The sequence below is a fragment of the Vibrio parahaemolyticus genome, assembly GCF_900460535.1.
Lineage (GTDB): Bacteria > Pseudomonadota > Gammaproteobacteria > Enterobacterales > Vibrionaceae > Vibrio > Vibrio parahaemolyticus.
In genome coordinates, this window is sequence record NZ_UHIL01000002.1 from 1,439,925 (window position 1) to 1,497,595 (window position 57,671).

Sequence of the window (57,671 nt, forward strand, 5' to 3'; positions counted from 1 at the left end):
AGAAAGCACCGCGTGAAGAGATTTTCTACTTCTCGGACGATGGCGATTTAACTGCGCTTCGTTACAACAAGTGGAAATTGGTCTTCATGGAACAACGTGCAAAAGGTACGTTGCGTATTTGGGCTGAACCATTCACCAAATTACGTGTGCCGAAGATCTTCAACTTGCGCATGGACCCTTATGAAGTTGCGGATGTTACCTCCAACACGTACTACGATTGGATGCTTGATCGCGCCTACATGTTGGTGCCAGCACAAACGTATGTTGGTCGATTCCTAGAAACCTTCAAAGAGTTCCCGCCAAGGCAAAAAGCCGCAAGTTTCTCGCTTGATCAAGTGATGGAGAAACTGCAAGAGAACCCGAATAAGTAGGTTTGTTGCACGATCAAAACTCCAAATCGAGAGGCTCTGAGGAGCCTCTTTTTTTGCGCACCGTTTAAGTTTTTCTTAAAACTCATGTAATTACTTGTCCAAAAAGAAAAAGTCATCCTACAGTTGATGAAGAATAAAATTAGAATAACAAGGATCGTTATGACTCAGTGGGCAAGTTGGAAGCAGGCAATAGTGAGCCTTGCTATGCTCGTCAGTTTTTCTCTGTTTGGACAGCAAAACGCCCAAACTCCACCAGAACTAGTTCAAGCTCAGTTTATTGGTAACGAAACGTGCATCGATTGTCACCAAGTCGAAGTGGAAGCGTGGCAAGGCTCGCACCATGATATGGCGATGCGCCATGCTGATTCAGAATCCGTACTGGGTAACTTCGACAATCAAGTCGTTGAACATCAGGGCAAAGCAAACCGTTTTTATCGCAAAGGCGATGAATATTGGGTCAACATCCAAGGGCCAGATGGACAGTGGCATGATTACAAAATCAGCTATACGTTTGGTTGGGTGCCATTACAACAGTACATGGTGGAATTTGATGATGGACGCATACAACTGATTCCTTTTGCTTGGGATTCGAGAAGTGTGGAACAAGGCGGGCAACGTTGGTTTCATTTATATCCAGACACGACCACAACCGATGAGTTTTACTGGGCCAATACAGGGCAAAACTGGAACTTCATGTGCGCTGATTGCCACTCAACCAACTTGAAGAAAAACTACGACGCGCAAAGCAATACTTATCAAACAACGTGGTCGGAAATCAACGTCAGCTGCGAAGCGTGTCATGGCCCGGCAAGTCTGCACGTGGAAATGGCGAAACAGGCCAAGCAAAACGGAATGCCAATTGCCACCGCGAATCATTATGGTTTTTCTCGCGATCTTTCAGCCGCAGTCAAAGAGTGGGTCTACAAAGAAGGGCACAGTACGCTTCAGCCAAAAGACATTGTGCCAACCAACCAAGTTCAAACTTGCGCTCAGTGCCACAGTCGACGTACCCAGTTGAATGAAGAAGCGGATCACGTCAAAGGTGCGTTTCTTGATAAGTACCGCCTGAGTTTAATTACCCCTGAGCTCTATTATCACGATGGCCAAATTTACGATGAGGACTATGTCTACGGCTCGTTCTTGCAATCGGCCATGGCAGAGAAAGGCGTAACGTGCACAAATTGTCACGATCCACATACCGCACAACTCAAAATCCCAGAAGAAGCTGTATGTGCGCAATGCCATGTAGCGTCAGATTATCTGCCAGAAAACCACACCTTTCATCAAGCGAACACCAAAGCATCAAAATGCACAACGTGCCACATGCCGGAGACGACTTATATGCAGGTAGACCCGCGCAGAGACCACAGTTGGCACGTTCCGCGCCCAGATTTAAGCAAGCATATTAATACGCCCAATGTTTGTACCGCTTGTCATGATGATAAAGATGCGAAGTGGGCCGATGAGCAGATTGGTCAATGGTTCCCAAAATCAAAGTATCGCAACACTCAGCACTTCTCGGTCGCATTTTATGCAGACGCGATAGGTCATAGAGGTGGTTCAGATGCCTTGGCTTATACGGCTCAAGATTCTTCCAACAGTGACATCATTCGCGCATCGGCTTTAGAGCGAATGGCAGGCAATACTGGCCAGAATACGTTGGTTGCGCTTGCGCGCGCCGTGAAACATGAGAACGAGATGATTCGACTGGGTGCTGTTGCTGGCTCGGCAGGGTATGACTTTAGTGACCGTTGGCAGATTTTACAGCCGTTGCTGAGTGATCCAGTGTTGTCGGTGCGAACCGAAGCGGCAGCTGCGCTAGTCAGTCATTATGGGGAAATGAATCCGCTACAAAGAGAGCGCATTCAAAAACCGTTAGATGAATACATGGACATTCAACGCTTTAATGCCGATCGCGGATTTGGGCGAACTAACTTAGCCAATGTATATCGTAGTTTGGGAGAGGCTAATAAAGCGATCGAACTGTATCAACAAGCTATCGACATCGAACCTTATTTCGAAAATAGCTACGTCAATTTAGCGGACATGTATCGCCGACAAGGTGATGAAGCCAAAGCGGTACAAATTCTGAGTGCGGGAATGAAAGCACAACCGAAATCAAGTTCGCTGCCTTACAGTGCAGGGCTTGCGCTGTTAAGACAAGGCAACAGCAAACAAGCTAATCAGTATTTAAAACAGGCCGCAGAAAGCGCGAAAGATAACGCTCAGTATTGGTATGTGTACGGTTTAGCGTTGGAGAAATCCGACGTATTAGAAGCGAGTAAGGCGTTAAACAAGGCGTTTGACGTTGGTGGTGACCCACGGCATCTTTATGCCCAGTGCGAAGTGTTGGCGAGAAACTATCGACAAGGCGGCGTTGCATTTGCCTTTGAACGGTGCACCAAGCAGCTTGGTGCACATGCTCCTGAGGAAGTTATTCAACAGCTCAAAGCGACCGTGACTACAAAGAAATAGGTTCGTAATGCGCGGCTGCTAGATGCGTTTTGATTCTCTCTCGCAATGCAATATGAGCAGGGTTGTTTAACTCACGTTTATGGTAGACGAACTTGTAAGGGATAGTGCATATAGAAATGGGGCAAGGCAGAACTTGAAGCTTAAGGGCTTTGCTCCATTTGTTCGCAAAAGATTGAGACACTAGACCTAAACAATCGCGTTGTGCGACGTACAACGCCATACCAGCAAGCGAAGATGTGACGAGATCCACTTTTCTTTCTAAAATGGTTTCTTGAGCGAGTTGCTCAAAACCCGACATGTTGTTCCATTTGCCTGAAAACAAACAGTGAGTTTCATCATAAAATTGTTCTTTGCTCAAAGTGCCTTGGATTCGAGGGTGTTGCTCTCGACAAATAATGACGGCCTTTTCTTCGTACGCCTCCTCCATAACAAACGCCGCATCTTTTGTGACCACTGTATCAATTACAAGATCTACTTTTTGTTGTCTTAAAAGCTCAAACAAGATGTATTTTTCGGGAGGTGACTCGTAAAAAATGGCATTTTTTATCGGGCTCATAATGTGCAGCAGAATCTCTGAACAGCACACCTCAAAGTGCTTCTTCTCCGTGATAGCATTATCAATAATACTCACCGCTTGCTCAAACTGAGGCAGTAGTTGATACGCCGCGGATGTCAGCGTAATTCCCCGTCCTTTTTTCACAAATAATTGCTTATCTACGACTTGCTCTAAACGCTTTATTGCAGCGCTCACAGCAGGTTGCGTAAGCCCCAATTGTTCCGCGGCTTTTGTATAAGATTGGAACTCCGCGACAACAAGAAAAGTTTGGATCAAATTCAAGTCCATAACGTTACTCATAAATTTAATTTATAGGTTAACTAATTTTGACTGCATTTATCGCCTGAAATTAGTGCTTTATCTTATATCAACAATGGTATTGAAAAGCGAATACCATTTTTTACGCACTAGCGAACTCTTGGAGATAATATGAAAAATGCGACCAAAACGAGCAGTAAAAAACTCGTACTTAACGCATGTACGTTAGCATTAGGCGCTGCATCTGCAGTTGCACACGCAGCGGACAAACCCAACATTCTTGTCATCTTTGGTGATGATGTTGGTTACTGGAACCTTAGTACCTACAATCAAGGCATGATGGCGTACAACACGCCAAACATCGATAGCATTGCTAAAGAAGGTGCGAAGTTCACTAACTTCTACGCACAGCAAAGTTCGACAGCAGGCCGTTCTGCATTCATCACTGGTCAAATGCCAAAACGTACTGGTCTATCAAAAGTGGGCTTACCAGGCGCTCCGGAAGGTATCTCGGAAAAAGATCCAACGATTGCAACCATGCTTAAGCAAATGGGTTACGCAACCGGACAATTTGGTAAGAACCATTTAGGTGACCGAGACGAACACCTTCCTACCAACCACGGTTTTGATGAGTTCTTCGGCAACCTATACCACTTGAACGCGGAAGAAGAGCCAGAGAACGTGGATTACCCTAAAGATCCAGAGTTCAAGAAAAAATTTGGCCCTCGCGGCGTTATCCACTCTTACGCTGACGGCAAAATTGAAGATACCGGCCCTCTAACTCGCAAACGTATGGAAACAGTAGACGGTGAGTTCCTAGAAGCGGCTGAAACGTTCATCGACAAGCAAGTTAAGGCAGACAAGCCATTCTTCGTTTGGTTTAACACCACTCGCATGCACAACTTCACGCACGTTCCTGAAGAGTATCAAGGTAAAACCGGTGCTGGTTTCTACGCTGACGGTGTGAAACAGCACGATGATCAAATCGGCGAACTACTGAAAAAAGTGAAAGATCTTGGTGTTGATGACAACACTATCATCGTTTACACCACAGACAACGGCCCGATGGTTGACCTATGGCCAGACGCAGGTATGACGCCATTCCGTAGTGAGAAGAATACAGGCTGGGAAGGCAGCTTCCGTGTTCCTGCTCTTATCAAATGGCCTGGTCACATCAAAGCTGGCGAAACCTTTAATGGCATGATGTCTCTTGAAGACTTCTTCCCAACATTGGTTGCAGCAGCAGGTGACACTAAAGTTAAAGACGAGCTACTGAAAGGTAAGAAAGTTGGCAAGATGAACTACAAAGTTCACCTAGATGGTTACAACCAATTGCCATACATCACAGGTAAGTCAGACAAGTCTGCTCGTAACGAATTCGTTTACTGGAGTGATGACGGTGACTTGGTTGCACTACGTTACGGTAAGTACAAATACCACTTCATGATCCAAGAAAATGAAACGGGTATGGATGTATGGCGTAAACCATTCACTAAACTTCGTGTTCCATTGATCTTCGATTTGAGCATCGACCCATTCGAACGTGGTGACCAAGGTATGGGTTACTCTCGTTGGATGTACGAGCGTTCATTCCTAATGATGCCAGCGGTAGAGAAAGTGAAAGAGGTAATGGGTACGTTTAAAGAGTTCCCACCTCGCATGGAAGCAGGTTCATTCGTACCTAAGTCTTCTAAGTAATCAAGAACATCGATAATCCATAGCGCTCTTCGGAGCGCTATATACCCAAATAGCTTCCCGTTTACTGCACTACGCTTACGAGGTTATTTGGGTATATTTAATAGTGAGAAACGTATGAGTAAGATTTCCCCTCGCCATTCTACTACCATGTCTATTGTTCCTCTTAAAACGGCTTCTAAAGCACCAGTTTCGGGCGCGTATGACCGTCGATTCCATGTGATGGCAAAGCCGGGCGGAGCAAAATGCAACATCGATTGTCAGTACTGCTTTTATCTGCATAAAGAAAATCTACTGCACCAAGAAAAGCAACCAAAAATGGACGACGCAACATTGGAAGCGTTCGTGAAAAGCTACATCGAAAGTCAGGATGGCGAAGAAATTGTATTCTCATGGCAGGGTGGGGAGCCAACGCTGCTTGGGTTGGACTATTTCCGTAATGTCGTAGCTCTGCAAAAGAAACATCAGCCGAAAGGCGTTCGCATTGAAAACGACCTTCAGACCAACGGCATTTTGCTAAACGATGAGTGGTGTGCGTTTTTAAAAGAGCACAACTTCCTAGTTGGCTTGTCGATTGATGGGCCACGAGAGCTGCACGACAAATATCGCAAAACCCGCAGCGGTAAGCCGACGTTTGATCTGGTGATGAAAGCGGTAGATAAGCTCCAAGCGCATGGCGTGAAATTCAACGCGTTGGTGACAGTGAATCGTCACAATGCGAAATACCCGCTCGAAGTGTATCGATTTTTAACTCAAGAATTGGGTGTGACATACATTCAGTTTGCACCGGTGGTTGAAGCGAACGACTTCCAAACAACCGCACCGCAGTTTTGGAACGAACAGATGATCCCAACCAAAGGCAGTGATCTGGCGAAACCGGGTCATCCAATGTCTGTAGTGACGGATTGGTCGGTTGAGCCTGAAGACTGGGGACGCTTTTTAATGGCGACCTTTGAAGAGTGGGTGAATAACGATCTTGGCCGTGTACTGGTTAACCTGTTTGAAACCGCGGTAGCGCAAGTAATGGGGAAACCGTCTCAGCTTTGTGTGACGGCTGAGTTTTGTGGCAAAGGCTTGGCGATTGAGCACAATGGCGATGTGTTCAGTTGCGACCACTATGTGTACCCAGAATACAAGCTCGCCAACATTCATGAACACTCATTGAATGACATGGCCTTCTCTACACGACAATACACCTTTGGCATGGCAAAACGCGAATCTTTGCCGACGTATTGTAAGCAGTGTCCCTACTTGCCTTATTGCTGGGGCGAGTGTCCGAAAAACCGTCTGATCAAAACGCCGAATGGCGAGGCTGGACTAAACTATCTGTGTTCGGGAATCAAAATGTTCTTTGATTACGCGTTACCGATGTTGGTTGGTCTTGCACAGCTTCTCCAATCTGAAGAACCGCAAAGATAACATAGTGAATATAACCTTAAGTTATTTCATTTGTTCTTATACTTAACTATTGAAAAGACGGCTTAAACCACTGAAAAGGTACCCTATGAACCACGCACAACAAGCGATAAAAGAACTCATCGAACAAACAGAAAAAAGCGTCATTGGACAAAGCCACGTGGTTCGAGCTTTAGTCATCGGGTTATTAACGAACGGGCACATTCTTCTAGAAGGTTTACCGGGAACGGCAAAAACACGTTCTGTAAAATCGTTGGCCAACTTGTTAAACACCAGTTTTGGTCGAATCCAGTTTACGCCAGACCTTTTGCCATCGGACGTGACGGGAACCGAGGTTTATCAAGAGTTGGATGGCAAGCCGCAGCTCCATTTTCAACCAGGGCCAATTTTTAACAGCATAGTGCTTGCCGATGAGGTCAACCGTGCGCCAGCCAAAGTACAAGCAGCACTACTTGAAGCCATGGCCGAAGGCACAATCACGGTAGGCGATAAAACTCACGTATTGCCAGACTTGTTTATGGTGCTTGCAACGCAAAACCCAGTAGAACAAGAGGGCACGTACCCGCTGCCAGAAGCGCAAATGGACCGTTTTATCATGAAGGTTACCGTCGATTACCCAGAAGACGACGCTGAACGTGACATCATCCGTTTGGTGCGCAGTGAAGAATTAGGTGCGGAAACCAGCAGCGAAATTATTACGCCAAAACACATCGAGCCAGACGTGGTGCTAGAAGCGCGCCGTCAGTTACCAAACATCGTGGTATCAGACCTAGTGGAGAACTACATTGTCGCGTTGGTGATGGCGACTCGTAAGCCAGAGCGTTATGCCGATTCAAACTTAGCAAAATGGATTGAGATTGGCTCTAGTCCCCGTGCCTCAATCGCACTAGACAAATGCGCTCGTGCGTATGCGTGGATGCAAGGACGTGACCATGTCACTCCTGACGATGTGCGAGCCATGGTTCCGTCTGTACTGGGCCACCGTTTTTCTTTGACCTACGATGCACTAGCAGACGGAGTCGATCACCAACGCGTCGTGCAAGAGCTGCTAGATTGTGTAGAAATTGGATAAGCGGGAGGCATTATGGCTAAGCCAACTCTTGCGCCAAAATCACAGGGGATGGATCCCCGTTTGTACTGCGATTACGCTCGTTTAGTACGTTTGCAAGCACAAGCAGAATCATTCAGTTTACTTCCTCATCTAAAAGCGGGCAGCGTACTCTCAGGCCGCCACAATTCGCTGTTTCGCGGTCGTGGATTGAACTTCGAAGAGCTGCGCCATTATCAACTGGGTGACGACATTCGTAACCTGGATTGGAAAGTCACGATGCGCACAGGCAAGCCGCACGTGCGCAGCTACACCGAAGAAAAAGATCGCAACGTGATCGTGTGTGTCGACCAGCGCAGCGCAATGTTTTTTGCTTCGACGCAAGTAATGAAATCGGTTGTCGCGGCAGAAATCGCGGCCATGTGCGGGTGGCGCGTGTTAAAAGATGGCGACCGAGTTGGTTTTGTCATCGCATCCCAACAGGCGTTGTTTCACAGCAAGGCGCAGCGTTCGCAAAACGATCTTCTGGCTCAACTTAAGCGTCTCGCTAAAGCCAATCAATCGCTCAATGTGGACTCCCGCAATTCCGAAAAAGTGACGTTCAGTCAATGGATTGATCTCATTAAACGCATGAAGCTCAAACAATCCACATTGATTTTTATCAGCGACTGGAGTGACTGCGAGGAGCACCACCTTGATCACCTTAAACAGCTACAACAGCACAACGATGTTCTTGCAGTGATGGTCAGTGACCCATTAGAACAAGCGCTACCAGACGATTTGGCAAAATCGAAATGGGTGGTTGGTGATGGGCAGTATCAACTCAATTTAGACAGCAAAGCAAAGGTAGAAGCCGCGAGCGCAAAGCTTGAGGCTCGAACTAGCTTACAGCGTCAATCACTCTCTCAACTTATGGCGATGAAACACCTTCCGCACATCGAACTCGATACGACAGGCGAGCACATTAAACAATTCCAAAAACTGGTAGGGGGGCGTTAAATGAGTGGTCTTCCTACGCCTCCGAGTACCTATATACTCAGAGAGCTACATGATGTGGCCGTGCCACCAAGCGTGAGTTGGTATCCGCAAACTATTGGTTGGAAGATTTTAGCGGCGGTTGCGCTCATTGCATTAGTGTATGTCGCGTATCGTTTGGCTCAACAGTGGTGGTGTAACCGCTACCGACAAGAAGCTCTGTTGACGATTTCGCAAATCAAACCGAGCGACAAAGGCATGCCTAAAGCATTGTTCTCTGTGCTTAAAATTGTGTTGATTCATGTTGATAGCCGTAACGCGAAATTGTTTGATACCGCCTTTTTGCGCAAGCTCGATACGCTATATCCGCAAACCGGAGATTCTCAAGCAAACTCGCAAGTGGTCTTTAACGATGAGCTTTCAAAGCGCTGGTTACAAAGTATTGTTGACCCAAGCGTTATGCTAACCAACGAAGAGCGAGTAACGCTTATTGCTCGTGCGAAAAACTGGGTGAGTGAACATCGTTGTGATGCTCAAAAAAGCGCGGCAAAGAAATATCCATTATTGAAACGCAAAGCAAATCAGGGAGGTCAACATGAATGATCTTCTTGTATCGCTAACTGGTTTGTCTGGTTTTGAATTTGCTCACCCAATGTGGTTTCTGATTTTGCCGCTGCCATTGGTGGTGTACTACTTGGTGCCTGCGTATCGCACTAAGCAAATGGCGATCAAAGTGCCGTTTTTTAGTCAGCTTGTGGAAGCGATTGGCGAGACGCCATCAGAAGGTGCAAGCCAGCTAACCCCAAGCTGGTGGCAACGAGCAACGTTAATTCTCTCATGGCTTTTGGTGGTGTGTGCGATGGCAAAACCCACCGTGTTAGGCGAGCCTCAAGTTCGCGAGAGTTTAGGGCGCGATGTGATGGTGGTGGTGGATCTTTCGGGTTCCATGGCTGAGCCTGATTTCACGTCTCGTACAGGTGAAAAAATTTCTCGCCTTGATGCGGCGAAAGAAGTGCTGACGGAGTTTGTTCAGTCTCGTAAAGGTGACCGATTAGGCTTGGTTCTTTTTGGTGATGCCGCTTTTGTGCAAACTCCATTTACCGCAGACCAAAAAGTGTGGCTCGAACTGCTTAACCAAACCGATGTGGCGATGGCAGGGCAGAGTACCCATCTTGGTGATGCGATTGGCTTAGCGATTAAAGTTTTTGAGCAAAGCGATAAGTCGCGTGGTGCTTTAGAACAAGAACAAAACCGTGAAAAAGTCGCGATTGTATTAACCGATGGTAATGACACGGGCAGCTTTGTCGAACCGATTGATGCGGCGAAAGTTGCGAAAGCCAAAGGCGTGCGAGTGCACGTGATTGCGATGGGTGATCCGGAAACGATAGGTGAAACCGCGTTGGATATGGACACGATTCATCGCATTGCGAAAGAATCCGGCGGTGAAGCGTTTGAAGCACTCAACCGTGATGAACTGTCGGCTGCCTACGACGAGATTGGCAAACTGGAACCTCAACTTTACGAAAGCACCACATACCGGCCGAAACAAAGTCTTCACCATTACTTGATGGCGTTAGTGGTTATCATGCATTTACTCGCGTTCAGCGTCGCGACACTCAAAAGAAGGGCTGCAACACGATCATCATTAGGAGAGAGCGATGTTTGATTCTCTTAGTTGGACGCAATTCTTTACGCAGTTTCATTTTATTCGACCGTTGTGGTTACTTGCTTTGATCCCCATGTTTTTCTTGGTGTGGTTGCGCTGGCGAGAAGAAAGCAAACCAAGCTGGAAGGATATTCTGCCCGAACATTTACGCAATGCTTTGACGATAGGCGAGCGAGGTTGGCGCAAGCAACTGCCGCTTAAGCTCTTGATGCTGATTGTACTAATCGCCATTGTGATTTGTGCAGGCCCAACGTGGCAACGTGAATCTTCTCCCTTTGGTGAAGATAAAGCCTCTCTGCTTGTGGTGCTTGATAACAGCGACTCGATGCTGCAAAAAGATCTCCCACCAAGCCGCCTTGAGCGTTCCAAACAGAAAATACGCGATTTGTTAGTTGCGCGAAAAGGCGGAAAAACGGGTTTAGTCGTGTTTGCGGGCAGTGCTCATGTGGCGATGCCTGTGACTCAAGACAGCAAAGTATTTGACCCATTCTTGGCGGCCATTACGCCAGAAATCATGCCCGTGCAAGGTAAGCTTGCTGAAAAAGCCTTGCCGTTAATTGATCAACAATTGCAAGGTCAACCAGGATCCACCGTTTTGTTGGTGAGCGACGGCGTGAACCCGGCCACGATTAAGCAATACCAAGCGTATTTTGCAGGCAAACCTTATCAACTGTTAATTCTTGCTGCGGGGAATACAGACATCGTGAGTAACAACCCGATGGATTTGGATTCTCTGCAAAAACTGGCCAGCCAGACCAACGGTCGATTGGTGGAAGTGACGGTCGATAACAGTGATATCGAACAACTGAATCGATACGTTGAGCGCAATATGCAGCTGAATGGCAAATCTTCAATGCCTTGGAAAGACATGGGTTATCAACTGCTGTTCCCAATCGCGTTGATCATGATGCTGTGGTTTAGAAAAGGGTGGTTAGTGCAGTGGTGCGTGATTGCAATGGTGAGCGGTACACTGTTGATGCCGACCAGTGCAATGGCGGAGAACATTTCTGTTAAAGCCGAGCAGCCACAAGTTGTGCAAAAAGTGACGACCTTCGACAAGGTAGCGCAATGGTGGTGGGATTTGTGGCTGACGCCAGACCAACAAGGACAGCGTTTGTTCAACCAACAAGCGTATTTAGAAGCAGCGAAACACTTTGTCGATCCATTACGCAAAGGCACGGCGTACTACTACGCTAGCGAGTTTGAGCTCGCGCACAGTGCGTTTTTGGAAATGCAAAACGACCCGTCCGAAGAGGTTAGAGATTACGGTCTTTACAATGCGGCGAGCGCGTTGGCGCGTCAGCGTGAATATTTGGCTGCTCGTGACTTGTTAAAATCCCTAGCCAGTAAGCCAACGTTGAGTGAGTCGTTAAGACCTGATGTTGAGCACAACTTGAAAGTGATTGCTGGCATCGTCGATGAGATAAATCAGATGAGTGAAAGTCAAGCCGGAACAGAGCAAGAGGCGTCAACCGAGCTAGGCGACAACCCTCAAACCGCAGAAGGAGCGGATGAACAAACGTCAGCGGAGTTGATGATTAAAGAGACGTTAAGCGCAGACGACATCTTAGGTAGCCAAGAACTAGCCGACAAGTGGCTAAAGCGAGTCGAAGCGGATCCGAAGTATTTCTTACGCGCTAAATTTCAAATTCAATTACGCTCGCCAACAACGGGTAGCTCAACTACTACAACGGAACACAATACAGAGGAGGCGGCCCAATGATGATGAATGTCCATCGCGTTACCTCTTTTGCACTTCCTGCAAGGATAGTGGCATGGTTAGTGGTTTGTTTGAGTCTGTTCGTAAGTCGTCACGTTTTCGCTCAGGATATTTACGATCTTCAACGCAATCATGGTGTTGAGTTGCAAGCGTGGGTCGGTCAACAACCAACGGCTGGGGAAAAGCGTAAAACGCCAAGTTTTAGTGTCAACGAGCAAGTCATTTTAACCATCGAAGTGGCAACGCCGCGCTGGTTTACGGGTGGGACGCGAATTGGCAGTATTGAAATGCCCAATGTTATCGCCAAACAGCGTAATCAGTTAGCCACTAACTTCACGGAGCACAAGGGCGGACAAACTTGGTCGCGTCAACGCTGGGAAGTGACTTTGTATCCACAAGCATCTGGTGATTTTGTGATTCCACCTGTCGCAGTGGGCGTTCAGGTGTCAGCACCGGACGGCGAGAAGGTGTCAGGTACCCTTTACACGCAGCCGATTAAGTTCAAAACTGTCTTGCCATCGGGATTGTTGAGCGATGACACGCCTTGGTTTTCTGCAACGCACGTAGACGTAAAACAAGAGTGGGAAACCTCCACTGAGTCACTCAAAGTTGGGGATGCAATCACGCGTAAAATCACCATTTCAGCTCAAGATTCGCTATCTGTGTTGCTACCAGACTTGTTGAAAGGAGAGTCAACAACCCGTTACCAAGCGTATCCTCAACCGCACCGTCTTACAGATACGCAAACACGTGGTGATTACCAGTCAACACGCACAGAAGAGAGCGTGTACGTGATTCAACAAGGTGGTGAATTAACCCTGCCAGATTATGAGTTCCGTTGGTGGAACAGTAAGACTCAGCAAGTGGAAACGGTGGTGTTAGAGGGCAAAACATTTGCCGCGAAGCACACGTTGAAATCCTTCATCAAAACATACTTTGCATGGATTGTATCCACGCTTGTATTTCTGGGTTTTGTGATTATTTCATTGGTAGCCATTAAACGTTACTACCGCAACAGACCGACACCAGCATGGTTGACGTTCCACCGTTTGTTAAAGGCTAAACGTTGGTCTGAAGCAAGGACCGTATTGTACAAACAATTGCGTTTAAATACGGCAGAGCTGGAAATGACCAAAGCCGATTCGAGTGAATCGTGGCAAAAAAGTGCGTCGCGAATGCAAAATGGTGAAAATAGCGCTCATTTAATGAAGTCGATGTGGCGCAAGATCCAGACCAAACAACAACGTTTTAAATTCCGTATTCCGCGAGCGTTACCAGAACTGGACAAAGTCATTGGAAGAGATGGCAATGAATAAAATGGGGCGCTAATATAGCGCCTCGTTTTTATTAGAGAATAGAGTTCAAATGAGCCAAGAGTTTATGCGCCGCGCATTGGAAGTGTCCAAAAATGCGCTTCCTGAATGTCAACCAAACCCGCCGGTTGGCTGCGTGTTAGTGAAAGACAACCAAATTGTTTCAGAAGGTCATACTCAAGCTATTGGTGGCAACCACGCGGAAGTAGAAGCGCTGAATGCATATCAAGGCTCGTTAGAATCGGTGACGGCATACGTTACGCTCGAACCGTGTTCGTTTGTAGGTCGCACGCCAGCTTGCGCGGTGACATTAGTGAAATCCGGTATTGGCAAAGTCGTCGTAGCCATGTTGGATCCAGATCCGCGCAACAGTGGTCGAGGTATCGAGATTCTAAAACAAGCCGGTATTGAGGTAGAAATTGGTTTATGCGGCAAGGAAGTCAGCGAGTTTCTTACCCCATATTTAGGCAAATCTTAATGTAAGCTTTGGCCTGCACGTTAGCAGCCCACTTATGCGGTGAATGGAGTACGTCAAAATTGAGTTAAAACTCATTAAAACAGGTCGTACCGCCCATTTCTTGTACTTAGCTACGTTAACTATCATGCTGTTAGATTAAAATAGAAAAAGTGATTTTCGAAAAATTTAATAGCATGAAACCGACCGATCTTAATCTCATCCCCATTTTTATCGCCATCTACGAAGAGCGTAATTTGTCTCGGGCGGCGGCACGTTTAGACATCACCCAACCCGCGGTGAGTAAAGCGCTAGCAAGATTGCGCGATATCTACGACGAACCATTGTTTCACCGCAGTTCTTCTGGTGTTGAGCCAACATCGTTTGCTGTCGATATTTATCCGGCTATGGTTGCAGCGATAAAGAACTTTACCTCGACGCTGTCGGCATCGGTTGAGTTTGATCCTAAAGTTTCCAATCGCATTTTCTCTATCGCTTGCGTGTCAATTTTAAGCTACGAGTTGCTGCCACAGTTGATGAAGCAGATTCACGAGTTAGCGCCGAATATCGCTTTGGAAGTGCACCCGCTGTTTACTGAGGATTACGAAAGTGATCTACGCTTACAACGTTATGATTTGATTATCGATTTAGCACCACGCGGGAGAACGGTCTTGAAAGTTGAACCCGTGATCACTGAGCGTTTGATGGTGGTGTGTAACAAAGATCACCCTCGTATCGCTGAGAGCATTTCTCAAGAGCAGTTTTTTGAAGAAGAACACGTTGCAGTATCGCAGTGGCAAAGCCGAAAAAGCATGCTGAGTGCAGAAGATATTGTTGATTTGGACAAACGCAAAATCATGTATCGAGCCGCAGGAGCACTGGAAATGTTGCCGGTTATCTGCGGTAGCGAATACATTGGTTTGATGCCAGAATCGATGATTAAGTTGTTCAGTAATACCTATCATGTGAAAGCACTGCCGTTTCCATTTGATGTAACAACTTACGATCTTTGCACCATTTGGCACCCTAGCCGCACTAATGAAAGTGCTCATCAGTGGTTGCGCGCGCAAATCAAACACGCAGGGAAAGTCATCAAGAAATAGGAAGTCCATATGAAGACAATACGAGCGATTCTAAACGGCAAAAAAGCCGGTAATCCTGAGCTAAGAGACGCCATCATGAAAATGAGAGACAGGGGCGTAGATGTGCAAGTTCGCGTCACTTGGGAATCGCAAGATATGCCGCGTCTCGTGAAAGAAGCGGTAACGGATGGTATTGAGCGTATTGTTGTTGCGGGTGGCGATGGCACTGTCAATGAGGCTGCTTCGGCGCTTATCCACATTGATCATGAAAGTCGCCCTGAACTTGCCATTATTCCGCTTGGTACGGCCAATGATTTTGCGACCGCGAATCATATTCCAGATTCGATTGCTGATGCATTAACGTTGGCAGTGGAAGGGCAAGCGCTGTCTGTTGATTGCGTTAAGGCGAATGATCGTTGCTTTATCAATGTTGCGGCGGCAGGTTTTGGCGCAGAAGTGACGGCAGAAACGCCTGTTGAGTTAAAAAACTTTCTCGGTGGTGGGGCTTACACACTGACTGGCGTGGTTAAGGCGCTCGGCTTCAAACCTTATGATGGCAGCATCACTATCGAAGGGGGCCGTTACGATGGCGAAATGTTGTTAGGGGCATTTTGCAACAGCCGCTTAGCTGGTGGCGGTCAACAGCTCGCTCCCCATGCGATGATTGATGATGGTTTGATGGACTTAACGCTGGTTCGTCCGTTTTTACCGCATGAATTGCCCCAAGTCATTGAAGAGATTAACAACCCATCCGAGAAAGGCGAGTTTGTGAAACACACCCGAGCCAGTTGGTTGGAGATCGATTTTCCGAATCCTCTACCACTTAACTTGGATGGCGAACCGTATCATTCCCGTAAAGTTCGATTTGAAGTGCAACCAAAGAGTTTGAAGTTGGTGCTACCTAAAGATTGCCCGTGCGTGACGCACTAAGTCCAACCTTATGAGATGAGCAAAACAAAGCCACAGATGGGTGGCTTTGTTTTATCACTATTTTTTACTGTTTCAACAATAGCTCCTTGGCTAGAGGACTTTCGTTGTTAGGGCTCTTCGTTGTTAGGGCTCGTTTATAGCTTTTGGATGGTATCTACGTCGATTTGCATGGTGGTCCATTCTGAATCGATTTCGCCACGAATTGCCACTTTGTCGTTTGGTGTCACGTCTAAGCCCATCCATTCTTCGTTGTCGATCTCTACTTCGATTTCGCCAGTGCTGTCTTTGAACAAGTAAGTCTCGTTACCTAGTGATTGAATGATGTGCCCAGTGAGCATTACGGCGCTGTCTTCAGTTGCGTTTTGCGCATCTTTCACTGTGTTGATTACGCTTACTTCTGGGCCATTAAAAGCGGCGAAAGCCGAGCTTGAAAGTAGGGCAAACATGGATGCCAAAATCATTTTTTTCATTATCGTTTCCTTAAATTAAAAGTAGTAAGTTGTGCCTACGTTAAAGGATGCTGTGTTTGCGTAGCTGTCTAGTTGGTATTTTGCGTTTGCGCCAATGGTGAGCTTTGGGAACACTTGGTATTCCGCGCCCACAGAGAACATTGCGCCGAACTCATTATTTTTCTCCGCGCTATGGAAAAGCGTGTTGCTCATTTCCACATCGTCATTCGCAACAAGTTCATATTCTTGATGTTTAGACACCTTGGCGTCGTATTGTGTGTAAGTTAGACCCGCTTTGAATTTGGTTGTCCATTTATCGTTTAATGCGTAGCTAAACGCTGGTATTAGCGACACTTGTTTGGCTTTGATTGACGCATCCCAATCCATTTCATGATGGTAATCTTTGCCATCGATTGGTTTGATACCTAGGTTTTTTGAACGGCTATCATCAAGGTCAAACTGGCTGTAACCCAGTTCCAATGCCCAGTTGTCATTAAATGCGTAACCGACAAAGCCTGAGAAAATACCATCTTCAAGTTCAGGGTTGAGTGTTACGTTGTCAGCTGAAAAGTGAGGTTCCAAATCATGGTCAGTGGTGCCTAATCCATATTCCAGACCTACATAAGGAGCCGCAGATACCGAAACTGAGCAGGTAACAAGTAACGCAAGAAGTGTTTTGTTCATTCTAATTTTGCCTCTTCAAATCAACTTAGTGAGTAGAAGCGCATTTTGTGTGATGAAGCGTGAAGTGATCGTGAAGAAATAAAAGAATTTGGCATGCAAATAGAAAAATTCCCCAAAGCGTGGGGAATTTTTCGGTCTTGGTTCGTAAATTGATTGGGCTTCGAACAGCACTCCTGTTTAATAAACAGCGCACCAATCGTTTTTCATGTCTATAAGCTGCCAGTTGTCACGCTCATTGGCTTCGTCTAACGCTTTATCTAAGCGGCCTACGTCCGATTGACGGTCGTATTTCCACTCGCGCGCTTCGTCAGTGTGATGCACAATCATCGCCATAGAATTTGGTTGGCTTGTCGCCCACTGCATCATCGCTTGGTCTCCGTCCGAGTTACCAACGGCGAGCACTGGTTTCTTACCAATAATGTACTGAATGTTTTCGACTTTCACTTCTTTATCATCGAGCGTTAACAGTTCGCCCAACTTCATCACTTTAGGTTGACCATCGTTAAAGCTGTATTCGTATTTCAACGCGCTGCCGATGATTTGTTCTTCAGGAATGTTGTAAGCTTCTGGCGCCCACACGCGCATAAAGTCCACGCCACCACCCGAAACAATGTAGGTTTTGAAGTTGTTCTCTTGCAGGTACGTAAGCATTTCGCGCATCGGCTTAAAGGTGAGGTCATTGTAGGCTTTACCAAAGCGCTTGTCTTTCGCCGCTGCAAGCCATTGCTCGACGGATTGTTGGTATTCTTCTACAGTCATGCCGCTGTGGGTGACTTTCATGATTTGGAGTAGCGATTCTTTACCGCCAGCAAAGACTTTCTCTAAGTCGTTTTCAATGACGGATTTAAAAGGTTCCTGCGTTTTCCATTCTGGATGCGTTTTCGCAAGGGCTTTGATTTGATCCAACGCGAACGCAATTTGGAAATAAATCGGCTTTTCTGACCAAAGTGTACCGTCGTTGTCGAACACGGCAATGCGGTCAGAAACGGGAATAAATGTTGCCTTTGAACTGTCGGTAGATTGCTCGACAAAATTCACAATGGCGGTTTTGCTGTCGCTGTCTTTCCAAGAAGGGAGCAGGTTGGCATCGCAATCTTTCGCGAGGCTGGAAAAAGATAAGCTAGTTAAGACGGCAAGAGTACAGAGATGGATTTTGTTCATTATTTACCTCGATTGATTTCACTAGGTTGTGATCCCTAAAAAGGGCAATGAGGGCGGATAACCTTAAACGACCACTTACACGTTGTACTCATGTCATTTTCTCGCCCACGCGTTAGCGTTGAAAATTCGCCTTCATCATAAGCAAGCGTAGTCGCATTCCTTGGTTGTGCACGAAATGAATAGCGTAATGCTTCCAAAACGCCGCATACGGGTTATCTCAAACTGCCCAAAGTAGAGTAGCAACAAGCGCCATGAAAATAGGTTATAAGCGGTATAACAAGCCTGCGGTATTAATGAAATTTATGATTGGGTCATCAAGGTGAATCGCAGGTAAATATCCGGATCACGCCTTCAAATTCGCAACAGCAAAGGTGACTCATGCAAATTACTCAAAGTCCTCAGTTCAACGGCAAAGCGTCTAAGCGTTTACATGTTATGGCAAAGCCCATTGGTGCTGCCTGTAACATTGACTGTACTTACTGCTACTACCTCAGCAAACAGGACTTACTTGAGTATAAAAAAGGATGTTCACCAATGATGGATGAAGCCACGTTAGAGGCTTACATCAAACAGTATATTGAAGGGCAAAATACACCTGAGATCGTCTTCTCTTGGCAGGGCGGCGAGCCAACGATGCTGGGTTTGGATTACTTCAAGAAAATTGTCGAGTTTCAAGCGAAGTACCAGCCCGCAGGCGTGAAGATCTCAAACGATCTGCAAACAAACGGCACGTTATTGAATGACGAATGGTGCGAATTTTTAAGCGAGAACCATTTCTTGGTGGGCTTGAGTATTGATGGCCCTGAAATGCTGCACAACGCGTATCGAACCAACCGAGCCGGTCGGGGTACATTCAAACAAGTCATGAATGCGGTGGAGTTGCTGCATAAACATCAGGTGAACTTTGCCACGCTTACCTGTGTGAACAACCTGACGAGCCGAAATCCGCTTGAAGTTTACCGTTTTCTGCGAGATGAAGTCCGCTCGCCACAAATGCAGTTTATTCCTATTGTTGAACAGAAAACGTTCCGCACCACTGCACCTCAAAAATGGCAACCGCAAGAACAGCTTAAACAAGGAGACAAGCGTTTGATTCCGGGTCACAAAGATTCTGTCATGGAACCTTGGTGTGTTGCTGATGAAGCTTGGGGTAACTTCCTGATTGCGGTTTTTGATGAATGGATTAAGAACGATATCGGCAAAGTGTTTGTGCAATATTTTGAAGCCAGTGTAGAGGCTTGGATGGGGCGCGCTAATCCACTTTGTACGCTGGGTGAGGTGTGCGGTAAGGGGTTAGCGATGGAGCCAAATGGCGATGTGTTTGCGTGCGATCATTACGTTTATCCGGAGTACAAAATTGGCAATATTCATCATGACAAGCTGGATGAACTGGCCTACAGCAAAGAGCAACAGAAGTTCGGTTTTGCAAAATCTCGCTTGTTAACGCAGCAATGTCGAGACTGTGAGTATCAGTTTGCATGCTACGGTGAATGCCCGAAAAACCGTTTCATTCGTACTCGTGATGGTGAGCCGGGACTTAACTATTTATGTGCAGGATGGAAGAAATTCTTTTCACATGCTGACAAAGCGATGGCATACATTTTACGCGCAACGGGTAACGTGGTGGCTCATGGCAAATACAGCGATTCAGTCGTGCGCCAAGAGAGTGAACAACGCCCAGTATTCGAAACAAAATTTTGAGGAATTGGTATGTCATTGTCTACAGAAGCCCCCCTGTTAAAGACACCGTGTTTGGCATCGCGCAAACGTCGACCGAACAAAGTGAAGATGCTTTCTAAGTCGTTATTGGCGGTCACATTAGGCGCGGTCATTAATCATTCTGTTATGGCGCAAACGCCGACGGAACAAACGCAAGCTCAGCCGACGGCGGCAGAGCAAGTGCAACAACCAACGCCGCAGCAAGTGATTTCTAAGCTCGCTTATCAAGCCCAAGACCAAAAGTTGCCGACCGAACAACGTGTTCAAGCGCTGCGCGAACTGGGTAACTACCCAAACCAGAGTGCTCTGGTGGCTGTTGCTCGAGGTTTACAAGATAAAGACGCGGTAATTCGTGAAGCTGCGATAGTCGGCGCACAACCTTACGCGATCGAAAACCGCTGGCGCATGGTGGAACCACTACTTAAAGACGAATCCTCTTCCGTGCGTATTGCGGCAGCACTGAACTTAGTGCGTGACTATTCTGTTTTGACAGAAGCGCAAAGACCAGCGATAGAAAAGCCTGTGGACGAGCTTTTAGCGAGTTTAAAGAGCGGAACGGATAACAACACCCAATTGCTGTTAGCCGATGTGTATCGCTGGCATGAAAACTGGAAACAAGCGGACGATATCTATCAAGCATTGTTATCCAAAATGCCAGAAAACCCAGATGTTTGGCTGAACTTAGCCGACAATTACCGCGCGCAGCAACGTGAGCAAGAAGCGATTGATACACTAGATAAAGCGATTGAACGCCTTCCAGACAATGCCGCCCTGCATTATTCGAAATCTTTGACGCTCGTTCGTTTAAACGACAAAGAGCAAGCCGCAAATGAAATCGAAAAAGCGGCTAACATGGCGAAAAACAATAGTTATTTTTGGTATTTGAATGGTGTGCTACAAGAAGAGTTCAGTGTCGATAAGGCTGTGAAATCTTTTGAACAGGCTTACTTGATTTCAGGCGCGCCAGAGCAGCTGTACGCGGTTTGTGATATCTATATTCGTTACGATAATCCGAAAACGGATGAATGCTTGGCGGAACTAGAAAAAGTCGCACCAAGCTATGTGATTGACCAGCTAAAACAGAAAAGAGCGCTGACTTCTGCAAAGCCTAAAAGCTAGTCAACCCGCTTTTCATCTTCTTTTCGCGCGGTGACGTAACACACTGCAAATGGCACATTAAGGCGAGAAAACTCTTTGATCCAACGCCATTGGTTATCTTGGAGTTTATCGCCGGGCCCTTTTACTTCAATCCACTCGAACTCGTTGTCTCTAAAAGCAATCAGATCCGGCATCCCATTACGGTAAAGCTTAAGATCGCTTAACTGAACCTTAAATAGTTCGAGTAATGTGCGGGTAGGAATGGTGTTGAGTGACTGTTCAAGCAATTCCTTGCCTATTAAGCTCCATTGAACAAACGGATTGCTGATACCAAACTTTTCATCGTATTTCGTTAACATCGCTTGTGTATTACCCAATTTTAACTGTGCGAAAGCTTCATCAATCAGTGCTTGGCGCTTTGCTACAAAATCGGAATGGTACAAATCCAGAGGACGGTGTTGATAGGCATTGATGAATGCCCCTTCAATGGGAGCGAAAATCGCATCCCAAAAAGTGAGTCCAAGTAATGCATTCAGCAGTGCATTTTCGGCGTAAAATACACTCCAACCTAAAGATTCAAAGTGCGCTTTGCTGGCGAGTTCGACTCTCTGTTGAGATAAATCCAGTTCAACTCGGTACTCCATACAGGTTGGCTTTGTCACTCTTGGCACTTTCTCACCTTGTTTTCGTTTCAGCCGCTGCTCAAGTTTTTGTGCGACTTCGAGCTCAGACACATCGATCGGTGAGTGAAGTATCTCTGTGACAATGTCACTAAATAAATCATCATGGCTCAGTTTGTCATAGATACGTGCGCGTCGTTCTCGGCTTGGCGTAAGCTGAGTTTGGCCAAATAGAGATAGGGCTGTCTCTAGCTCATCAATCCGTTCGTAATCACGTGCAATGTCATTCAACATGTGCTCTCGTTTACGATCCACATAAGGATGATGAACAGGGTGAGGCATCGCCTCAATAAGAAGGTCGAGATTGGCTTTGTCTTTTCGGTCAAATTGCCAGTACAGGTTGGCCAGTTGGCTCAGTTCAATTAAGCGGTCTATTTGCTCACGTGAATCAAAGAAGCGGCGCACTTTACTCAATTGATATTGCTCGAACTGATGTAGACCTAAGTCATCAAGTACAAACTGACTTAAGTCTTGATGAGTGTTGGCAAAAAACAGGGTGAGCAACACGTCGATCATGTGGGCGGAATTGAGTCTGACGATCGTAAACTCAAGTTGCTCTACGCGATCAAATTCCGTATTACTCAAACGTTCGACAAGGGCGTCTTTCTTGAGTGATTTCGGCAGTTCGGGATAAAGCGCGGAGATCTCTGGTTTGGTCAGTAAGTTAGCCGCCAACTCTTGATGAGAAAGTTGTGGGGATAGTGAGATGAAATCTTGTTCGCCTAATTCCGCCAGCGCAGCATCGATGAATGGGATTTCTTGATAATTGAGTTTATCGCTTCGAAACCAACATCCTTTTCGGCTGTATAAACGCACTAAAAGGCACTGGGCGTGTTTGTTCAAGGAATCAAACGAACAAAGCCAGGCGTGTTCTTCCTCGGTCAGTAAATCGCTGTACCACGTTACTGCGTGGTGAGTCAGCTTAAAGAAGTTCTCTAGATAGTAGTCTGGCGCGAGTTCGATTGGGCTTTCCATAAACGACCGATAACAAAAAAGGCTTAACCCATAGGTTAAGCCTTTTCGCTATCAAATCAATTCGCAATTATGCGTTTTTTAGCTGTGCTACTTTCGCTTCAGACAGTGGCTTAGTGATGAACGCAAGTACGATACATACAGCCATCATTGCTGAAGAAATAGTGTAAGCCAAGGTGTAGCCGTCGCCATTTGTCATCGAGAAACCAACAACTGCTGCGCCGATTGCACCACCGATACCCCATGCAGTGTAAAGCACACCGTAGTTAGTACCGTAGTTTTTCAGACCGTAGAACTCAGCCGTTAGAGTAGGGAACACCGCTAGAAGCGTACCGTAACCTACCGCTGCGATTGCTGTACCGATGATGAGAGTAAACTCAGAATCGAACGTTGCGAACAACACCATGTTTACGCCTTGTAGAACGAACGCGAGTAGAAGCGTACGAACACCGCCGATTTTATCTGCAAGCATACCCGCAGCAACACGACCGCCAGAGTTGAATACAGCAAGAATGGACGCTAGGTAAACCGCGTTTGGCAAGTTTGCTTGAACGCTTGCGATTGTCGTGATGTTACCGATGATCATTAGACCAACAGAAGCTGCGAACGCGTACATGATCCATAGAGAGTAGAACTGTGGCGTTTTCAACATTGCTTTCCAAGTTAGGTCATCTGACTTTTTCACCGCTTTAGGTGCTTGGCCTTCTTTTACTTTCGGCTCTGCAGGTGTGTAGTCTGCTGGTGGGTTGTTGATGGTTGCTGCAAGAGGAACCGCAATCGCTAGGATACCAACACCAAGAACCATAAAGCTGGTTTGAATGCCCATGCTGTCGATCAGCGCAGACGTTACTGGTGCAAGGTAGATAGCCGCTAGACCAAAACCTGCCGCAATAATGCCGTTAACCATACCTTTCTTCGAAGCGTGGAACCACTTCATCGCAGAAGGTGACAGACATGCATAACCAAAACCGATACCTGCACCTGTGATCACACCAAACGTAATGTTCAGCATTAGTGGAGAATCAACAAAGCCAGATGCGATCATGCCTAGACCTGTAAGAACAGTACCTAGGATAAGGATCATACGCGGACCCATACGGTCTTGAAGGATACCTGCAACAAGAAGACAGATAGAGAAGGTGATCGTTGCAGTTGCGTAAGGTGCAGAAGCTTCTGCAGCACTCCAGCCTGATTCAGTCACCAATGCCTTGTTGAATACACTCCAAGCATACAGGATGCCAAGACAAAGGTTGATACAGAACCCTGCAAGCAGGATGCGCATAGCTTTATCAATCTTGCTCATTTTCATTCTCAGTTTTACCTCTTGCTACAACGCAAAGAGGTGTTGGTTTAAAGATGTTTTTTCTCAAAATTAGTTTGCGTTTTTCAACGTTTAACGCAATGAGCGCGGATTATAACCAATAAAGATGTGATTGGAATCTCTTTTTACTTACAGATCTAAAAATAATTTGAAAATATAAAATCAATTGTTAATTGATGGTTTTGTATATAGGAAAAATGTTGATCTAACGTAATGTGCTTTGTTTTCAATCCTGTAAAGCTAAGTGCAACTGAGTGAATTCAGAACGACTCGACGTTTAGCTCACATTTCCTGTAAATAGTTTCAAAATGTTTTTGAGTTAATTTTTTGTAACAAAAGTGCTCAAAATAAGTGCTAAGCAGCCGAAGTGCCGAATTTAAAGGCTTTATAAAATTCCGCTTGTTAACTGTATGTAAAGTGCGCGCTCTGAGTTGTCAGCAAGGACGAAAGTGAATAAAAAATGTGCTTGATATTGCGATCTAGATAAGCAAAATGGAGCGCAAAATGAGTTTTCATTTATGAAGGGATGCTTTTTTAGACTTGTTGTGAGGTGACTTATGAAATTGTTCCTATTACTCATGGCTTCTGTTTCTGCTGGTGTAGCATCTGCAGATCACATCCATTCATTTATGTTAGGTTTATCTATTGCTTCTCTGGCAGTGGGTAGCTGTTATTTCTTTGCTTTCCGTAGCTCGCGTTTTCCGCAGTTAGCGCTGTTTCTATTGATTTGCGGCATGTTATCTAAACTGACTATTACGGTTGTAGGTGTTATGTGGGGTATGTCTGCGCAATTGATTACTTCACCAATCGTGTTTGCGTTGTCTTATCTTTTCTTTTCACTTGCTGTTACGTACTTGTGGTTCAGCTATCGTGAAAGCATCACGCAAATTCCAGAGCGATTTAAAGCAGCTTAATTTAGCGCTTTGATACCGACAAATAAGAAAACGCCAGCGATTAACGCTGGCGTTTTTGTTTTGGTGATACTTCGCTATTTGGCGTGAAGTTTCTTCGTAAGTTGAAGTAAATAACCTTCGTTTGGAGCGAAAGGCTTAAAAAGACAAGCCTGAGCTAACCCGAGATTGTAAGTGGTGGTTCCGGTACTTCAAGGAAGCAAGCAATGACGCGATAGAGTTCTCCTTCAGCAACGGTAATTTCCCCATCTGATTCAATCGCGAGTCGACAAGCTTTGACGAACATTCGTCTGTCATTGGGTTTCAGTTGTAGCAACAACTCTAATGCGGCGCGACTTAAATGCCAATTGCTGTTAGCTGGTTCTAACTTCACTTCAGGAAAGCCTAAATGGGCGAGGGCACAATGGTAGGCGCGCTGAGCTTTGTCTGCTTGAGAGTGGCTGACCCATGCCAGTTCTCGCAATAGCCAAAACACACTTTCCTCTAATTGCTTCAACGTCTTGTGTTGTTTGATGAATCCAAAAGAGGCGAGTAGCTGCTTTTCTAGTAAGTTGATGACACACCATTCGGCTAGCGAGTATTGATTATCCGTCTCTGAGAGCTCACGTAGCACTTTACATAAGCTGATTTTCTGGGCTTCACTCAGCGATTTAAGTGCCGGCAGAGCGAGTTCGAGTAACGGGAAACGCAGATGAAGTGGTAAGTCGTAATCTAACCAGGGAAGCAATGTAGATTGCGATGCGAGTGGAACGTACGACTTAATCATTTCGCGCTGAATATCGCTGCCATCAAAAATGAGGGCGAATGCGATAAATCGGGCGCTATATGGTTCACGTGCGATATCAACTAACTCTGGTGGTAATTGACTGATCAACTGTTTGCCTGTCTCACTCAATTGCTCCGATGGTGAGGCAGATTGCGAAGCAGGAGAGCCGCCACCTACGGCAAAGCCACTGACTTGCTCGTTACCGAACGCCGTGTTTTGAGCATGAGAATGTTGAGCGTAGCTTCCGTCCCAATTGGGTTCGATTCTTCGAATTCTTTCGTCCAATGGTGGGTGTGTCGCGAACAAACCAGAGAAACCGGACAACTTACTCTGTCCAAACATCATGTGGCTCATTTCATCACTGGCTTTCGTGTTTAAGGTAGAGCCTTGAACGTTGCTGCCAATCTTCTTTAACGCTCCCGCAATCCCTTGATCGTTGCGAGTGAACTGCACCGCACTGGCGTCTGCTAAAAACTCGCGTTGGCGCGAAATCGCTGCTTTGATCATGTTGCCGAACAAGGTTCCTAACCAACCCAGCACCAAGCAGACAATCGCAATTAGTATGATGACAGCGAAGCCTTTGTTTGAATCAGAAGAACTACGTGATACGTGACGAGTGCTGTTCGAGTTATCCAAGATCAGATGACCAAAATGAGCAATGCAGGTAATGCCAAATAACGCACCAATCAGACGAGTATTCAACCGCATATCACCATTTAAGATGTGGCTGAACTCATGGGCAATTACACCTTGAAGTTCGTCACGGCTAAATGCATCTAGTGCTCCTTGCGTTACCCCTATGACGGCATCATCAATGCTCATGCCTGCAGCAAACGCGTTGATGCCGTGCTCTTCCGTCATCACATAAACTGGTGGCACGGGAATCCCCGACGCGATGGACATTTCTTCCACAACATTGAGTAACTGGCGGTGTTTCGCATTTGACGTGTCTGTCGAAATCAACTTGCCGCCGATACTTTCTGCAACGCCACGTCCACCATTGGCGTTTAGCTCACTAAGACGAATGAATGAGCTGATGCTGACAACCAATAGCACGCCCACAAAGCTCAACAAACAATAACTGATGATGGATTGAGTGGTGAACGGTTCGCCAGTGAAATAGAAGTAGATGCCAATCGACATGACACTCACTAGCCCTGTGATGGCTAAAACGGCCAAAGTGAATAGCATCACCAAAAGTCCAGTTCGCTGGCGCGCAGTGTCTTGATGATGAAAAAAGTCCATTAGAACGCAACCTTCGGCGCTTCTTGGATTGCTTCTGTGTCTGCAAACTCAAGTAACTTACCGTCTTGGAAACCAAATGTGTTCGCGAAGATAACGGGTGGGAATGTTTGCTTGTAAGTGTTGTAGCTGGTCACGGCATCATTAAATGCTTGGCGGGCAAACGCGACTTTGTTTTCGGTACTGGTTAGCTCTTCTTGGAGTTGGCTCATCGTCTCGTTTGCTTTCAATTCAGGGTAGGCTTCTACCACAACGTTCAGTTTGCCTAGAGCGTTTTGTAACATGCCTTCTGCTTGGCTAAGCTGGCTAATTGCAGCATCACTATCTGGTGCATCACTGGCGGCTTTTAAACCTGCTATCGCTTGGTTACGAGCTTGGATAACGCGTTCAAACGTTTCCTTCTCATGATCCATGTAACCTTTAGCGGTGTTTACTAAATTCGGAATTAGGTCGTATCGACGTTTCAGTTGAACTTCGATTTGAGCGAAGCTGTTTTTAAAGCGATTTCGTAGAGTAACGAGCTTGTTGTAAATACTGATTGCGTAAACCACAACCAGCAGAACAATAACAATAAAGACAATCAGTGCAGTCATAGTGAGTTCCATTTTGTGAATGTATCAGTGTTTTATATAAGTAGTTGAGATATTAAGCAAATTAGACTTACTTATAATGTGGGGTATTTTTAAATATGGCACGTATTGCGTAAGAAATATGAGAGCCATTTGGGATAAGAACAAAGGTAAAGGATTCTCAAGGAGAGCAAAATAAAAAGGCCCGGCGTGAAAGCCGAGCCTTGTGGAATGTAGAAATTCTAATCCGTGATTAAGCTGTCATCGGAACAAGTACCATAGTACCGATGATTACCGTCAATAGGCCAGCAAGCACAGGCACTGAAGTGCGTTTTACAACTTCAAATGGGCTGATGTTCGCCATACCTGATGTCGCAACGATTACGCCAGATACTGGCGAGATGGTACGACCTAGGTTTGATGCTTGAAGCATAGGGATGATTAGGAACGCAGGGTTGATGCCCATTTTCGCCGCTAGAGAAGGCGCAAGTTCTACAAACGCATAGAAAGGCGCGTTACCAGAACCAGTAGCAATAGCCGCTGCAACGGTTAGACCTGTTAGGATAAGCATTAGTGCAACGCCACCCGCACCTGCGTTATCGGCAAGGTGAAGTAGGTTATCGATAGCACCAATAGACATCAGACCTTGTGCAAATACGCCTGCCGCCACCAACAACATCACAACGCCTTTAAATGCATCGGCCATGCCTGCGTAGCATGAATCCAAATCTTCAAGCGCTTTTTTGCCGTCGAATTTGTTCACGACATAATGGATAAGTGCGCCAAGGAAAATAGAACCCACAACGATGGTGTAGATATCTAGACTAAGACCAGGAATCGTACGGCCATTAAATAGGAACACACCGATGATTGGTAAGAATGGTAGTGCTGCGTAAAACGCTGGTGCATCTGCTTTAATTTCTGATACGTCGATTTTTTCCATCGGCGTATTTTCTTTCTTATCTAGGTATTTGTTCCAGAAGAAAGCTGCTGCCGCCATTACGACGATTGCACAAATCGAAACAGGAAGAACAGTTTGTACCGCAAACACATCTAGCGCCAAGCCAGACTTTTCTGCAGCAATAACAACGTCACCTGAAGTAGGAGAAAGAATAATAGCAGCAGGAGATGCACACACTGCCACAGCCGCAGGACGAGAGATACCCATCGCAACCATCATTGGGAATAGGGTTGCCATCAATAAAACGCCAAGGCCTGTTGCAGAGCTCACCGCTAGAGACATCAAACACGCCACAATGTAAGCCGCTACCAAAAGGACATAAGGAGACTTGATAACAGAAAGCGGTTTAGAGAACTGTTTCACGACAACGTTGTTCGCGCCGATGTGAGTCATGTAAGAAGCGAAACCACATAGCAACATGATTTGCATACCAAGGCCGCCGCCACGGTATTGCAGCATGTATTTCACGTATTCTAGCGAGTCTGTCACCATGTTACCGGTTGAGGTGATGCTTGATGGCAGAACGTCATGGCCCAAAAAGCCAGTCATAAGAAGCAAACTGATACCGGCGGTTAAAAGTACGCCAGCTGCCTTGTAACCTTTGACAATGAAATAGCCCACCGCAATGGTTACTACCAAGCCAATTAAGAGCTCTAGCATAGGGGTCTCCAGATGTTATGAAAAAAAGAAAGATTCTGTTTCAATTTATGACAAGGAATTTACAGAATTCTTAACTGTGGCACGAGGCTAATCTGGGACTTGCATGATCTAAAACAAATAATAATTTAATAATTAAATCCGACAGATTCTCTTGTTTCAATTTCGTTTTGTAGGTGTTATGCGCTGGTTTTTTGAGTTTTAATGGAAGGAAAATATAAGCAGATTGGTGAATGAAATGCTGATGGAATAATTAAAAGTAATCGAAAAACATTATTCGATTTAGATCACATTTGTAACGGCTAAAATAAACAAAAAGCCCCGACTAAGCGGGGCTTATTCAGCAACTTAATGCATTATGCGTAACGACGGATCATCAAGTTCCAACTACGTTGTTGACGCTCAAACTCAGTTTTAAGTTGTTGATACTTCAATTTCGATACAGAGCACTCGTATTTCTTCACTACGTTCGCAGTTTTTTCACCGAGCAACTCTTTGCGTGCTTCGTAGTATTCCTGCATGTGGTGAACCAATGCATCAAACTCTTGCTGAAGTTGATCGAGAACTGTTTGCGCATTGGGTTTGGATTCCAGTTTCTCTTTCGCTTTTTTCAACAACTGGGTTGCTCGCGCTTTTTCAATTCGGAAAGTTGATGTAGTGCGAAGCTTGGACGTCAGCCCCAACCAAGAACAAGACTTGATCAGCCATTTAGTTGGATCGTAGTGCCACCAATAAACACCATTGCGGTAGTCATTCTCAAAGATGTGGTGAAAATTGTGGTAACCCTCGCCAAAGGTAAAGAAGGCTAAGACACTGTTATCGCGGGCCGTATTTTTGTCCGTAAAAGTTTGCTTGCCCCAAACATGCGCCAAAGAGTTAATAAAGAAGGTTGTGTGATGGCTCAAGAACAGGCGAGCTGCGCCAACAACCAGCAGCATTCCCCAAACATCCCCATAGATAAGACCCAAAGCTACAGGGAAAACGATATTAGTCAGCAAAGCTAACGGCACGTAATACTTGTGTTGCCACATCACAATGCTATCGCGTTTTAGATCGCGGCAATTGGTGTACTCATTTTCTTTAGACTTATTGTAGTCGCGCAACATCCAGCCAATATGCGAATACCAAAAGCCACGTTTGGCGGAGTAGGGATCTTTGTCATTGTTATCGACATGTTTGTGATGCACTCGGTGATCAGAAGACCAATGTAATGCACTGTTTTGGAGAGAAAAAGCGCCGCCAATCGCGAAAATTGCACGTAATACAGGATGAGCTTCGTAAGTTTTATGGCTCCAAAGGCGATGATATCCCGCAGTAATCGACAGGTTAGTGAAACTGAATGCAAGGATACCCCAAATCAAGTGTTCCCAGCCCAGTCCATAATGATATGCGTACCAAGGCATTACAATAAACGTTAGAACAAAACTGGCTGAAAAAATCAATATATTCAACCAGATAAATGGTGGTTTGTTTTGATTCACTGAGGTATTCCTAACTTTGAGCTAACAACTGTTCGCTAGAATATCAGCGAACACGTGTAAGTCAAATTAAAGTTAGATAAATGTGACTATTCTTGTTGAGCTGAGCCGGAATTCTAACTGGGATATTTTGCTTTTAATTTAATAATGAGTAGTATTAAAAAATGAGCTATGGCTTGAGGTGTATGAAATCTACCAAGTAATTGGCTTTATAAAGGTGGAATATGCCAAGGCTCTGTGGAAAAGCAAAAATGTAAGAAAATAGGGATACGTAATGGAATTACGATTAGCGGAATATAAGGACTATGAACGCATTGCTCAATTGCATGCGGACAGTTGGAAACGTCACTACCGAGGCATTTTAACGAACACTTACCTGGACAGCGAAGCCATCGACGACAAATTGTTGATTTGGCAGACTCGCTTAACCAATCCTCCATTTAACCAACATATCGTTCTTGCAGAAGAGGGGGGCTTGTTACTCGGCTTTGTCTGTGTCTTCGGCAATCATGACTTTGAGCGCGGTACATTCATTGACGCTCTGCATGTTGATGATAGCTATCGTGGTCGTGGTATCGGCAAACAACTCTTGCTTGCCGTTGCAGAGTGGCAACAGCAATACTTCAAAGATTCAGGATTGTATCTAGAAGTAGTCTCGCAAAACACGTCAGCGATTTCGTTCTATCAACATATTGGTGGACAAGAATGCCAAGAGCGTACGTGGCGTGCTCCGGGCGGAACAGAAGTAATGGAGAAAGTGTTCCGTTGGTCTAACGCGCAAGCGCTGGTAAGTGGCATTGAGGAAAACGTCATCTATTCATAACGCTTTCTAAGCGAAAGAACGGAGACGATAAGAGCAGCACTGACGCTGCTCTTTTTTGTTTGCGGGATAGTTAACAATCTGGCGAGTTAAAAAGACAGGCCCATTTCCTTTAACTCACTTTCACATTGGCTCGCATTTTCAAACTGAATAGCAGCCATGCCCACCTGTTTAGCCCCTTCGACGTTGTAAGGCATATCATCCAGAAAAACGGTTTCTGATGGGTTTAAGTCGTAGCGGGAGAGAAGCGCTTGATAAATTTCCGGTTGAGGTTTTAAAAGTTCGACTTCGGCAGACACAATCGCGCCATCAAAAAGAGGCCAAAAATTGTACGTTGATTTTAAGTGTTCGACAATTTCTACAACATTATCAGTTAGTGCGTAGACACCGTAACCCGCTTGCTTCACCTTTTGTAAAAGCTCAACACTGCCGAACAGTTGAATCTGAGTCTGTTTTACGTAGTAGAAGAAACAGCAACATTCTTCAGCCGTTAAGTCGAGTTCTTGTTGGTAACGGTGTATTGCCTCTTCTTCGCTGATCAAACCTTTGTTGAGGTCTAGCCAAATCTTGTTTGAGAACAGTCTTTTCGCCATTTGTTCTGCGTCTACGGAATGACCAAATGTTAAGCGTACAATCTCTGGAGGTGACCAACGAACCAGTACGTTGCCGACATCGAAAACAACATTTTTAATTTGAGATCTTTCCATAGAACACCTTTGATTTGTGAGTTGGGCAGAGTAATCAAACTAAGATGAGTGAGAACAACATTCGCGTTGCCCTCGCATAAGTTGATTCTACTTGAATCACAATAAAATAATATGCAATTGAACTCGTTACCAAAAAATTCGTGAAATCAAGCTGAACTTAGATAAAAGACTGAATTTAAAGACAAGCATCGCGAATAAATTGACGGATTTCGCGCTGCTTATATTTGGCAAGTAATATATAATTACAAAACAACGTGATTATAAAAAAGATAGCAAGTCACAACTTTGAACGTCAGGCGGAGTAGACAAATTAGATAGTATGGATTCGATACGTAAGGTATATGAGTACGCAGAGCCCAATTTAACATTAGTTGGTTGGATGGGATTTATTGGCTTCCCGCTCTACTACTTCGTTTGGGACTTCATGTTCCCGCAATCCTATGAAAACTTGCCGCTACGTTTGTTCTGTTCCGCACTGTTTTTTGGCATCATTTTTCGTAACCGTTTGTCGTCATCATGGCGAAAGTACGTGCATGTCTATTATCAAATAACGATTACGACCTGTTTACCTTTCTTCTTTTTTTATATGTTGCTCATGAATGATTGGTCCAATGTTTGGGTGATGTCATTCATGTCGGCGATTTTCCTGCATATTTTGTTGGTTCATGTCACAAGGGTCATGTTTGCTCAGACGTTCGCTGGTATTGGTCTAGCGACGTTTTTTGCGTGGATCGCGAAAGGCTTTCATCTCGATATCACAATGGATTGGACGCATGTGCCGATATTTTTGTTTATTTATGTGTTTGGCAACATGTTCTATTTCCGAAATCAGGTCGAGCATGAAGCAAAAGTATCGCTCGCGAAGTCGTTTGGCGCTGGTATTGCTCATGAAATGCGTAATCCACTCAGTGGCTTATGTACGTCGATAGATGTTATTCAGTCTGTCTTGCCTAACAAAAAGGCGATGGGCAAAAAAGATCAGTATGTCATGAGTGGTGAAGACGTGACCTTGCTCCGTGAAGTGAGCGAAGATGCGATGAACATTATTCATTCAGGCAACGAGACAATCGATTTATTGCTCACATCGATTGATGAAAATCGCGTATCTCGCTCTTCCTTCAAAAGATATTCTGCTCAATCGGTGGTTGAAAAAGCCATTGAGAGTTTCAGTTATAAACGTTCGACAGACAGGTTCGCGATTTCATTCGATGCAAGAAGTGAGTTTGACTTTTTGGGTAGCGATACATTGTTAAAGTACGTCATGTATAACTTGTTTAAGAACGCATTTCATCATCGCAGTTCAGACGAGTTTCATATTCATGTGAGTATGCAGAGTAATGACACGGTCAACCAAATTGTAGTGACGGACAACGGATCAGGTATTGCGCCAGATGTGATTCGACATATCTTTCAGGACTTCTATACCACAGGTAAATCGGGCAGTTATGGCCTTGGACTACCGTTTTGTAAGAAAGTCATGCGTTCGTTTGGCGGTAATATTAAGTGCATTTCCCAGCCGGGAGAGTGGTCACAGTTTACGTTGACTTTTCCGCCTATCACATCAGATACGGTAACGGAAATTAAAGATGAGCTGACCAAAATGAAATCAATTTTATTGGTCAGTAATCAAGACATTATCGTGCAAAAAATGGCAGATATTAGTCGCTTCATGGGATTTGATGTCACCGTTTTAGATGTAAAAAGCGTCTTTAAAAAGAAAGAATACGAGTTTGAATTTGACCTGATATTCGTCGATGTGGAAAGCCTTGATGTTTTAGAAAACCAATTAGACAGAATCGAATCGTTACTTTCATTTACTGAAGCGCGTGTGGTGTATCTTTTTGAGCACAAACCTGCGCAACGAGCTAAAAAAGTTGGCCATGATCCGATTTGGGTAGAGACTCAGGCGTGGCTGCTAAACACCAAAGCTACGATTGAACGTTTGCTTTATGATTCCACTTATATCTCTTCAACGTTGCCATCTGCGCCTTTAGATAAATCCATCAAACGAACCATCATGGTTGTGGATGATAACGAGTCTCTGCGTAAGTTTACGGCGATGTTGCTAGAGAAGCAGGGATTTGAAGTGGTACAAAAGGAAGATGGTCAGCAAGCATTGGACACTCTTGAAAAAGAAAATATCGATCTGATTTTGATGGATATTGAGATGCCAATCATGGATGGAGTAGAAGCGTCGCGACGTATCCGTAACTCAGAAAAGTCGTATGCATCGGTGCCGATTATTGCGCATACGGGAGACAGTTCTCCTGTAACGCTAGATAAAATAGGCTCATCCGGCATGTCCGACTTTATCGTTAAACCCGCTGATAAGAATCGCCTTTTCGATAAAATTGCTAACTGGATTTAAAACAGAGCTCAGGATTGAACTGAGCTCTGATCTTTCACTGGAGCCAAGCGTAGGCTCAGCGTTCACTACGAATCAACTTACACAAACTCTAAGTCGGGATGGTCAAATGCCTCCTGACAAGCCGATAAGACGTGATCCACTTGTTGAGCTGTCATGTCGGCATTGACAGAAAATCGAATGATGTTCTTGTTTCTGCCCGTGGCCGGTCGACAAAACACCGCACCGAAAACGTCTCTTTCTTCAAGGAAATCGCGTACTCGTTCAGTGTTTCTCTCACTTCCACACTCAAGAGCAATAATCTGCGATTCGCTGCGAATGTTAAACCCAATACGTTTTAATCCGATGGCGAGTTCTTTGGCTCGCTTGAACAAACATTCACGTTTGTCGTCAGCCGCTTTAATTACCTCAAGTGTTTTTTCTAGACGCACGACTTCTTGCGGCAAAACCGTTGAGCTAAAAATCGCAGGATAGGCCACGAAGGGCAGCGATTGTGCTAGCTTGTTCGGGCCTAAAATCGCACCAGCGCGGTAGGCGAACGTTTTAGCCAAACTTACGGTAACGAAATCCACCATCTGTGTTAGTCCCAGTTCTTGTAATAATCCAGAACCCTTTGGTCCGTGTGTGCCTAATGAATGGGATTCATCTACCACTAAGCCACAATCGAACTCCTTCGCCATTTCGTAGATGGCACGTAACGGGGCGATTGTGCCAATCGTGCTATACACAGAATCGACAACGATGATTCCCGCACCGTGGCGTTGGATCTGCTTGCGCAGATGATTCATGTTGTTGTGCATGAAAGGATGAATCTGCGCGCCAGCGGTGCGCGCTCCTTCCCACAACGACATATGAGCGAAAAAGTCGATGTATACGGGAACGTTTGGCGCGCAGATGGTTTGCAGTAAACCAATATTGGCTGCCCATCCTGATTGTGACAACAAACAACTTTCCATGCCGACAAACGTCGCTAGCTGGTGCTCAAAGGCGGGTTTTGATTGATCATCTTGCAAGAAGATTGCTGACATCACGACATTGTCATCTCGTTCAGAAATTGCGTCTCGATGCGCTTTCTGAATGAGCTCATTGTGAGAGAGTGAAAGGTAATCATTGCTTTGCATTACCACGGCATTTTCGGACGGTCGTTTGCCAAGAACGAGGTGTTTTTGATTTTCGTTAGATTTGATTAAATCTTGAATATGGAAATTAAGGCGTTCCTCGATAAAAGAGGGCAGTGGTTTAGTTTCGTTTTTAGTACACATAATAAATCTCTTTGTGATTTGGAAAAACGCCAGCGCTGACCTTATTTATATTGAGGATTTTGGGGAGAGTGTCACTAATCAAGTTGCATAACTTTGCTAGCGCTTGCAAACTCGATATTTAAGGGTTGGATGGTGGCTGTAACTCCTTAGGCTACGGGGGTCTAAACTAGTTTGTGTTCAATAAATAAACATGGTTTTTTGTGGTTGTACGCCGTAAAAGATGTAGTACAAAATTGCACGTAAATACGACAAAAAGTGGTTACGTTGATGAGGCGGGGTTATCTAGTTGGGTGTAAAAGTGGCGGACAAAAAAGGCGCGAAAATCGCGCCTAGGAATAGAGTGAGAAAAAGAGCTTAGCGTTTGTTACGTAAGTAACGTTTACGACGTTCTTCCTTACGTTTCGCTTTCTCTTCTTCTTTGCGAGCCGTTTCTATTTCGACTTCGATCAGTTCTTGAGTAATCATCTCAGGAAGCTCAAGAGTGATTTGTCCTAGTGTACCTTGTCGAAGCTCGTGAAGTAGAATCTCAGATACTTTATGAAGATCCACTCGGCCACCTGCTCGTAGCGCGCCGCGACGACGGCCAATTTCTTCCATGATCTCAATGTCAGACTCTGGCAGCTCTTCGATTTGGTAACGTTCTTTTAGACGTTCTGGGTAATGCGCTGCTAGATACTCAACAGTGTAAAACGCAACTTCGTCGTACTCCATTGCAGTATCTTTTACGGCACCCGTTGCCGCTAAACGGAAACCACTATGTGGGTTTTCCACTTTTGGCCAAAGAATCCCAGGAGTGTCAGACAGAACAATGCCGTTTTGTAAATTAATGCGTTGTTGGCGACGCGTTACCGCTGGTTGGTTACCTGTTACTGCGATAGTGCGACCAGCCAGTGTGTTGATGATGGTCGATTTACCCACGTTCGGGATGCCCATGATCATGGTACGAATGTTTTTACCAACTTCTTCACGGTGTGGCGCAAGCTTACGGCAAAGCTCCATAATTTTATGTACTTCTTGAGGCTCAGAAGTCGTAATTGCCATTGCTTTTACGTTTTGTTCTTTCTCAAGATGGTCAATCCACAGTTGCGTCAGCTCTGGATCAGCCAAATCGCGCTTGTTTAGCACTTTTACAACAGGCTTTTCACCGCGGATTTTTGAAATCATAGGGTTTTCGCTACTGAAAGGAATACGAGCATCCAGTACTTCGATGATCACATCCACCTGCGGGATGGCTTCTTCGATCTCTTTACGCGCTTTGTGCATGTGGCCAGGAAACCACTGGATTGAGTTGTTAACCATTTGAAAATATGCCTTTAAATTTATGGTTAAGCTGTGGAAGGTATGAGGTGGGGTACCAAAGGTACGATATCGGTCACCTGAAACTACGACAGCATAGATGTGAGGATCTTAACACTTTATCTTGTAGCGGAAAACGTTCAGAAACCCTTATCATTTAGAAACAGAGTTTCAACGTGTTCCTCTTACCATCTAGGACCAATATAAAAGGTATTCAGTTGCTACATAATGGCCTTAAATAAGGAATACAAAAATGAACAACAGTGGAACTGTTCAAATTGCTTTGCTTTATTTAACCCGCATAGGAGAGTTTGATTGACTCGGCAACGCGCGGTTTTGAGTCGAGAGAATTTATTGGGGACGGTCTAAAGTAATAGTAACCTTGAGTTAATGAGTGGCTTGTCTTTAACATCTTATGATGTTCGATGTACTCAGCACCCTCGAAGATCAATCCGTGTAAGCAGAAAGGGGCTAAGAAGTACTCTAGTGCTTGTATAGACTCTTGGTCGGCGTGTTTTAGAAAGCTTTTGTCAATCTTGATACGATCCCAAAGTATGTTGCCAAGTGACATGTTAGCCAGCTTGTTGTTACGGTGATAGTCATCCAGCCAAATCTCGATATTGTTCGCTTGTAACACTGACAAGTTTTCGCGTATTTCTTTTGATTCGGTATAACAATCAAGCTCGCTTATCTCAAGAGCAAACTTAGCACCATTGAAGCTTAAAAGCTCACGGACAAAATCTTCGTCAGCTAAACAAGAGAGTTTAATATTAAAAGAGTGTAGTTGGTGAGGGTATTTTTCAAGAGAAAATCGAATTTGTTGTAAAGCGAGAGTTTGAATAAACGTGTTGTCTATAATGGAAAAAAATACGTCGTTGTTTATGTTGCTTTTATCAAAAGTGTTTATCTTAGACAAAGTTTCGTAATATTGAATTTCTTGGCTTCTAGGACAGAGGATAGGTTGTACTAACGTTTTTATATCAAAGTCAGTCAATTTGAAGCTAGGTAGGTAAGGCATATTCCTTTTCATATTATCCACTTTATCCGTTTACTATTACTATGTTTGACTCACACTTAAACATCGTTTCATATTCTATATCTAAAGTTATTACGTCAGGAAATTAAGAATTATAATACCTCTATAAATAATATTTAATGTTCATTAAGCACCATCGAGAAAACAGGTGCCTAATGAACGATGATAGAAATTTATTTCGCAACAACAGACAGTTCTACGTCGAATTCTTCACGACCACTGATGCTGAAATAGTATTGTCCCATTTTGATCGACCCGTCTTCATTTTTTGGGATTGAAATCGTTTCGTTACTGCCATGGGTGTAGTTCGACCATTCGTACTCGAAGTAGTGGCATACTTTGTCGTAACAAGCGTATAGATCGGCATCACCAGTGCCGGAGATAGACACTTCCAGTTGATTATAACTTTCTGAAACATCGACAAAGAAGAGCGTTTCAGAGAACTTTTTACCACTTACTTGGATGCTGGTATTGAGTTCGATTTTCTTAGGCTTCTCTTTCGGTTTTGGCTGAGAAATATCCGAATCGTCAATGTCTTTTGTGACCTCATCCAGCCACGAATGAAACTCGGTATTGTAAGCAGGACCTAATCGTTCAAGCAGTTTTACCCACTCTTTGTATTGGCCGGTACGCGAGTAACCTAACAGTTCAGTAACGTCTTCAGGGTGTTTCTCTATCATGAAGCGTACAGCTAAGTAGCCCCAGCGATACACACGGTTTAAACCGTCGCTGTAGTTCGTACTGAACACGTCTGCCAATGTGTGCGTCTTTTCTTTGCCAAGTACTAGAGCAGCATTGTAGCTCTCTTTGTAATACATGTATTCAGCAAAACCTTCCAACCACCACACGATATTGCCTTCGCGCATTGTGTCATGGAAGTTACCGTATTGGTTGAATCGACCGTCTAAATAATGCACATATTCGTGCTCTAAGTTTAGAATCGAAAAGTCGTCGTCCCATCCGTTTTGATAAGCGACGAATCGAGGTACATTTCCTTGTTTTGATGGGTCTCGCTCAAGGAACTGTCCGCCGTTGTTGGTTGTGTTATCAAAAAGGAACCTGGAGTAGGTCGAGTAGTCACTTTTGGTTTTAAAAACAATAACATCGACACTATCGCTATGATCATCAGCGACAGGCTGATATCCGGTATTAACAGTTTGGTGGAAGTCATCTTCTTTGAGGTTTAATGTTTCGCAGCTTGTTATTGCTTGAGCTTCGGTCATCTCTTGAGCAAGAATTCGCGCGGGTCCGCGACAATCATAACTGAATGTCATTATTCGCTGTTTTAATACGGATTTTGAGTTACTTAGCCCTAGTTGCTCAAGATAATCTGATGCATAAGCGTCAACCATTTCGGCGATGCCAACCCAAATTCTGTCTGACTTACCGCCTAGCGGGTAGCGCTTTAACAAAGAATCTAAAGTGTCGACAACGACTTTTTTTGTCTCTGCATCTTCAGTTTTTATCAGCCTAGCGAACTCTCGCGCGGCATTGCCAAGTAGTTGTTCAGAATCCGTGCCTATCGCCCATTCGTTGTTGGTAATAAAACCACTCAAACGATGGATATAACTTGAGTCAGATTCAATCACATCGTAAAACGCTTTGGTTTGTGAGTGCCCAGCTATAGCGACAAAGATATTGTTGATGGCTTTACGGTAGTAATAGCTGTCGCTTTTATCCGCTGAAAAGCTATCAAGAATAGCGAAAACATCGGGTGCGGCGATGGCGAGTTGTCGAATACTATCAACAACAATCAACATGGATGCGAGCGCTTCTTGCTGTTCGCGACCTTCAGTTAGAGCGTATGGCGAGCGCAAAAACTGTTGAATGGTATTGGCAATATCTGCGCTTAATTCGGATGAGAAAGGTTGCAACTTTTTAGCAAAGGTATCGTGTCGGTTTTTGTAAGCTGCCTTAATGAACTCACCTAAATAGTATATTTGCTGAGCTTGCTCTTTTGTTCCTTTATAAGCTTCAATTGCCTTTTTTAATCCGCCAGTAATTCGACTCACGCTCATGGTACTGAAGACGACGTCTGCTTGCTCTAACGATGGAGAAAACCACGTTCTCATGCACTCGTAGTCACTGTTTGCGACTCTTGATTCGATATTGACTCGGTCAACCGTAAAATCTTCAACAGTACATTTTCCTTTGTGTGGGAAAAGCTCGGTATCGTCATCTACCACGGTGTCATCGTCGGTCGTATCGTCGTCTTTCGTGGAATCATCATCTGTATCTGTATCTGTATCTTTATCGTCATCCACAGTTGAATCTACGTCAGCGTTGTCATCGTTTTTGTCGCCAGAATCTACGCCAGCGACGGGAACAGTCTTGACTCCACCGGAAGAATCATCACCACCACATCCAGTTAAAACACCAAGCATGGATAATAGAAGACATGCAGTTTTAATATTTTTCATAGAATTAGTATTGTATTTGAAATGGGCGTCAAATATATATTTTTACTGATGCATAGTTAAATAATAGAATTTAATGGCTAGATAAAAATGTATTATGCTCAACACGCCTATTTTTATGTGATATTGAACAAATAACTATTATTTATAAATTCAGTAGAAATGTTAATTGGGAAGGAAAAATTGATTTTGATATACATAACGCTTGGTTTTTTATTTTAGTCGACGGGTATATGAAAAAAATATATTTTCCAATCATCAGCACTTTGATGGTTTCCTTTGCTCATGCCAATACGCTTCCTGCGCCAACTTGGCATCAATTTCAGTTAAATGATGGTTCAAAGAAAGAATTAAAACTTTATGGCGATCAAGAGTCTTTCTGGTATCAAGATAGAGAAGGCATTATTTATGTCTACGATGAAGAGACAGGGTGGTTTTATGGTAATCATGAAATTGTTGATGGGCGTTTTGTCGTCACTTCTCTTGGGGTTGAAGCCAAATTAGAAATGCCACAAGCAGTCAGAGAGCTGTTAAAAGAACGCGTCACCCCGACGTCTTCTTTATTGCATTCTGAGCACGTTTATCCGATGAATGAGCCATATCTTGAGCAAACTCCCATTCGAGCACTAAACGCAACAAATGAGCCCACGCACCAACCTTTGCTCGTTGTTCAGGTGAGCTTTAACAACCAAGATTTTGTGAATGACTTCACCAATGTGATTTTTGGTGATAATCAGCAAAGTGTAAAAGACTACTTCAGTAAGAATAGTTACGGACGTTACATTGTAGAGCCTGCGAAAGAAACGGAAGGTACGGCGAACGATGGTGTCATCAACCTTACGTTGGATATCGCTCATCCGAATTGCCACTCAAAAAATGATGCGACTTGTGACAGTAAGTTAAATGAGGCTTTTAAAGCCGCTTACGACAAGTTAGACCGTTATGTGGATTTGTCTACTTACGATTTGAATAACGACGACAAAATCACACCTGACGAATTGTCTGTGATGTTTGTATTTGCGGGGTATGACAAATCTGCCGGTTCGGTAAATACGCCGTACATTTGGCCTCATCGTTATAGTCATAATGCGATTGAGATCGATGAAAAGACCATTCGAGATTACTGTTTGTTTGCTGACTTCCAAGGTGACCATCAATCTACGATGGGCGTGATTGCCCATGAGCTTGGACACTTGATGCTTGGTCTACCTGATTTGTACTCCTACAAACATTCCGGCTCTGTTGGCCAATGGGGATTAATGGGTGGCGGAAGCTGGGCAAGTAAACAAGGTGATACGTATGCAGGGGAAACGCCGGTCAATATGTTGGCATGGAGTAAGGAAGCTGCTGGTTTCATCAAGCCAAAAGTGATTGAAGCGTCTGGTTCTAGCACAATCGAGACTCGTCAAGGCGAGGGTGTGGTGTATCTCGATCCGTACTTGAAACAGCAAGGTCCAAGAGCTTACTTCGAAAACAGAAGAAAAACGGAATACGACCGTGCGTTGTCAGGTGAAGGTCTTTTGATCACGGCCGTAAGTATTGACAACCGCTTCAATGACACAGGGCCAATGCAAGTTCAGGTATTCCAAGCGGACGGTCTGGATGAACTACAAACTCGTGGCTGGTCAGATCAAGGTGATGTGTTCCCGGGCTCAAGCAATGTGGTCACTATTTCGGACGATACAACTCCTTCTTTAAAACTCATCACAGGTGGCCGGGAAACCAATATCTCGATTAATGATATCGCCAGTACAGATCAAAGCGGCACGTTACGAGCGTCTATTCCTTCATCGACGAATAAATCGGCTTGGATAACGTCACTTTCAAGGACGTACGTGTATGAAGACAGCCGCAACAATACGATAGGGTTTGGGTTAGAAAACAACGACGGTTACCAATCTTTGGTTGGTTTCTACTTATTTGCTAAGCCAATCCTACCAAACTCCGAGATGCGTTATCGCATGTTTAAATATGACCTGACTACAAACCGTTGGGGGAATGCGTCTATTAACGTTGACACTCAAGTTGAAGTGTCATCGGGGGTGATTCCTACGTTTGGTGGTCGAGTTATGTTTGCATCACCATTTGATATCGATGAAGGTGAGCAGATGTTGGTCATTGAGCTAGAAAACGCTAAGCCAGAATACAGCTATTCATTCTTGGACGCTTATTTGTCTAACGGAGAGAAAAAGAAGCAGTTCTATGGAAATGCCAGTTCGTACAAGACGAGCGGATTAAGCGAAGGGCGTGGCCGTAACTATCCTTTTGCTGCTTTGTTAGAAAAACCTCAGGCGAAACCTAGTATTACGGTTGAAACGGATTCCGTCACTGTATTAAGCGGTGAAAGTATTACGATTGATGTACTGGCGAATGACCACTCATCGGATGCGAATAGCACATTGAAGCTAGATAAGATCACATCAAAGCCTTCGATTGGTAGCGCTGAAATCTCAGGACAAAAAATCCACTATTCTGTTCCTGTTTCAGACATTCCAGAACAACGAGCAGTAATGAAGTATCAAGTGTCTGACGATTTTGGGACGACAGCAGAAGGAGAGGTGGTCATCACGATCAATTCTCCAGTAATCACCGCGAATAGTCTTCAATACAAAGCGCTAGAAGATACGCCACTGGAACTTAACTTACATCAGCAACAAGGACTAGAGAAAGGGGACACCATCGTCATTAAAAAGCCGCCGATGCACGGCAAGATTGATGGGAATACCTACCAAAGTAAGGAAAACTACTTTGGTAATGACCAGTTTGAGTTTTCTATTGTGAAAGAAAACGGACGTGAATCTAATACAGCTATGGCTGTAATTACGGTCGAAGCGGTTAATGATGAGCCGATCTTCGCTGTTGAAGCGAGTCGTAAAGAAGGCCTATCAAACGAAAAAGTCACACTATCTGTACTTGGCTTAAAAGACGTTGATTCAACGGATCACTCATTCAAATGGCGTCAAGTTTCTGGGACTAAAGCTCAGTTTGCCACCACGGACACGGCAAGTGTAGAAGTGACGTTACCAAAAGTGAGTGAGAAAAGTGAAAAGCTGACGTTTGAAGTGGCGGTAAACGACAACGATGGTGCAATTATTACTAAGAGCGTTGTTATGGTCGTTAAGCAAGAAGTCGTTGTGGAAAATGATCCTGGCAAGAGTGAAGAAGGCGGCTCTATGGGGCTGTGGGTCACTCTATGTATGATTCTGATTAGCCTAAGAACAAAGGTTAATAATTTGTATAGATTCGTAATAAGAAATGATATTTGGTAGAAAGATATTATAATTCATCGTCTTATATTCGCAGGATGAATGAAGATTGAAGGAAACCAATAAGAAAAACCTCCGTGTCGTAGCGCTTGCTCCGACAGGGAGGTATTTTGCATCAATAATAAGCTCACTAGAGATCTTGGAAACAGCTGCTGAGTTTGCAGAGTTCCAAGGTTTCATGACACACGTCGTTACGCCAAACAATCGGCCGTTAATTGGTCGAGGGGGGATCAGTGTTCAACCCACCGCACAATGGCAATCATTTGATTTTACAAACATATTAATCATTGGCTCAATTGGCGATCCTTTAGAATCGTTAGATAAGATCGATCCTGCATTGTTCGATTGGATCAGAGAGTTACACCTAAAAGGCAGCAAAATAGTTGCAATTGACACCGGTATTTTTGTCGTCGCGAAAGCCGGTCTTTTGCAGCAAAACAAAGCTGTAATGCATTCTTACTTCGCCCACCTCTTTGGCGAACTGTTCCCTGAGATAATGCTCATGACTGAGCAGAAAGCACTCATTGACGGAAACGTCTATCTTTCGTCTGGACCTTACTCTCACTCAAGTGTGATGCTGGAAATAGTAGAAGAGTATTTTGGAAAGCACACTCGAAACCTTGGTAACCAGTTTTTAAGTACAATAGAGAGCAGTGGAAACTCTCATTCATACTGTGATGTTTTCCGTTACATGCAACACAGAGATGAGCTGATTCTAAAAATCCAAAAATGGATTCTCACCACGGATCTAGACATCGTCTCTATCAGTGATTTAGCGAATGAAGCTTGCTTATCAGAACGGCAGTTAAAACGCCGATTTAAAGAGGCGACATCCATCAGTCCGTTAAAGTTTATTCAGTTAGGGCGTTTATCTTTTGCAAAAGAACTGTTGAGGTCAACAAAGTTGTCAATTGATGAAGTTGCAAGTCGGTCTGGTTATGTTGATACACAGTTTTTCAGGCAGATATTCAAACGAGAAAATGATTGTTCTCCGCTTGAATATCGTAAAAGAAACCAAGTTAAAGCTGAATGATAAGCATATCTCATGGCCAGAATCATGATCTATACAACATTATTAATTGAATAGTCGTATTTACATTCGTTTTAAATCCATATTATAGTTCGAACGAAAATGGCAAACGTTTGCCATTTTCGTTCGAGTATAAATGGGTTAGTCTTGAATTGATTTTTAATAACGGTAACTTATACTTATATATACGTATTCTTATAATTACTTAATTTCTATTAATAATATTGTCGTTCATATAATGTATATTGTTTGTTATGAAATAAACCAATATGAATATTATTAAGTAATTACTTAAAATTAAAGGGGGATTTAGACCTTATAAAGGGGGTGATTAAGACACAATATTATAAAGTTATCTTTTTTTAATTAATTATTTCGCAACGTGAAATAATAGTTAAAACAGATATTTACAATGTTTTTTATCTTGTCGGATCAGTGGTAAACTCAATGAGTAAGCAATTGGTTTCTTATACAACTGTTTAATGCTTAGACGTAAAATAAGACACTGAGTTATAGAGGGGAGCTATTTATTAACTGGCTTCATCTGTAGCTTTATGGATTTATAAAAATTATAACTATCGGAAAATTATTGGGTCTTGGTGTTATTTAAATGAAAGCTAATAAACGTACCATCGATGTAAAGTACTTGCGCACTTTTTCACATGTTGCAAGGCATAGAAGTTTTACTGCGGCAGCAGAAAGTCTATATTTAACCCAACCAGCCGTTTCACAACATATTAAAAAACTTGAATGTACTATAGGGGCTGAAGTCTTCGATCGAAAAGATGGATTCAATCTGACTAAACATGGCCAAATATTGCTTAGTTATACAGACAGAACAATGTCTTTATATGACCAATTATTTGACGAATTGGCTCAAGTAGATATGTTTGATCGGTACTCTATTGCGATATCTGATTCATTTGCCCCTGAATTGGTCGCGAAGGTAATTAGCTCTTTTAGAGTGTATAACGACGTCGAGTTGGCTATTACAAGTTATAGCGACATGAACTGTGTTGATAAAGATAACCACGATTTAGTCTTCGCTATTGGTGACACCACATCCGTGGAAGGTCGCGTTTTCCCCCTAAATAGAGAGCAATACATTTTAGCTTGCGACTGTGCCGTCAAACCTGAGGAGTGCTACCCTGAGCGAATCGTCTTTTGTAATACTTTGACTAGGCGAGATGCTGAAGTATTGCTTGATTCTTCTGGGGTGGATATTTCTAAGGTAAAACATTGGCTTACCACTTCTTCCTCTCGGTTGATGATCAATGAACTGCAAGCGGCAAATACTTTTGTTATCTGTCCTAGTTGGACATTAGGCGATTACAAGTGTAGCCAATATCCGCTATCCAAGTATATCGAGATGTACGTATGGTGTAATGATTCTGCCGCGAAGAAAATTGACCAAGAACGTTTGAGAAGTTTGATTACCGAAACATTCCGACTTACTTCTAAAGGCGTGGTTGGTAGGCCACCTACGGGTCGCTTACTAACCAGTTGTGAAGTGATGTAGAAAAACGCCATGCCTATTGAATAAATAGACATGGCGTTTGTTTTAATAATGATTAAATTAATGACATGTAGAAGAAAAAGAGCCCACTTATACCAATTGGTATTGTGTAAGGGATACCATTCTCAAAAGGTGTTTTTTTGCGATAAACAGACATTAACCACATAACCAATATTTGAATCCCACCCAATAATCCTATCGCTACTATTGCCGCTAACATATATTCATCGTTCACTCCTAAGAAAAGTGCACCAATGAGTTTTACATCCCCTCCGCCTACAATATTTATCAACCAAAGTATAAAGAAACAAATAAAAACAGAGGTACTCACTGCGAGCTGAGTTAGTGGTTCTGGAGTAAAGAACAAGCTAAGTAGTGAAGTAATGAAGATAATAAGAAGAAATCGATGTTTCACAATTCTATAGCGAATGTCACCATAGAATATGAGTAAGACATTAACCAGGCAAGTTAGCCATAAAGCAAAATTTATATAATTCATTTTACTATTTTAAATGTGTTACTTCTAAATTCAAATCATTTTGGATAATAAAAAATTATGTAATGGATTTCATTACTTTTATAACAACATCTTATATGTAAATAAAAAAGCTTAATTGGTGTGATTGTTTCTGTTGATGTAAATTTTCTTCGTTCACGAAATGAGTGATTAATTCAAGGGAAATAGAGGTAAACATGCTTTTAAATATCAATTCTAAACTTCGTAATATCCGCAATAAATTTAAGTCTGACAAACGTGGTGTCACTGCTGTGGAATACGCAATCATCGCTGTAGCAATGTCTTCAATTATTCTATTTGTATTCAAAGATGGCACTTTGAAAACAACGTTAAATGATGCAATGGGTAAGATCTCTACGTCGATGGATAGTGCTAATTCAGCCGGTGGCAGTGGTAGTAAAGGCGGTACTGCCGACGGTAAACAAGGATAAGTTAACCCGTTATAAATTTAGAGAGAGGGGAAACCCTCTCTTTTAAGGTTTTTATTCTATGAGTAGAGCATTAATTTTTGTATTTGTTGCCATCACTATGTTTTTGGCCTTTTTTTACGTCAGTGATTTCTTTGACCAGCCAGAGCCTGTGGCTGTCGTGGAAAATGAAGTGTTTGTACAAGTCGCATTTGTTAATCGAACTGTGAACAAAGCTGATCCCGTCAATATTGATGCAATTGATATTCGAGAGTTTTCAGAGTCAGAAGCAAAACAGCATTCTTATACCCCTTATACGAGTATCAAGATTGAATCTGGCGCTCTATGGGCAAAAGATGTCACCGAAGGAACTCAACTAACGTCAAACTTGGTTTCTAACCCAGGCGAAAAAGATTACATGTATCTTTCGCTTAAAAAAGATCAGGTCCCTTATTACTACCTTTCTCAAGGCAGTAGCATTGTTGAGGCGTTACCAATACAACCTGGCGACCGCGTCAGCTTTGTCGCTACAACCTCATCTCAATCGAATTTATTAGAAAGCGGTTATTCCGATATCGATAGTTTAACAAGCAACGTCATTATTGATGGTGCTTTAGTTTTACAGGCGATGAATGTGTCTGAAGATGATTCGTCAAACGAAGACTATGGCTTGATCATCGCGTTGACCGTTAAACAAGTACTTAAGCTTGAAATGGCACAAAAGATCGGAGCTATAACGTTGGTTCCTGCAAAGATGGTTCATAAATACTTATCTGTGAAAAGTAGCGATTTAATTGAGCATCGATTTGGCGTTCGACAGCTGAGAGGGAATTAAGGGTGTTCAATAAAAATATACTATTAGTCACATTAGGAGTGGCGCTATTACTCCCAGCTTCAGTCTCCGCAGGGGAGCTATTGAGCTTAGATAAAGGCGCAGCAAAAACCATTAACGTAAAACGCAACATCGACACCGTATTTGTCGCAGACACTCAAATTGCGGACTACAAGGTAATCGCAAATGGGAAGCTCGTGATTTACGGTATCGGTCGTGGTGCAACGTCGATCATTGCTTATGACCGAGCCGGAAACGAAATTTATAACGCAGAAGTGGTAGTCAACAAGAGTCTAAGACTTTTAAAGCAAACCATTATTGCGAGATATCCAGATGAAGACATTAAGCTGACCAATATTGGTGAGCAAATAGTCATTGATGGTGTTGTTAGCAGCGAAGAGATCAAAGACAAAGTTTACCGCCATGTTGGCGAGATGCTGAAAAAGAGTAAGCAAAGAAATACTTTTGAGCTTTCTGGCGCAAATGGAGAATCCGTTGATCCGCTTGACTATACAGCTACTTACGTTTTCGAAGATATCATCAACAACCTAAAAGTGCTCACTACCGATCAAATCAATGTGAAGTTGACGGTTGCAGAGGTTTCGAGCTCATTCTTAACAGAACTCGGCGTGTCATACGCAGAGACGAATGGTAAGTCGATTGGCGGTGCTGGTCAGTTCGTCAACAAAATTCTGGACTTTACGGCAGAAGATATCGTCGCGGTTATCTCAGCGAGTGGCAACGACAGTATCGGCCAAGTGCTGGCTGAGCCAAACTTGTCGGTAATTTCTGGCGAATCGGCGAGCTTTCTTGTCGGTGGTGAAATCCCAATTACCGTTCGAGACAACGATGGTATTTCCGTAACTTATAAAGAATACGGGGTAAAGCTGTCTATGGTTGCTAAGGTGACAGATTCAGAAAACATCCGCCTGTCACTGCTACCAGAAGTGAGCTCGATTGATAAAACCAATGGTGTGAACTCCGGTCTAGTTAGCGTCCCTTCGCTACGAACTCGAAAAGCTCAGACAACAGTTCAACTGAAAGATGGCCAAAGCTTCGTGTTAGCTGGCCTTTTAACGTCGGAAGAGCAGGAGTCATTGGCAAAAATTCCTTATCTAGGCGACATCCCAATTCTTGGTGCGTTATTCAGTAAGACCAATACCGAAAGAAGAAAGACGGAGTTGATCATCGTCGCGACAGTTAATCTTGTCGACCCTGTCAAAGAAACCGACATCAAGCTGCCGAAGTTCGAGCGAACGAGTGACCTTGAGCGCTTGCTGAAGCTCGATCTTTCGAAAGTTGATGACGAAGAATTGGAAAATACGATAAAGGCGGGAGGCTTTAACTAATGAAGGCAAACCTATTATTGGTCGTTTCCGTTTTACTGACCGGTTGCTCGGTATCGGTAACCCCAAATAAAACGACGGTAGACACCATTGTGGAAACCTTTGAGTTTCGAGTCACCAACAAAGACGTGGCAATGGATAAGTCGGTTAACTTTGTTAATCAAATCAATAGCCAATACCCAAAGTCTACGTTTGCAATCAATTACGACACCGAAGAGAGTCAATTTGTTGATGGTTTTGTAAAAGAAATCAAAGCCAAAGGCGTAAATAAACTGCAATACACACTGAACGCAAACAGTGAGGGAAAAGGTGTAAAAATCGTCGCGAAGTATCACAAGATTCAAGAACAAACCTGTGGTGCTGTTTCATTCAATACTCTTAAAAATCATCCATTTGGATGCAGCTTGGAATACAACAGACGTTTGAGTATGACGAATCCTGTCGTGGAGTAAAAAATGGATTTAGATAACCTATTCAAAACGACTTCATCGAGTAAAGACAAAAAGAATAACACCATTGATCTGGTTGTTTCAGATGATATGGCTTTTCTGCAAGCGATCGATGAGCTCTATGCGATCGAAGGTTTCGCATCACCTCTTAAAGTAGATGATATCGATGATGAGAGTTGGCACAAAACAAGCGCAGAAATAAAGCATGTCGTTCTTGATTTGCGAGATTGTGGCGAGCTTGTTTCGGAAGTGGCGGAAATATCTTCAAGATTAGATGTGAGCATCTCTCTGATTGTGTTGAGCAACACGGACTCAATCTTGATGCGTGACAAAGTGCTGTCGTTAGGTGCGAACTACATTCTTTGGGATCCGGAACTTGATGGCTTGTTGGGCGCATTAAAAGAGTCTGGTAAAGACACATTTTCGCCAACGGTGAAGAAAAAGTCGCGAATCGCTAAAAGAGTCTTGATGCTTGGTAGTAAAGGCGGTGTTGGCGTGTCAACCATCAGTGCTTTTTTATCCCATAGCTTGAGCCAGCAAGCGAGCTTAAAAACGTTGCTTGTTGAACACGATACGCTGGCATTAAATTCGGATATTTTCTTGGGTTTAAAAGGGCTAAAGGCGCAACAAAATAGCATCGATTTAAACCAATCTGAGCTCGATGCCGCAATTGCTGGGAGTTATGTACACCCGATCAAAGACAAGCTTGATTTCCTTGCCCTTGAAAAGAACATTGCATGCATTAGTGACCATGCAGACTCTCTATTTAGAATTTCTAATGAGCTGGTGGATCAGTACAACTTCATCATAGATTCATTGCCTTTAAATGCGATAAACGAACTGACTTCAGAAGACATTAATGAAAGATACAACCGCATTTTTGTTGTCTGTGAACCTTCTGTTGCCTCGTTACGCGCTTACCACTCGATAAAGAAAAAATTAGGAAAGGCCGAGCATCGAATCATTTTTTCTATGACTCGATCGCAGAAGGATTACATGATGCCTCTCCAAGGCGCCAAAGAAAAAATTAAAGCGAAAGACACCATTGATTTCGTTTATGAAGCCAATTTGGAAAAGTTGATCATCCAACAGGGCATTCACAACACGGCGAAAATTAAGTTCACCCCAGCTATTGCAAATATGGTGAATTCGCTGACTGGTAAAAAAGTCAAAGTGCAGAAAAAGTTCGCGTGGTTTAAGAAATGAATCACCTAAAAGAAGTTTATATTGACATAAGAGACGAAATCTTTGACGCGCTTGATGCCGCTTCTTTAGTCGATGTCGAGCCATTAGAGCTTGAAAGCCAATTAAAAGATTCCGTCAATATTCTTATCGAGAAAAAGCAACTGCAAATCAGCAGTTTGAAGCGTTTAGATCTCGTCAAAGCACTACTGGATGAACTTAAAGGTTTAGGACCGCTTCAAGCGTTGGTTGATAACGATGATATCTCGGACATTATGATCAATGGCCCGTCAGATATTTTCATCGAAATCAACGGCAAGGTAGAGAAGTCGCCAATCCAGTTCGTCAATGAAAAGCAGCTCAATACTATCGCCAAGCGCATTGCATCCAATGTAGGGCGTCGAATTGATGAATCGAAACCGCTCTGTGATGCGCGTTTAGAAGATGGTAGTCGTGTAAACATCGTAATACCACCTCTTGCGATTGATGGTACTTCAATCTCAATTCGTAAGTTTAAAGAGCAAAAAATCAAGTTGGAAAACTTGGTTCAGTTTGGCGCGCTGTCCGTTGAAATGGCGAAGCTACTTTCCATTGCGAGCCACTGCAAGTGCAACATTCTTATTTCCGGTGGTACTGGTTCTGGTAAGACAACACTACTGAACGCTTTGTCAGGCTTTATCGGCAGTGGTGAACGTATTGTCACCATTGAAGATGCTGCCGAACTTCAGTTGCAGCAGCCGCACATTGTGCGTTTGGAAACGCGCCAAGCAAGCGTCGAAGGTACTGGTGAAATTACCGCCCGAGATTTGGTGATTAACGCCCTTCGTATGCGACCAGACAGAATCATCGTCGGTGAGTGTCGTGGCGGTGAGGCATTTGAAATGCTTCAAGCGATGAACACCGGTCACGATGGATCTATGTCAACACTGCACGCGAACACCCCTCGTGATGCAATTGCGCGTGTCGAGAGTATGGTAATGATGGCTACAGCAAGCCTACCGCTTGAGGCGATTCGTCGCACTATCGTGAGTGCGGTCGATCTGATCGTCCAAGTACGAAGACTGCATGATGGTAGTCGTAAAATATTGTTCATCAGCGAGATCGTTGGCCTCGAAGGGGACAGCGTGGTGATGGAAGATATTTTCCGCTTTGAGAACAATGGCGTAGGTGATGAAGGAAAAATCTCAGGTGAGTTCCGAACGCCAGGTCTTTCTAAACGTTCTGTGATTTATGAGAGAGCTAAGTTCTTCGGCTTAGATGGGGCACTTCAGGAGTTGTTCTCATGATGCTGATCGTCATTTCACTATGGGTTGCTGTCGCGTTATTCCTGTTTATTGGTCATGTGAAAAGACAAAAAGAAATCACGTCTATCATTGAACAGTCCAATACATTCGAGGGCGTTACTGGCTCCCGAGCGGTTATCGACTCGGAGAGTTTTGATGTTAGCTATAAAAAGAAAGTAAAGGACAAATTTAAGCAGCTGAAAAAGCTGCTGAGCCCAAATGCAGGACTAAAACTGATCGGCTTTTTCGCTGCGTCTTCGATAGCGGTTTACTGCGTTAATGACTGGTTTTTTATGTTTGAGTACTGGAAAGTGCTGCTGGCGTTAGAACCAATATTATTTGTGATGTTTATCCTCAAATTAAGTGGTATCCAAGCGCAGCGATTCAAGGACAACTTTCCAGATGCACTAAACATCCTGTCGGGTGCGCTCTCTTCGGGACAAAGTATTGTTCATGCCTTCGAATACGTAGGAACTCAGCTTGATAATGAAGTTGGCGAAGAGTTCAAAAAGATGTCAGAACGACTTCTGATTGGCGAAGACCCAGACGATGTATTGGCAAGAAGTGCAGCTTCGTTTCCTTACGTTGAGTACTTTTTCTTTGCCGCAACAATTCGAATCAACTTGAGTCGAGGTGGGCAGCTAAAAGACGTGATTAACCGCATCAACCGAATCATGTTTGAAGCGAGGGCAATCGAGAAAAAGAAAAATGCGTTGACGTCGGAAGCGCGTGCATCAGCAAAAATTATCGCGGCGTTGCCAGTTATCTTTATCATGATTTTGAAAGTGACCAGCCCGGAAAACTATAACTTCGTAATGTTTGAAGAAGGGGGAAAACCCATCTTTTATTACGTCTTGGTTAGTGAAGCTATTGGGTTCTTCTTTATCTACATGATATTAAGAGGAGTGAGGTAATGGTTGATATTAAGTTAATCTTCTTAGCGCTCGGTTTAATTATCTCGTTATCTGTCGCGTATTACTCGTTAAAGGTGTTTGATAAAACCAAAGCAAATATCTCAACAAAAAAGATTATTGACTCAACCCAAGAAAAAACGCCTTTTGTTGACAAATTATCGTTACATCTTTCTCGATTATCTTTTAATAAAGAAGAAACAAAAAATAACTTGGTTAGAGCAGGTATTCATAGCGAGTTTATTGCTCAAGCTTATTATCTATTGAAAATTATACCCTTGGTTTTTTGTTTGGCGTTTATTGGCTACTCCTACATTCAAGGAGAGATGGAGTTTTCATCCGCGTTTATTTCATTCTCGCTTTCTATGCTTGTTTGTTTGATCGCGCCGGATATGTATATCTCATCGCGAGGGAATGCAAACGTGAGACATGTAAGTAGTCGGCTGCCTTTCTTACTGGATTTAATGAACGTTTGTGTACACACGGGGATGACGTTAGAAGCAAGCTTGGATTACTTGTCGAACGAGCTAAAAACGGTCGATGAAAACCTTGCTTATGTCGTTAAGAAAACGTCAGAACGGGCCAAAATTGTTGGGTTAGACCGAGCTCTCACCGAGTTTTACGACTTAGTCCCAACGACGGAAGCACAAAGCTTCGTCATGACGCTTACTCAAAGCTTAAAGTACGGGTCATCCGTGGGTGCAGTGTTAGCCTCTCTTGCTTCTGATATTCGAGAAATAAACATGCTCGAACTGGAAGAGAAAATCGGCAAGATGGGGGCAAAAATGTCGATCCCAATGATCGCTTTTATCATGATTCCTATTGTTGTTCTAATCGCAGCGCCAGGGATAATGAGGATGCTAGGATAATGAATATAAAAAACTATTTCTCTCTTTTGGTGTTACTTTTTTTAAGTGGTTGTTCAACTATCGATCAAGAATTAGTAACAAAAGAAAAATTACTGACTAACTCTGGTCAAACTGAACAGCTTATTGAATTTTATAAAGCGAACTTAGTCGAAGTCCCGAGTTATAAGATAAAACTGATCAATTTATATTTGGATAATAAAGACCAAAAATCCGCTGAGTTATACATAAACACTCTAGAGAAAAAGGATCTTAAAGACCCAGATATTATTTATATCTTAGCTAAGCTTGAATATTTAAAATCCAATTACGATGCGAGTGAACGTTACTTAGAAGAGTATTTAGATAATGGCGGTCCAGAGGGTGATTACTACCTTCTAAAAGGCAAAATACTTGCGCGTAAAAAAGACTACGATGGTGCAATTTCTCACTTCAATGACAGTAAGAAGAATGGCGCATCAGACCGTGAGGCAAACAACAATATTGCAGTAGTGATGATGTTGCAAGGCAGACCAGAGCCCGCGATGGAGCTGCTCTATGGCTTGTTTGCTGCCAATCCAAATGATGAAAAGGTACGTTCAAATCTCCTTTTGGCGTCGACTCGGTCGAATCGTCCGGATGTGGCGTTGGAGGTTTTGAAACACGACAGTAGCGAGCAAGACGCACGAGTCAAACTGAAAAAGCTCATGAAGAGCGTTAAACCTCTGAATAAAAAAATAGATACAAAAGTTCCACCCAAACAGGTCGCGAAGTCAAAGGAAAAGAAAAATATGGAAATGGATACGAAATCTGTCGATTTGAAACCAAAGTACGTAGCGCGCTCAGTATTAGACCCGCAAAACTTACGTCCTAAAGCGCCGTCAATTTATCGAATTCAAGTATTAGCAACCTATAAAGTCATTCCGTCAGATTACCTAAATTACCTGAAAGGCAACTATGGCAAAGTGTATTCCTACACTCACGGCTTATGGAAGCGTTATTGCGTTGGTGAGTTTAGCGATATAGATGATGCAAAGAAGTTTCTTGAAAACATGAATATCAAAGGTGCTTTTGTCGTTGATTACACGAAGAAAAGGTACGTTGAATTATGATCAAGTTTCAAAAAGGAAGTTTGACGGTCGAAGTTGCGATGGGCTTACCCGTTTTGATCATGGTGCTATTTACCTGGTTTGACTTGTCTGTACTTACGTATTCGATGGGTGTAACCGACCATGCGCTGACGACAGCTGTGATGAGTAGTAAAAAACAAGGTAGTTCTAGCAACTCGGAAAAAGTGGACTATCAAGATGTGGTCAAAACCAAACTAGAATCTAGCGGTGGTGCCTTATGGTCGAAGGTTGTTGACCATTCATCGGTATCTGCATCGGTCTATTACTTTAAAAATTTGTCTGATTTTGTTCAATGTAACCGTAGCGGCCAAGCCTTAGATGATTGCCCCAATGTTAAAAAGGGCGATGCAGTGGCGAACTCAGTCAATATGCCGATAGCCATCTATCAATTGAGTTTCACTTATCACCCTTTGTTTAACTTTGTTATGCCAAGCATGAGCATTAATCGAGAGATGGTCGCAGTTCAAGAATATGAACGATGCACTTTCAAATTAGGTGAGGAGATCACTTGTGGTGGCTAAGTCGAAACAAACCGGAGCCTTTATCGTTGAACTCGCATTGGTATTACTCTTTTTTGGTTCAATCATTGCCATGCATATCAACTACACGATCGCAGTAAACAAGAAAGGGCAGTTGGATAGAGTGGTTTATTCCATCGTAAGCGTCATAAGCGAGCGTCGACAGTTGTTCGCCAACGAACTTAATATTTGTGGTGAGAACGGTAGACATTGTGAGGCACAAGTAAATAACGCGTTTTACATGGCGAAAGGCATGCTGAAACGTACGTTACCAGATTTTGATGCCAGCGAATTAGGCATGAGAATCACGGAGCTCTCGTTAGAAGAAAAGGACACTAAGCTCGTTACGTTTACCAACTTCAAAGGCAAAACAGAAGATTGTAATTTTCCAGATCTGAAGGAAATCACGGTGGCAGAAGCGAAGAAGCTATTACCACTGACGACACAGAACCGACGTCTTCCGCTTTATCACGTATCTCTATGCTACAAAACACCTTTCAATATCATCGGTGTAATGCGTGGTGAGCCGATCAAGGTTGTGACCAGTTCATACTCATTTGCAAGGATTTAATATGAAGGGCTTCACTAAGCAGAAAGGAGTGGCTGGAATCATATTTGTTTCGTTTCTCCCTATATTAATCATCACGTTCTCATTTTCTGTCGGTTACACACAACGTTTACTTGCGCACTCAAAAATCGAAGAAGCGGCGGAAGTAGCAAGTCTTGCTTTGATCGCAAGCCCTGGTAAAGACAATAAAGACGACCAGGACTATGCGCAGAGAATTGTTGATTTATACATTACTGACAACATCAGCGATATCGAGATCAGCGTATCCACCAAAAAGTGTGAATACAAAGATGGCTGTGTTCAACGGAATAATGAGCTATCACCATTTGCTGACTTCACCGTTGTCGCGACTGCGGAGCATGACTCGTGGATCTCACACAACGAAATTGGTGTAGAACCCAAGTTCAAGGTCTCTGGTGACTCGATTACGAGAAAATACCTACCTCAGCCCGTTGATATCTACTTCATATTGGATACCAGTCAATCGATGAGTAACCCATGGTATGGTGAAAGAAACAAGACTCAAATGCAGGTCGTAAAAGATACGATTACCAGAGTCGTTAAAGAGTTGGAGAACTTCAAAACCGGTCCGGATAAGAAAAGTCGAGTTGCGCTTTTAACGTATAACGCCTACAACGCAAAGTTCGATAAAGGCGCTGGTCGAGTGAAGTTATACGATTATGCAAGTGAGTTTTCTCACACTGAAGCGTCATTTGAAAGCATTGTCGATAAGATGTTTGATAAGTCTGTAGTAGAGCAAAAGCCGCACTATGCTAGTGATTATAATAAGTCGCAGGATATCCCTCTGACTGATAAATATCAGGAATTTATTGATATTCTAAACTCCAACAAAGTGATGCCAGCAAGAGGTGGCGGTACTCAATCATGGCTCGGTTTAATTGCTGCGGCGAAAGAAGCGGATAAAGTTAAAAAGGAAGATCGAAACCCAGAACAAGTGTTTATTATTCTTTCTGATGGTGCAGATACAGATGTGCAATTCCCGATGGGACTGAATAGAAATAGATCTTATAGAGATAAGTATGACGTCGTGACTAAATATTACGTAGACCAGTATGATGGGCGAACTTATTATTATCAGGTTTATGACAAATTCTTAAAGTCATTAGTGGGTGAGCATGGTTTGTGTGAAAGCCTTAAGAAAAGAATATCTAGTAAAGAAAATAAGTTTCAAAGTGAACATGCGAAGCTAGAGGGTGAAAAAACCAAGGTCACCATGGGCGTAATAGGTGTTAACTACAACGTACAAAAAGATGATGGTTTCGGTGAGTGCGTTGGTGAGAAAAACATTTATCATGCGAAAAATGGTAAAGACGTTTACAA

The 57,671-nt window shown here is 43.7% G+C and carries 49 protein-coding genes (2 of these 49 cut by a window edge); 33 read left to right on the top strand and 16 right to left on the bottom strand.

Going from position 1 to position 57,671, the window contains the following annotated elements:
* Positions 1 to 371, top strand: partial view of an arylsulfatase gene (locus DYB02_RS23605; protein ID WP_005454162.1) — the 3' end only. Its footprint begins 1,177 nt before the window's first position; only the last 371 of its 1,548 coding nucleotides appear in the window; its start codon lies off the left edge, out of view; its stop codon occupies positions 369 to 371.
* 159 nt (positions 372 to 530) lie between these two features.
* Positions 531 to 2,846 (top strand): tetratricopeptide repeat protein, encoded by a 2,316-nt coding sequence (locus DYB02_RS23610; protein WP_029805196.1) that lies wholly within the window; start codon positions 531 to 533, stop codon positions 2,844 to 2,846.
* Here the strand turns inward: DYB02_RS23610 and DYB02_RS23615 are convergent.
* The gene (locus DYB02_RS23615) at positions 2,833 to 3,690 is read right to left on the bottom strand and encodes a LysR family transcriptional regulator (protein ID WP_005454101.1); all 858 of its coding nucleotides are present in this window, start codon (positions 3,688 to 3,690) and stop codon (positions 2,833 to 2,835) included. The two genes, DYB02_RS23610 and DYB02_RS23615, sit on opposite strands and share 14 nt — an antisense overlap.
* 141 nt (positions 3,691 to 3,831) lie before the next feature.
* Here DYB02_RS23615 and DYB02_RS23620 point away from each other — a divergent pair, with 141 nt between their 5' ends.
* From DYB02_RS23620 to yegS, 11 genes are all read left to right on the top strand, one after another.
* Entirely contained in the window at positions 3,832 to 5,358 is a 1,527-nt protein-coding gene (locus DYB02_RS23620) for an arylsulfatase (RefSeq protein WP_005454209.1), read from the top strand.
* A 114-nt stretch (positions 5,359 to 5,472) separates the two neighbouring features.
* Positions 5,473 to 6,774, top strand: a complete 1,302-nt coding sequence (locus tag DYB02_RS23625) for an anaerobic sulfatase maturase (RefSeq protein WP_029805194.1) — start codon at positions 5,473 to 5,475, stop codon at positions 6,772 to 6,774.
* Positions 6,775 to 6,859: 85 nt separating this feature from the next.
* The gene (locus tag DYB02_RS23630) at positions 6,860 to 7,843 is read left to right on the top strand and encodes an AAA family ATPase (protein ID WP_005376549.1); all 984 of its coding nucleotides are present in this window, start codon (positions 6,860 to 6,862) and stop codon (positions 7,841 to 7,843) included.
* A gap of 12 nt (positions 7,844 to 7,855) precedes the next feature.
* Positions 7,856 to 8,818: a DUF58 domain-containing protein gene (locus DYB02_RS23635; protein ID WP_025538073.1), complete on the top strand. Its 963-nt coding sequence runs from the start codon at positions 7,856 to 7,858 to the stop codon at positions 8,816 to 8,818.
* Positions 8,819 to 9,397, top strand: a complete 579-nt coding sequence (locus tag DYB02_RS23640; protein WP_029805192.1) for a DUF4381 domain-containing protein — start codon at positions 8,819 to 8,821, stop codon at positions 9,395 to 9,397.
* Positions 9,390 to 10,460 (top strand): vWA domain-containing protein, encoded by a 1,071-nt coding sequence (locus tag DYB02_RS23645; RefSeq protein ID WP_029802266.1) that lies wholly within the window; start codon positions 9,390 to 9,392, stop codon positions 10,458 to 10,460. The genes DYB02_RS23640 and DYB02_RS23645 overlap by 8 nt, the downstream gene beginning before the upstream one ends.
* Entirely contained in the window at positions 10,453 to 12,183 is a 1,731-nt protein-coding gene (locus DYB02_RS23650; protein ID WP_029805191.1) for a vWA domain-containing protein, read from the top strand. Before DYB02_RS23645 ends, DYB02_RS23650 begins: the two co-directional genes overlap by 8 nt.
* Positions 12,180 to 13,496, top strand: coding sequence for a BatD family protein (locus DYB02_RS23655; RefSeq protein WP_029805190.1), 1,317 nt, complete (start codon positions 12,180 to 12,182; stop codon positions 13,494 to 13,496). Before DYB02_RS23650 ends, DYB02_RS23655 begins: the two co-directional genes overlap by 4 nt.
* Positions 13,497 to 13,545: 49 nt before the next feature.
* Positions 13,546 to 13,971: a bifunctional diaminohydroxyphosphoribosylaminopyrimidine deaminase/5-amino-6-(5-phosphoribosylamino)uracil reductase RibD gene (locus DYB02_RS23660; protein WP_005454234.1), complete on the top strand. Its 426-nt coding sequence runs from the start codon at positions 13,546 to 13,548 to the stop codon at positions 13,969 to 13,971.
* A 173-nt stretch (positions 13,972 to 14,144) separates the two neighbouring features.
* A complete protein-coding gene (locus tag DYB02_RS23665; RefSeq protein WP_005454286.1) occupies positions 14,145 to 15,050 on the top strand; it encodes a LysR family transcriptional regulator in 906 nt (301 codons plus the stop codon).
* Positions 15,051 to 15,059: 9 nt separating this feature from the next.
* Positions 15,060 to 15,959: a lipid kinase YegS gene (yegS, locus tag DYB02_RS23670; RefSeq protein WP_029805807.1), complete on the top strand. Its 900-nt coding sequence runs from the start codon at positions 15,060 to 15,062 to the stop codon at positions 15,957 to 15,959.
* A gap of 134 nt (positions 15,960 to 16,093) precedes the next feature.
* On the opposite strand, the gene DYB02_RS23675 is transcribed toward yegS, so the two are convergent.
* From DYB02_RS23675 to DYB02_RS23690, 3 genes are all read right to left on the bottom strand, one after another.
* Positions 16,094 to 16,429 carry a YgiW/YdeI family stress tolerance OB fold protein gene (locus tag DYB02_RS23675; protein WP_005454158.1) on the bottom strand — a complete coding sequence of 112 codons (336 nt, stop codon included), beginning with the start codon at positions 16,427 to 16,429 and terminating at the stop codon, positions 16,094 to 16,096.
* Positions 16,430 to 16,444: 15 nt separating this feature from the next.
* Positions 16,445 to 17,092 carry an AcfA family outer membrane beta-barrel protein gene (locus DYB02_RS23680; protein ID WP_029805804.1) on the bottom strand — a complete coding sequence of 216 codons (648 nt, stop codon included), beginning with the start codon at positions 17,090 to 17,092 and terminating at the stop codon, positions 16,445 to 16,447.
* Positions 17,093 to 17,269: 177 nt separating this feature from the next.
* The gene (locus DYB02_RS23690) at positions 17,270 to 18,253 is read right to left on the bottom strand and encodes an HAD family hydrolase (protein WP_005477561.1); all 984 of its coding nucleotides are present in this window, start codon (positions 18,251 to 18,253) and stop codon (positions 17,270 to 17,272) included.
* A 378-nt stretch (positions 18,254 to 18,631) separates the two neighbouring features.
* Between DYB02_RS23690 and DYB02_RS23695 the strand changes: the two genes are divergently transcribed.
* Together DYB02_RS23695 and DYB02_RS23700 are read left to right on the top strand one after the other, a co-directional pair.
* Positions 18,632 to 19,954: an anaerobic sulfatase maturase gene (locus DYB02_RS23695; protein ID WP_029805801.1), complete on the top strand. Its 1,323-nt coding sequence runs from the start codon at positions 18,632 to 18,634 to the stop codon at positions 19,952 to 19,954.
* A gap of 9 nt (positions 19,955 to 19,963) precedes the next feature.
* Positions 19,964 to 21,091 carry a tetratricopeptide repeat protein gene (locus DYB02_RS23700; protein WP_029862306.1) on the top strand — a complete coding sequence of 376 codons (1,128 nt, stop codon included), beginning with the start codon at positions 19,964 to 19,966 and terminating at the stop codon, positions 21,089 to 21,091.
* On the opposite strand, the gene DYB02_RS23705 is transcribed toward DYB02_RS23700, so the two are convergent.
* Positions 21,088 to 22,725 (bottom strand): VRR-NUC domain-containing protein, encoded by a 1,638-nt coding sequence (locus DYB02_RS23705; protein WP_029846380.1) that lies wholly within the window; start codon positions 22,723 to 22,725, stop codon positions 21,088 to 21,090. The two genes, DYB02_RS23700 and DYB02_RS23705, sit on opposite strands and share 4 nt — an antisense overlap.
* 67 nt (positions 22,726 to 22,792) lie before the next feature.
* On the bottom strand, positions 22,793 to 24,025 hold the full coding sequence (locus DYB02_RS23710; protein WP_005486542.1) for an L-lactate MFS transporter: 1,233 nt from the start codon (positions 24,023 to 24,025) through the stop codon (positions 22,793 to 22,795).
* 575 nt (positions 24,026 to 24,600) lie between these two features.
* On the opposite strand from DYB02_RS23710, the gene DYB02_RS23720 reads away from it, so the two are divergent.
* Positions 24,601 to 24,957 carry a hypothetical protein gene (locus tag DYB02_RS23720; RefSeq protein WP_005454342.1) on the top strand — a complete coding sequence of 119 codons (357 nt, stop codon included), beginning with the start codon at positions 24,601 to 24,603 and terminating at the stop codon, positions 24,955 to 24,957.
* A 154-nt stretch (positions 24,958 to 25,111) separates the two neighbouring features.
* Here the strand turns inward: DYB02_RS23720 and DYB02_RS23725 are convergent, their stop codons facing one another.
* The 4 genes from DYB02_RS23725 to DYB02_RS23740 form a co-directional block, all read right to left on the bottom strand.
* Positions 25,112 to 26,965: a M48 family metallopeptidase gene (locus DYB02_RS23725; protein WP_029805159.1), complete on the bottom strand. Its 1,854-nt coding sequence runs from the start codon at positions 26,963 to 26,965 to the stop codon at positions 25,112 to 25,114.
* Positions 26,965 to 27,555, bottom strand: coding sequence for a LemA family protein (locus DYB02_RS23730; protein WP_005486526.1), 591 nt, complete (start codon positions 27,553 to 27,555; stop codon positions 26,965 to 26,967). Before DYB02_RS23730 ends, DYB02_RS23725 begins: the two co-directional genes overlap by 1 nt.
* Positions 27,556 to 27,784: 229 nt before the next feature.
* Positions 27,785 to 29,152, bottom strand: a complete 1,368-nt coding sequence (gene dcuC, locus DYB02_RS23735) for an anaerobic C4-dicarboxylate transporter DcuC (protein WP_005454288.1) — start codon at positions 29,150 to 29,152, stop codon at positions 27,785 to 27,787.
* Between the two features lie 353 nt (positions 29,153 to 29,505).
* The gene (locus DYB02_RS23740; protein WP_029805158.1) at positions 29,506 to 30,630 is read right to left on the bottom strand and encodes an acyl-CoA desaturase; all 1,125 of its coding nucleotides are present in this window, start codon (positions 30,628 to 30,630) and stop codon (positions 29,506 to 29,508) included.
* A gap of 271 nt (positions 30,631 to 30,901) precedes the next feature.
* Here DYB02_RS23740 and DYB02_RS23745 point away from each other — a divergent pair, with 271 nt between their 5' ends.
* Positions 30,902 to 31,450 carry a GNAT family N-acetyltransferase gene (locus tag DYB02_RS23745; RefSeq protein ID WP_005481267.1) on the top strand — a complete coding sequence of 183 codons (549 nt, stop codon included), beginning with the start codon at positions 30,902 to 30,904 and terminating at the stop codon, positions 31,448 to 31,450.
* A gap of 86 nt (positions 31,451 to 31,536) precedes the next feature.
* On the opposite strand, the gene DYB02_RS23750 is transcribed toward DYB02_RS23745, so the two are convergent.
* Positions 31,537 to 32,154 (bottom strand): HAD family hydrolase, encoded by a 618-nt coding sequence (locus tag DYB02_RS23750; protein WP_029805156.1) that lies wholly within the window; start codon positions 32,152 to 32,154, stop codon positions 31,537 to 31,539.
* Positions 32,155 to 32,473: 319 nt separating this feature from the next.
* On the opposite strand from DYB02_RS23750, the gene DYB02_RS23755 reads away from it, so the two are divergent.
* A complete protein-coding gene (locus tag DYB02_RS23755; protein WP_029805153.1) occupies positions 32,474 to 34,522 on the top strand; it encodes an ATP-binding response regulator in 2,049 nt (682 codons plus the stop codon).
* A 77-nt stretch (positions 34,523 to 34,599) separates the two neighbouring features.
* On the opposite strand, the gene cqsA is transcribed toward DYB02_RS23755, so the two are convergent.
* From cqsA to DYB02_RS23775, 4 genes are all read right to left on the bottom strand, one after another.
* Entirely contained in the window at positions 34,600 to 35,781 is a 1,182-nt protein-coding gene (gene cqsA / locus DYB02_RS23760) for an alpha-hydroxyketone-type quorum-sensing autoinducer synthase (RefSeq protein ID WP_021450908.1), read from the bottom strand.
* 354 nt (positions 35,782 to 36,135) lie between these two features.
* Positions 36,136 to 37,080, bottom strand: coding sequence for a ribosome biogenesis GTPase YlqF (ylqF, locus tag DYB02_RS23765; RefSeq protein WP_005454328.1), 945 nt, complete (start codon positions 37,078 to 37,080; stop codon positions 36,136 to 36,138).
* A 289-nt stretch (positions 37,081 to 37,369) separates the two neighbouring features.
* Positions 37,370 to 38,107, bottom strand: a complete 738-nt coding sequence (locus DYB02_RS23770) for an EAL domain-containing protein (RefSeq protein ID WP_021821556.1) — start codon at positions 38,105 to 38,107, stop codon at positions 37,370 to 37,372.
* 179 nt (positions 38,108 to 38,286) lie between these two features.
* Positions 38,287 to 40,497 carry a M9 family metallopeptidase gene (locus tag DYB02_RS23775; RefSeq protein WP_029853361.1) on the bottom strand — a complete coding sequence of 737 codons (2,211 nt, stop codon included), beginning with the start codon at positions 40,495 to 40,497 and terminating at the stop codon, positions 38,287 to 38,289.
* A gap of 266 nt (positions 40,498 to 40,763) precedes the next feature.
* Between DYB02_RS23775 and DYB02_RS23780 the strand changes: the two genes are divergently transcribed.
* From DYB02_RS23780 to DYB02_RS23790, 3 genes are all read left to right on the top strand, one after another.
* Entirely contained in the window at positions 40,764 to 43,799 is a 3,036-nt protein-coding gene (locus DYB02_RS23780; protein WP_029853362.1) for a M6 family metalloprotease domain-containing protein, read from the top strand.
* 46 nt (positions 43,800 to 43,845) lie between these two features.
* Positions 43,846 to 44,829 carry a GlxA family transcriptional regulator gene (locus DYB02_RS23785; RefSeq protein WP_017447650.1) on the top strand — a complete coding sequence of 328 codons (984 nt, stop codon included), beginning with the start codon at positions 43,846 to 43,848 and terminating at the stop codon, positions 44,827 to 44,829.
* 607 nt (positions 44,830 to 45,436) lie between these two features.
* Positions 45,437 to 46,345, top strand: a complete 909-nt coding sequence (locus tag DYB02_RS23790) for a LysR family transcriptional regulator (RefSeq protein ID WP_005454057.1) — start codon at positions 45,437 to 45,439, stop codon at positions 46,343 to 46,345.
* A gap of 52 nt (positions 46,346 to 46,397) precedes the next feature.
* On the opposite strand, the gene DYB02_RS23795 is transcribed toward DYB02_RS23790, so the two are convergent.
* Positions 46,398 to 46,841 (bottom strand): A24 family peptidase, encoded by a 444-nt coding sequence (locus DYB02_RS23795; protein ID WP_024702891.1) that lies wholly within the window; start codon positions 46,839 to 46,841, stop codon positions 46,398 to 46,400.
* A gap of 194 nt (positions 46,842 to 47,035) precedes the next feature.
* Between DYB02_RS23795 and DYB02_RS23800 the strand changes: the two genes are divergently transcribed.
* The 12 genes in view from DYB02_RS23800 to DYB02_RS23855 are tightly spaced (at most 58 nt apart) and all read left to right on the top strand, a layout consistent with a single transcriptional unit that may run on beyond the window.
* Positions 47,036 to 47,290 carry a Flp family type IVb pilin gene (locus tag DYB02_RS23800; RefSeq protein WP_005481274.1) on the top strand — a complete coding sequence of 85 codons (255 nt, stop codon included), beginning with the start codon at positions 47,036 to 47,038 and terminating at the stop codon, positions 47,288 to 47,290.
* Positions 47,291 to 47,348: 58 nt separating this feature from the next.
* On the top strand, positions 47,349 to 48,101 hold the full coding sequence (locus tag DYB02_RS23805; protein ID WP_005481305.1) for a CpaB family protein: 753 nt from the start codon (positions 47,349 to 47,351) through the stop codon (positions 48,099 to 48,101).
* Positions 48,102 to 48,103: 2 nt separating this feature from the next.
* Entirely contained in the window at positions 48,104 to 49,447 is a 1,344-nt protein-coding gene (locus DYB02_RS23810; protein ID WP_005454128.1) for a type II and III secretion system protein family protein, read from the top strand.
* Positions 49,447 to 49,896 carry a hypothetical protein gene (locus DYB02_RS23815; RefSeq protein WP_029804086.1) on the top strand — a complete coding sequence of 150 codons (450 nt, stop codon included), beginning with the start codon at positions 49,447 to 49,449 and terminating at the stop codon, positions 49,894 to 49,896. The genes DYB02_RS23810 and DYB02_RS23815 overlap by 1 nt, the downstream gene beginning before the upstream one ends.
* A 3-nt stretch (positions 49,897 to 49,899) precedes the next feature.
* Positions 49,900 to 51,099 carry a CpaE/TadZ family protein gene (locus DYB02_RS23820; RefSeq protein ID WP_005454059.1) on the top strand — a complete coding sequence of 400 codons (1,200 nt, stop codon included), beginning with the start codon at positions 49,900 to 49,902 and terminating at the stop codon, positions 51,097 to 51,099.
* A complete protein-coding gene (locus DYB02_RS23825; protein ID WP_005454188.1) occupies positions 51,096 to 52,361 on the top strand; it encodes a TadA family conjugal transfer-associated ATPase in 1,266 nt (421 codons plus the stop codon). Before DYB02_RS23820 ends, DYB02_RS23825 begins: the two co-directional genes overlap by 4 nt.
* A complete protein-coding gene (locus tag DYB02_RS23830) occupies positions 52,358 to 53,272 on the top strand; it encodes a type II secretion system F family protein (RefSeq protein WP_015313136.1) in 915 nt (304 codons plus the stop codon). Before DYB02_RS23825 ends, DYB02_RS23830 begins: the two co-directional genes overlap by 4 nt.
* Positions 53,272 to 54,138 (top strand): type II secretion system F family protein, encoded by an 867-nt coding sequence (locus DYB02_RS23835; RefSeq protein ID WP_029804088.1) that lies wholly within the window; start codon positions 53,272 to 53,274, stop codon positions 54,136 to 54,138. The genes DYB02_RS23830 and DYB02_RS23835 overlap by 1 nt, the downstream gene beginning before the upstream one ends.
* Positions 54,138 to 55,226 carry a tetratricopeptide repeat protein gene (locus DYB02_RS23840; protein ID WP_029804090.1) on the top strand — a complete coding sequence of 363 codons (1,089 nt, stop codon included), beginning with the start codon at positions 54,138 to 54,140 and terminating at the stop codon, positions 55,224 to 55,226. The genes DYB02_RS23835 and DYB02_RS23840 overlap by 1 nt, the downstream gene beginning before the upstream one ends.
* On the top strand, positions 55,223 to 55,765 hold the full coding sequence (locus tag DYB02_RS23845) for a TadE family protein (RefSeq protein ID WP_005454147.1): 543 nt from the start codon (positions 55,223 to 55,225) through the stop codon (positions 55,763 to 55,765). Before DYB02_RS23840 ends, DYB02_RS23845 begins: the two co-directional genes overlap by 4 nt.
* On the top strand, positions 55,755 to 56,333 hold the full coding sequence (gene tadF, locus DYB02_RS23850) for a tight adherence pilus pseudopilin TadF (protein WP_005498630.1): 579 nt from the start codon (positions 55,755 to 55,757) through the stop codon (positions 56,331 to 56,333). Before DYB02_RS23845 ends, tadF begins: the two co-directional genes overlap by 11 nt.
* A gap of 1 nt (position 56,334) precedes the next feature.
* Positions 56,335 to 57,671: the 5' portion of a VWA domain-containing protein gene (locus tag DYB02_RS23855; protein ID WP_005454199.1), read on the top strand. 49 nt of this gene lie beyond the right edge of the window; only the first 1,337 of its 1,386 coding nucleotides appear in the window; the start codon lies at positions 56,335 to 56,337; its stop codon lies beyond the right edge, outside the window.

Coding starts and splice junctions, on each gene's coding strand:
- DYB02_RS23610 (WP_029805196.1), top strand. CDS start 531: ATGACTCAGTGGGCAAGTTGGAAGCAGGCAATAGTGAGCCTTGCTATG.
- DYB02_RS23615 (WP_005454101.1), bottom strand. CDS start 3,690: ATGGACTTGAATTTGATCCAAACTTTTCTTGTTGTCGCGGAGTTCCAA.
- DYB02_RS23620 (WP_005454209.1), top strand. CDS start 3,832: ATGAAAAATGCGACCAAAACGAGCAGTAAAAAACTCGTACTTAACGCA.
- DYB02_RS23625 (WP_029805194.1), top strand. CDS start 5,473: ATGAGTAAGATTTCCCCTCGCCATTCTACTACCATGTCTATTGTTCCT.
- DYB02_RS23630 (WP_005376549.1), top strand. CDS start 6,860: ATGAACCACGCACAACAAGCGATAAAAGAACTCATCGAACAAACAGAA.
- DYB02_RS23635 (WP_025538073.1), top strand. CDS start 7,856: ATGGCTAAGCCAACTCTTGCGCCAAAATCACAGGGGATGGATCCCCGT.
- DYB02_RS23640 (WP_029805192.1), top strand. CDS start 8,819: ATGAGTGGTCTTCCTACGCCTCCGAGTACCTATATACTCAGAGAGCTA.
- DYB02_RS23645 (WP_029802266.1), top strand. CDS start 9,390: ATGAATGATCTTCTTGTATCGCTAACTGGTTTGTCTGGTTTTGAATTT.
- DYB02_RS23650 (WP_029805191.1), top strand. CDS start 10,453: ATGTTTGATTCTCTTAGTTGGACGCAATTCTTTACGCAGTTTCATTTT.
- DYB02_RS23655 (WP_029805190.1), top strand. CDS start 12,180: ATGATGATGAATGTCCATCGCGTTACCTCTTTTGCACTTCCTGCAAGG.
- DYB02_RS23660 (WP_005454234.1), top strand. CDS start 13,546: ATGAGCCAAGAGTTTATGCGCCGCGCATTGGAAGTGTCCAAAAATGCG.
- DYB02_RS23665 (WP_005454286.1), top strand. CDS start 14,145: ATGAAACCGACCGATCTTAATCTCATCCCCATTTTTATCGCCATCTAC.
- yegS (WP_029805807.1), top strand. CDS start 15,060: ATGAAGACAATACGAGCGATTCTAAACGGCAAAAAAGCCGGTAATCCT.
- DYB02_RS23675 (WP_005454158.1), bottom strand. CDS start 16,429: ATGAAAAAAATGATTTTGGCATCCATGTTTGCCCTACTTTCAAGCTCG.
- DYB02_RS23680 (WP_029805804.1), bottom strand. CDS start 17,092: ATGAACAAAACACTTCTTGCGTTACTTGTTACCTGCTCAGTTTCGGTA.
- DYB02_RS23690 (WP_005477561.1), bottom strand. CDS start 18,253: ATGAACAAAATCCATCTCTGTACTCTTGCCGTCTTAACTAGCTTATCT.
- DYB02_RS23695 (WP_029805801.1), top strand. CDS start 18,632: ATGCAAATTACTCAAAGTCCTCAGTTCAACGGCAAAGCGTCTAAGCGT.
- DYB02_RS23700 (WP_029862306.1), top strand. CDS start 19,964: ATGTCATTGTCTACAGAAGCCCCCCTGTTAAAGACACCGTGTTTGGCA.
- DYB02_RS23705 (WP_029846380.1), bottom strand. CDS start 22,725: ATGGAAAGCCCAATCGAACTCGCGCCAGACTACTATCTAGAGAACTTC.
- DYB02_RS23710 (WP_005486542.1), bottom strand. CDS start 24,025: ATGAGCAAGATTGATAAAGCTATGCGCATCCTGCTTGCAGGGTTCTGT.
- DYB02_RS23720 (WP_005454342.1), top strand. CDS start 24,601: ATGAAATTGTTCCTATTACTCATGGCTTCTGTTTCTGCTGGTGTAGCA.
- DYB02_RS23725 (WP_029805159.1), bottom strand. CDS start 26,965: ATGGACTTTTTTCATCATCAAGACACTGCGCGCCAGCGAACTGGACTT.
- DYB02_RS23730 (WP_005486526.1), bottom strand. CDS start 27,555: ATGACTGCACTGATTGTCTTTATTGTTATTGTTCTGCTGGTTGTGGTT.
- dcuC (WP_005454288.1), bottom strand. CDS start 29,152: ATGCTAGAGCTCTTAATTGGCTTGGTAGTAACCATTGCGGTGGGCTAT.
- DYB02_RS23745 (WP_005481267.1), top strand. CDS start 30,902: ATGGAATTACGATTAGCGGAATATAAGGACTATGAACGCATTGCTCAA.
- DYB02_RS23750 (WP_029805156.1), bottom strand. CDS start 32,154: ATGGAAAGATCTCAAATTAAAAATGTTGTTTTCGATGTCGGCAACGTA.
- DYB02_RS23755 (WP_029805153.1), top strand. CDS start 32,474: ATGGATTCGATACGTAAGGTATATGAGTACGCAGAGCCCAATTTAACA.
- cqsA (WP_021450908.1), bottom strand. CDS start 35,781: ATGTGTACTAAAAACGAAACTAAACCACTGCCCTCTTTTATCGAGGAA.
- ylqF (WP_005454328.1), bottom strand. CDS start 37,080: ATGGTTAACAACTCAATCCAGTGGTTTCCTGGCCACATGCACAAAGCG.
- DYB02_RS23770 (WP_021821556.1), bottom strand. CDS start 38,107: ATGAAAAGGAATATGCCTTACCTACCTAGCTTCAAATTGACTGACTTT.
- DYB02_RS23775 (WP_029853361.1), bottom strand. CDS start 40,497: ATGCTTGGTGTTTTAACTGGATGTGGTGGTGATGATTCTTCCGGTGGA.
- DYB02_RS23780 (WP_029853362.1), top strand. CDS start 40,764: ATGAAAAAAATATATTTTCCAATCATCAGCACTTTGATGGTTTCCTTT.
- DYB02_RS23790 (WP_005454057.1), top strand. CDS start 45,437: ATGAAAGCTAATAAACGTACCATCGATGTAAAGTACTTGCGCACTTTT.
- DYB02_RS23795 (WP_024702891.1), bottom strand. CDS start 46,841: ATGAATTATATAAATTTTGCTTTATGGCTAACTTGCCTGGTTAATGTC.
- DYB02_RS23800 (WP_005481274.1), top strand. CDS start 47,036: ATGCTTTTAAATATCAATTCTAAACTTCGTAATATCCGCAATAAATTT.
- DYB02_RS23805 (WP_005481305.1), top strand. CDS start 47,349: ATGAGTAGAGCATTAATTTTTGTATTTGTTGCCATCACTATGTTTTTG.
- DYB02_RS23815 (WP_029804086.1), top strand. CDS start 49,447: ATGAAGGCAAACCTATTATTGGTCGTTTCCGTTTTACTGACCGGTTGC.
- DYB02_RS23820 (WP_005454059.1), top strand. CDS start 49,900: ATGGATTTAGATAACCTATTCAAAACGACTTCATCGAGTAAAGACAAA.
- DYB02_RS23825 (WP_005454188.1), top strand. CDS start 51,096: ATGAATCACCTAAAAGAAGTTTATATTGACATAAGAGACGAAATCTTT.
- DYB02_RS23830 (WP_015313136.1), top strand. CDS start 52,358: ATGATGCTGATCGTCATTTCACTATGGGTTGCTGTCGCGTTATTCCTG.
- DYB02_RS23835 (WP_029804088.1), top strand. CDS start 53,272: ATGGTTGATATTAAGTTAATCTTCTTAGCGCTCGGTTTAATTATCTCG.
- DYB02_RS23840 (WP_029804090.1), top strand. CDS start 54,138: ATGAATATAAAAAACTATTTCTCTCTTTTGGTGTTACTTTTTTTAAGT.
- DYB02_RS23845 (WP_005454147.1), top strand. CDS start 55,223: ATGATCAAGTTTCAAAAAGGAAGTTTGACGGTCGAAGTTGCGATGGGC.